This window comes from Gaetbulibacter saemankumensis DSM 17032, from assembly GCF_000425645.1.
In the GTDB taxonomy this organism is placed as follows: Bacteria; Bacteroidota; Bacteroidia; order Flavobacteriales; family Flavobacteriaceae; genus Gaetbulibacter; species Gaetbulibacter saemankumensis.
Genome location: NZ_KE384430.1, coordinates 230,686 through 288,356, shown reverse-complemented (window position 1 = coordinate 288,356; position 57,671 = coordinate 230,686). Strand labels below are relative to the sequence as shown.

Below are 57,671 nucleotides of genomic sequence, written 5' to 3'. Positions count from 1 at the left end.
TTAAGGCCTCCCAATAAGTCAAATTTTTGACTTGCATAAGAGGTGCCTTTTAGTCCTTTCATAAATATGAAGTAGGTAATAGAGGTTAAGGCTATACCTCCAAAAAGAGCACCTACCCAATTCGCTTTCTTCTCAAAATTATAAGAAAGTAATAATCGCGATACCCATTGCACGGCGGCTCCAATTGAGAAAGCTACTACAACAGACAAGAGAATACCAAAAATTATTTGGGAGGCTTTGGAAGTGTTGATATATCCAATAAGATCGCTGAAATTTCCATTGTCATGTCCTATTTTTATTAGGGCAATGGCAACGGCAGCTCCAAGTAATTCAAATACAATAGAAACTGTAGTTGAAGTAGGCATCCCTACTGAGTTAAAGAAATCTAACAGTAAAATATCGGTAATCATTACTGCCATGAAAATAATCATGATTTCGTTGAACATGAATTCACCAGGGTTAAAAATCCCTTTACGGGCAACTTCCATCATACCACTGGAAAATACGGCTCCAACGGCAACACCAAGACTCGCAACAATCATAATTGTTTTAAATGATATTGCTTTAGAACCTATAGCAGAATTTAGAAAGTTAACCGCGTCGTTACTTACACCAACTACTAAATCGGCAATGGCAAGTAGCGCTAAGGCTATAATCATGTATAAATATATATTCTCCATAATGAATTTTAAATAGTTTGCAAATATCTAAAGTATGACATAAAATTATGTTATCTAATTGTTATATTTTTTAAAAGTGAACATCCACTTGTAAACGGTACATTAATTGGTTATTTTTCTCTTGAATATCTAAATAACTTATATCTGTTTGTACTTTTAGTTTATGTCCTACAATATACTTAGAAAGACCCAATGAATATTGTTTTTTAGGATTTTTTCCAGTTATATTAATATTTAATTCTGAGTTCGTATATCGACCGGTTAATTCCCAATTGGAAGGAAATAAATATCCAGTCATGATATTATAAGCACTTCCTACGTTTACAACATCGCCTGTAGGAGTTCCATCAGAATTCAAAGCGATTGGATTATCAGAATCTCGCTTTGCATATTCTGCCATTAAGGAATAACCTTTATATTTAAACATAGCGTCTGCAAAAATGGTAGTAATGTTGGTTTCAAATAAACCGGCGCCATCATCTATTTTCATATAATTACCAAGATTACTTCTGGTTCTTACGGCATTGTTGTTAAAATCGTAACTCGCAGCTACTGATAATTTTGGTTTTTTCTCCCGTGTTAGACCAGCACCTTTATAATCGCCTTTACCATTAAATTTTCCGAAAGGTAATAATTCTACGCGTCCCGTATATTGAAATCCACCTAAGTTTCCGCTTGTAACATTACGACCTTCTCCCTGAGATAGAGAAAATATTTCATTCATAATAAAGTTTTTATAAAGCTTTGTTGTGTGCCTTAATTGAATGCCTATATCACGATCGATGTTAAATTCTGAATTCAGTATGGAGCGATCAACCATTTGAAGATCGGCAGATGAAATAACACGTTCTCTGTTACCAGGAAGTTTGGTTTGCCCTACCCACAGTACAAAGTTTTCATAGAAATTCCATTTTAATACCGCATCCATAATGTGTCTGGAGGTATTTCTGGTGTATTCACTACCTCCCGCTATATCACGGTTTGCAAGACCTAATTCAAATTTATATTTAAGTTTTGGAGATAAAATCCACCCATCAAGTTTTAATCTGGAACGTCTAATTAAGAAGTTGGTTTCTGGAGATGCACCATCTTCCCATACTCCAATACCCAGCGTTTGAAAACGTAAGCCCATTTTCATAGTCCATGTACTGTCTTTTCCAGTCAGGTTTAAAATTCCTTTTCCAAACTTAGGAGATATTACTTCTTGGGCACAAAATGTGCTGGTAGCCAATAATAATATGGCCAAAAACTTTAGATTTAGTTGCATTGTATTTATCAATTTTTGTCGGTGGCAAAGAAATATCTTTAATGTTAACTTAATGTTTCCTAATAGTTATCAATACGTCAAAAAAAAAAGACTACCAGGGCCCTGGTAGTCTCGTTAGAAATCATAATAATGTAGTCGACAAAAACTAATAAATTATATGAATACTAAATGGTTTGTCTTAAGACTTAGCAAATATCAACGATTTACGTAATTAAATTGTAATGCTAATATTAACTAATTATTAATAATATAATGAAGGGTTTAATGTTGTAATTGATTGCTGTATAAATGGCCGCAGAGCAATGTTAAATTAATGTTACCAAAGTGTTGTGTTAAAGTTGTCTTAGTTGTATCTTTGAGATATAATGTTAAAAACCCCATAATTATGAAGAATTTATTGATTTTAAGTTTTGCCTTTTTAATTACTGCGGTATCTTTTGGTCAGCAAAAGAGAGATTTAAAATTTAACAAGGAAACCAATTTAATTGAAGTGGTTTACTATCATGACAATGGAGCTGTAAGTCAAACAGGATTTTACACTACAGATGGTAAACTACAAGGAGAATGGTTAAGTTTTAGCGCAGAAGGTAAAAAAACGATTTCTGGTAATTATGATAATGGTAAAAAAGTCGGCAAATGGTTCTATTATAATACCGATGGAACTGTAAAAGAAGTAGATTATAACGATAATGTTATAGCTAATTTAAAGGAGCATGAGGTTAAAAAGAACCAAGGGCTTTAAAAATAAATTATAAGAATAAAAAAAGCATCCCATTGGGATGCTTTTTTTGTAATAAGATTTTGATTTATTTATAATTTAATAACTACAAAATTTTGATTTGCCCAAGAGAAAACAGATAGGTCGGCTCCAACTCCTGTTTTCGTACTTATGGTGTTGTCGGCGGGTACAGTTATACCATCAGTAATTTCAGTAACAGTACCATTAATTTCTCCACCTACTTTGTCAGCCCCAACAGATCCTTGAGACACAGCATTTGTAATAGTTACTGTACCATTCCCTTTGTCGTCGTTTGTGTCAATTCTATTTCCAAAAGAAGCATTACCATAAGCAGCGAATAAAATATTGTCTATAGTTGCAACAGTGCCTCTTCTAATTTCCGCACCAGCTTTTAAAGCCACATCTGGGTTAAGATTTAAGATGGTTACATTTTTTAATGTAGGCATAGAAATTGGAGCAGCAGTAGGATCGGAGCTATTGCTATCTCCTTCAAGACCTCTTGGGTCTTCACTAGCCGCATCGAATCCATCGTTACGAACACCAAAAGCATTGTTTATGGTTCCAGAGTAGCCCTCTGTCCAGTCGAACATATCGTCAGCGATATTAGCACAGTAAACGTTTGTTACATCAACAGTGCCTCCAAAGAACTCAACGCCATCATCGTTACCATTGCTTACAATAATGTTGTTTACAGTAGTTCCGTTACCAACACCGAAGAAAGAGATTCCGTTAAATTCTTGCTCACCATTAATTTTAGCTCCAGTATATTCAGCGATTACATAGCTTAATTCGCCTGAGTTATCGGTGTCGTCAGTACCACCGTATAATAAACCAGCAACCTCAGATTGGACGTCTGTACCTTTGTTACTTTTTGCTTTACCAGCAATAACTAATCCGCCCCAGTCACCAGCTTTAGGGGAAGCAGCATCAGATGTAAATATAATCGGATCAGAGGCCGTTCCTTTTGCGATTAATTTCGCTCCTCTTTCAACAGCAATAAAAACGTCGGTTCTACCACTTTTAGCTTTAATTACGGTTCCTGGCTCGATGGTTAGAGTTGCGCCCTCTTTTACGGTTAAAGAGCTGGTTAGGGTATATTCAATAGAAGCTAATAATGTAGCGTCCTCAGTAATATCACCTTTTAATTCATTACCAATGATTGGTCCTTCTCCATTACCTGGATCTATAGTTCTATTATCATCGTCGCTTGAACATGAGAAGATTGAAGCTGCAATCGTAACTATTAATAAGTTTTTTAAGTTTTTCATTTTGTTTTTATTTTCCTAGTTTTTATTACTCTGCAAATTAAAGTCACAGTTTTAAATCTAATTTGAAGCTAATATTAGTATTAGGTTAAGAAATTCTCGCAATGTTAAATTAGTGTTTATTATGACTTTATGTTATTTTTAGAGTAAGACCCCTCTAGAATATTTATCATGGTTAGAGGGGGTAAATTGATATCTTTAGAAATTATAATTCGTAAGCGATTCCCAGAGAGAAAGATGTTCCTCTTTTGTATGAATTCATAGTAAGCTTTTCTGGAATATCTCTATACCTATCAAAACTTGGATTTAAAATATTTTTCACATTAAATTTCATTCCTAAGTTTTGATTGAATTTATGACTGAATACAAAGTCTAATATTGGAACTCCTTTTTCAATGATATTTTCTTTAAAATTAGTACCAATACTGTACACTTTATCGCTTTGATAGTTGAAAACTAAAGTAGACATTGTTTCTTTTTCATTAATATTAAATCTATATGAAACATCTGCATTTAAAGTAAGTGGAGCAGCACCTTCTAGTTCAGAACTATCTCCTGTATAGTTGAATAATGTATTAGCTATGTTGAACTTAAGTTGTGTTTTCATTAAAGTAGCGTTGCCACCTAATGAAAGATATTGAGTTTTCTCATCGTCAGATTCAATAGATAATAGATCGACTTTACCTTCTAATTCTAATCCAAATACTGTAGCATCTCCAGAGTTGTCAAAAGTAAAGTCTCTTTCAATAGCAGAATTTCTTTCTAAACGGTTGATAGAATTTTGGATTAATTTCCCAAATATTCCAATAGATACTAATTCATTTTTATTAGGGAACATTTCAAACTTCAGTTCTCCATTATAATTATCAGAAGGTAATAATGCGGGATTTCCACTTTCTTGATAGTTAATTCCCTCGTAAGTAAACGGTGCAATTTCTTTAAATTGAGGATAGGTATAAGTTTTACTCCCTGAAGCCCTTAGATTGATTTTGTCGTTTAGCTGATATTTTATGTTCCCTGTGGGTAAAAAATATTGTTTGTTTAAAGCAATTTGGCTGTTATCTGAAAAACCAGGAAAACTAATATTGGTATCCCATTCTACATCCATTTTAATATCTTCTGCTCGTAAACCAATATTTGCTGATAATTTATCATTGAAGTTATAAACGACATCAATATATGCTGCGTGAATAGTTTTTTTAGCATCATATAATTGCGGTAAATATGTTTCAGGGTCTTCACTATTTCTTCCGCGAGAGGTCTCAACTCCGAATACGCCATAATCTAAATTATTTTGGTTGAAAGTAGCGTCTAAATTATTAGGATTAACGAATGTTATTCTTGGATTAGCGAAGTTGTGGTCAAAATAGATACCATCAAACTTTCTATCTGTGATGCTTCCGTTATAACCTAAAGTAACATTTCCTTTGTTTTCATAACGTTCACCAAAATACTTAATGGCATTTAAGTTACCAGCGATACTATTTTCAAAGAGATTTCCGTAAAACCTACTATTATCTCTTACAGCATTTTGTGAAATTCTAGTGGTATTAGCATTGTTATCAATGATGAAAGTGTTTTTCCTTCTATCTGGTTCATCATTATAAATGGTATTGTAACTTAATGCAGCATTAATATCTAGTGATTCACCAAATTTATTTTCAGACATCAATTGATTTACAAACAGTTTGTTTTGTATTTCTGTTTGTAATATTAGGTTAACTAATCTGTTATCGTCTTCAGGGCGTCCTATGTCGGTAGTTGTCCCAAGGAAATCTTCTATTTTTTGTGAATTTGAATGTACGAATAAGTGATTGTAACTTAATCTGTGGTTGTTGTTTATTTTGTAAGATACGTTGCCCATTAACATTTTTGAGGCACCGTAGTTATAAGTTTTTGTGTCAAAAATAGAACCAACATTGAGAGAACCATCATCATTAATATCTACAATGGCGTCTGAGGTTCCTTCTTGGTAAGTATAATTGTTATCAAACGACCCAACTAAAAAGAAACTTATATTGCTTTCATCAGATAAGGTGAATTTTCTACCGTAATTAATAGATAGACCTATGTTTGGGTTTGCTGTTCCTGAGTTTGGAGTAAAGCTGTTATCGAAGCTGTAGATGTTTAGGTTTCTAACGTTGTGATGGGTGTTAGGATTAATTCCAAACCAGTTTGCGCCATCAATAGTTTTAAAATCTTGAAAAGTAGTTAGCGTATTACCTCCAGTTGAAAGGCTCACTTTAAATAATGATTTTTCGCTTGTTATCTTACTAATAATATCTACACTGGCCCCAGCAACATCAGAAGACATATAGGAAGAAAAAGATTTTCCAATACCAACACTCTCTATTATATCTGAGCTAAATAGTGCTAAATCTATATTTTTATTTCTAGGGTCATTTGAAGGTAAAGGTAATCCGTTAAGTGTTGTATTGTTATATCGGTCTCCCAATCCTCTTACATAGATTTTACTTGAGCCTTCTTGACTATTAACCCCAGTAACTTTTAATGTTGCTCCAGCAGCATCTGAAACAGCTTTTTTGCTTAATTCCTGTGCGCCAATGGCAGTTTTAATAACAACGGCTTTCTTCTGCTCTAATAATAATGCGGATTCACTTTCCCGTTTACTAGTGGTTGTAATAATAACTTCGTCTAAAGAGGCCGCACTGGCGCCCATAAGAACGTTAAATTCGGTTACTTTACCAGGTACTACAGTAACAGGTAGTTCTTGAGTTTCATAGCCTACGAAACTAAAAATTAAAGTATAGTCACCAGCTTCTAAATTGTCTAATTGATATAAACCATCAAAGTCTGAAGTGGTTCCTTTTGTAGTGCCTTTTATAATAACATTGGCAAAAGCCAAAGGCTCATTGTTATATTCTTTATCAGTAAGTTTACCAGCAACGGAACCAGTGGTTTGGGCATATGATATTGTTGAAAAAATAACTAGCAACAATAAGGTGATTTTTTCCATTTTATTAGTTTTTATCATGCTGCAAAGAACGTTACGTTATATGAACAGGATGTTACCTAGAAGTTAAAGAATGGTAAGAACAGAGTTATCTAAATGTTATCTAAATGGGTGCTTTTTTGTAATTAAGAAACATTCATTTAACATTAGAAAGTAAGATCAGATTTTCTAAAATAGTCTGTGTGTCGATAAGAAGAGTAAGAAGGGTTAAAGCGTGTTTGGAAAAAATAGTCCTCTAAGGAAAAAGCTAAATATGCACTTCTTAGAAAATATCGAACTCTCCTTGAAACGTTGTTGCTTGTAAGGCGATTTTATGATTTTGTTGTGGGTTCCTAAAGAAGAAGTTACTAAATGAGCTACATATTAGTTTAATACTGTATTAGGGTCTTCCTCCTTTTGTGCTAAGTTTGTTAATGAAGCAATATCATTTAAAGAAATAGTGCTTGCTGCTAAACCAATTTTTAATTCTGTAGGTTCAAATGCATTTACTTTAACATGAATCTCTTTAGATTCGTATCCAATAAAGCTACAAATTAAAGTATACTCTCCATCTTGTAAATTTTCAATATAAAACAAACCAGATAAATCAGTGCTAGCTTCAATATCAGTACCTTTAACCGATACTTTTGCTAAGACTAAGGGAGCATCAGTCAATTCATTATCCATAATTTTGCCCACAACCATTCCAGTGTTTTGAGCAAATAATGTGCTTGAAATAAACAAAGATGCAATAAAGAAAAATACTTTCATTTGGTGTTTTTATATGCTATTGCAAATTAATAACTTATGTCTTTTCTAAATGTTACCTAATTGTTAAGTAAGGATGATTTTTGTGTTACTTAAATGAGAATCTGATATATAGAATAGTTCATGACAATGCAAATTATACCAGTAAATTAATATGAATTTAATTATCTTGCCAACATAAAAATTAACAATGAACTGGGAGCAACTGTTGTCTTTAAAGCGCTTTGGCGATACTAATAAGCGAATAAGAAAAGAACAAGATGAAACACGATTAGGTTTCGAAGTCGATTACGATCGAATCATATTTTCTTCAGAATTTAGAAGTTTACAAGATAAGACTCAGGTTATTCCGTTATCTGAAACCGATTTTGTTCATACCCGTTTAACGCATAGTCTAGAAGTTAGTGTGGTAGGCCGGTCTCTTGGGCGATTGGTAGGTAAAAGATTGTTAGATAAACATCCGCATTTACAAAATGTTCATGGCTATCAGCCAAACGACTTCGGGGCCATTGTTGCCGCTGCCGCTCTGGCACATGATATTGGGAATCCCCCTTTCGGACATTCCGGTGAAAAGGCCATAGGCGAATTTTTTATAAATGGTGAAGGTGCCGAATATAAGGACCAGTTAACGGCTAAAGAATATCAGGATTTATGTGATTTTGAAGGGAATGCTAATGGGTTTAAAATTTTAACCGAAACGAGAGATGGTAAGCAGGGTGGACTCCGATTAAGCTACGCGACACTCGGGGCTTTTACTAAATATCCTAAGGAGTCACTACCTAAGAAACCTACTAAACATATTGCCGATAAAAAATATGGCTTTTTCCAAAGTGAGAAAGATGCTTATGTAGATATTGCTGGTGAACTGGGACTTATTAAACGAAGTGAAACTGATTTGAGTTTTGCTCGACACCCTTTGGCTTATTTGGTTGAAGCTGCCGACGATATTTGTTATACCATCATCGATTTTGAGGATGGTATTAACCTGGGATTAATCCCAGAAGATTATGCTTTAGAGTATCTTTCAAAAATAATACGACATAGCATTCGCCCGGAAAACTATTATGCTCTTACTACCAAGCAAGATCGTGTTGGTTATCTACGTGCTTTGGCTATAGGGTCTTTAATTAATGAAGCGGTCGATATTTTTATGACCTACGAAGATGTTATTCTTAATGGCGATTTCGACTGTGCGTTGCTAGATAAAAGTCAGTACGATGCACAGATTAAAGATATCATTAAAATAAGTGTCGAAAAAATATATCAGTCAACCGAGGTCATTGATAAGGAAATTGCAGGTTACGGGGTAATTAATACGCTGCTAAGCACCTACACCAAAGCGGTAAATAACTATTTTTACGGTACGGCTTCTAATTATGACAAACTCATTATAAAGGGCTTACCTAAAAATTTACATTATAATAGTGATAGTTTGTATCAACGTTTGTCAAGCGTGTGTTTTTATGTGTCGTTGCTGTCCGATAGTAAAGCCATTTTAGATTATAAAAAAATAAAAGGAATTACCTTTTAATATATTTAGGCGTTACCACAAGGGTCGGGCTTTTCGCTATATCTTTTGCATAAAATGCAAAAGGATGTCGCTGCAATCCCTAACGCAAAATTCTGTTTGCTATAGAAACTTATTAAAATAAAGTTTTAGGCTTTCAACATCTAAGCCTATGGATTCTTGTAATTCGTCAACACTGCCGTGTTCAATAAATATATCGGGAACTCCTAATGTTTTTATCGTGGTTTTATAGTTGTGGGTTGCTGCAAATTCTAAAATAGCACTTCCAAAACCACCTTTTACCGTGTTGTCTTCTACAGTTACAATAGTGTCATGCTGGTTAAAAATATCGTGTAGTAAACCTTCATCTAATGGTTTAACAAAGCGCAAATCATAATGTGAAATATTTCTATTTTCAATAGCATCATTTACATTTTTTGCAATGGTTCCAATACTTAAAACAGCGAGTTTATTTCCTTTTTTAAGTTCAACACCAGTGCCTATTTCAATGTTTTCAAAAGGTTGTTTCCAATCTTCAGTAATACCTCGGCCACGGGGGTAACGTATTGCAATAGGATAGTCTAATCCTAATTGAGCTGTATACATAATATTGCGTAATTCGATTTCATTTCGCGGCGCAAAAATTATGAGGTTAGGAATACATCGTAAATAGGATAAATCGTAAACACCATGGTGGGTAGCCCCATCGGCACCTACAAGCCCGGCACGATCTAAACAAAAAATAACTGGTAAATTTTGTAGCGCCACATCATGAATTATTTGGTCGTATCCGCGTTGTAAAAAAGTAGAGTAGATATTACAAAACGGAATTAAACCTTGTGTGGCCATTCCAGCAGCTAGGGTAACGGCATGTTGTTCGGCAATGCCGACATCAAAGGCACGGTCTGGCATCTCGGCCATCATATATTTTAATGAACTACCAGTAGGCATAGCAGGTGTGATGCCTACAATTTTTTTGTTTCGTCTGGCTAATTCTAAAATAGTATGGCCAAAAACATCCTGGTATTTAGGGAATTTTGAAACAGTTTTAGCGATAAGTTCTCCTGTGTGCGAATCGAATTTTCCAGGTGCATGGTATTTTACCTGATCTTCTTCAGCCTGTCTTAAACCTTTGCCTTTTGTAGTAATTATATGCAAAAACTTAGGGCCTTTAATTTTTTTTAAGCGTTTAAGTTCTTTAATTATTGCATTAATATCATGTCCGTCTATAGGGCCAGAGTAATCAAAGTTCAAGGCCTTAATAATATTATTTCGCTTTTGGGTACCTTTTTTTACATTGGTCAGATACATTTTTAGAGCACCCACACTCGGATCAATACCAATAGCATTATCGTTTAGAATAACCAATAGGTTGGCATCTGTTACGCCGGCATGATTTAAGCCTTCAAAAGCCATACCCCCAGCAATAGAAGCATCACCAATTACAGCAATATGTTGTTTGTCTGTATCACCTTGTAAATTGGAGGCTATGGCCATACCTAGTGCTGCCGAAATTGAAGTGGAGGCGTGTCCAACGCCAAATGAGTCATAAACACTCTCATCACGTCTTGGAAAACCGCTAATTCCGCCCCATTGTCTATTGGTGTGAAATAGGTTCTTTCTTCCTGTTAATATTTTATGGCCATAAGCTTGATGACCAACATCCCAGATTAATTGATCGTCAGGCGTATTAAATACATAGTGCAAGGCAATAGTTAGTTCTACCACCCCTAAACTTGCCCCTAGGTGGCCTTCTTTGGTGGCTACAATGTTTATGATGAATTCACGAAGTTCATTGGCCAGTAGAGGCAGATCCGTTTGATTCAACAAGCGAACATCACCAGGTGTGTTTATTTGATTTAATAGCTTATGCATTGTAGTGCAAATGTACCACTTGAATTGCCATAAACAAACAACAAATATTAAGAGATGAAATTGTATTTTTGAAATTCAATATCAAAACAACTTAGCATGATGCAGCCATTCGATGACACCTATTTTATGAAAAAAGCACTGCAAGAGGCGGAAATGGCGTTTGATAAAGGAGAAATTCCTGTAGGTGCTGTTATTGTTATCGATAATAGAATTATTGCCAGAGGGCATAACTTAACCGAAACTTTAAACGATGTTACAGCTCATGCCGAAATGCAGGCTATAACGGCAGCATCTAACTTTTTAGGAGGTAAGTATCTTCAAAACTGTACACTGTATGTTACATTAGAACCCTGCCAAATGTGTGCAGGTGCTTTGTACTGGAGTCAGATTTCGAATATTGTATATGGAGCTCGTGATGAACAGCGTGGATGTTTAAATTTAAAAACCAAATTACATCCTAAAACTATTATAAAAGGTGGTGTTTTAGAAGAAGAGGCCAGTATTTTGTTAAAACGATTTTTTATAGAACGCCGGAATCTAAATTAAGACTTAATATTTGTGCTTTTTTTGATTTTCACGCATCTTATCAAGGTTCTCTTTTGTAATCATATAGTCTTTAATGTCTTTGTCCTTCCAGCGGTAATAGGCAAACAGCGGGAAAACTATAAAAAAGAGACTCATAACACCAAAGCCAACTAATTTGTTGGCATAATCAACATCTAAGGTGAAACCTAGTATGATACTGGTAAAAGCGGCAATTGCTATTATTAAAATGATGTATTTCATATTAATTGGTAAAATTAATCAATTGTTGCCTATAAGCTGTTAAAAGTTTAGATTTTGATATGTAACCATAATATTTGTCCTGTTTAATAACAGGTAAATTCCAGGCGCCACTGGATTTAAATATATCCATGATATCATTCATAGAATCGTTGTCGTAATCTATAATTGGGGTGTCGGCATGCATAAGACTTGAGGCTTCCACCGTGTCGTATAATTTAGAGTCGAACATAATATGCCGAATATCATCTAAACGAATGGCTCCTAAAAAATGACCTTCATCATTCACAACCGGGAAATGATTTCTTGACGATTTAGCAACTGCTTTGTTAAGTATATCACCAAGTTTCATATTAGGTTTTAAAATGATAAAATTTGTTTCAATAACCTTATCGATATCCAAAACCATTAGTACATTTTGGTCTTTGTCATGGGTCATTAATTCTCCACGTTCAGCTAATTTTAAAGTGTATATTGAGTGTGAAACATAGTATTTAGTAATTGAAAAGGAAATTGCAGATACAATCATTAACGGGACAAATAATTCATAACCGCCAGTTATTTCAGCAATAAGAAAAATTGCGGTTAATGGTGCATGGAGTACACCGGCCATTAAGCCAGTCATTCCTATTAGTGTGAAATTGGATTCAGATACTTCTAAATCAAATCCTATATTATTAATAATTTTAGCAAATGCATTTCCTAAGGCACTTCCCATAACCAGTGTGGGGATAAATACACCACCGACACCACCGGCACCAAAAGTGGTTGTCATGGCAATGGCTTTAAATATTGTTATCCCTAATAATAGTGCTATAACCAGCCAAATATTACTAAGGTCTAAATTAAAAGGTGTAATACCAATGGCTGCTAAATGATCTCCTTTAAGGAGATTGTTCATTATGCCGTACCCTTCACCATAAAGAGGCGGAATAAAATAGAGTAAAGTTCCTATGGCAGTACCCCCAATTAAAAGTCGTAAAGCTCGACTTTCAAATTGTTTGAAAAAATTGGTTATGGTAAAAAATACTTTCGAAAAATAAATTGAGACTACACTGGTTGCGAGTCCGAGGATAATGTAAAAAATTATATCGTTTACTTGAAATTTATCTACTAATTCAAAGCGCAACAATATATCAGTACCTAAAAACATGTACGAAGTAACGACGGCTGAAACCGAAGCAAGTAATAATGGAACCAATGATGTAAAGGCAATGTCTAAGCTAAAGATTTCTACAGCAAAAATGATGGCCGCTATAGGAGCTTTGAACATGGAGGCCATAGCGCCTGCCGATGCACAGGCAATCAAAAGCATTCTCGATTTGGCATTCATGTGAAAAAGTTGCGCGGCATTCGATCCTAAAGCAGCACCTACAGAAACCGTTGGACCCTGTAGTCCTACAGAACCACCAAATCCTGCTGTTAATGGGGCAGTTATTAGGGAAGCGTAAATATTATATCTAGGTATTATGCCGTTTAGTTTTGAAATAGCATAGAGTGTCGATGAAATTCCATGTCCGATATGCTTTTTAAGCCAAGCTTGCTTTATTATATACACCAATATTAATCCAATAATAGGAAATATGAAGTATAATGAATTTTGGTAATTTTTAAATAAATCTAATTCGAAAAGTAATCGAATGGCATGTGTTAAGTTTTTTAAAACTACGGTACCCATTCCTGCTAAAAAGCCAACAAGTATGCTAAGTATATAAACAAATTGACGCTCTGAAATATGTTTATATTTCCAGATTAGAAATTTACGCAGTAAACTTTTAAGTTTGGCAGGCATTGCATAAATTTACTAAAAATTAAACCTAAATAAATAGGTTCTTGTCATGAATTTTATTCACCTTGTAAATTAATCAATTGTCGGCGGTAGGTGGTTAAAAGCTTCGATTTTGAAATGAACCCAATGTACACATCATTTCGAACTACAGGTAAATTCCAGGCACTACTATCTTGGAATTTCTTCATAATATCGGTCATTTTATCTTTTTCAACATCGATAACTTCTGGTGCGGCTTGCATAAGTTCTCTGGCGCGAACGTCAACATATAAATCCTGATCGAACATTATCGGTCTTAAATCGTCCATTAAAATTATTCCGACCAGTTTTTTTGTCTTCGCATGAACAACCGGGAATAAATTTCTATTTGATTTAATGATGGCCGTATGAACAATTTCTCCCAAATTCATATTAGGCGTAATACAAATAAAGTTGGTTTCGATTACTTTATCAATGTTCATGAGGGTTAATACAGCATGGTCTTTATTGTGTGTGATTAATTCTCCTTTTCTTCCTAATTCCATATTATAAACGGAATGTAATTTGAAGTATTTTGTTATGCTGAACGAAATAGTAGCCGTTAGCATTAATGGAATAAATAGTTCGTATCCTCCTGTAAGTTCGGCAATTAAGAATATGGCTGTTAATGGTGCATGTAATACGCCTGCTAATAAACCGGCCATGCCTACAAGTGTAAAATTGCTTTCAGAAATTTGATTGTTAAATAAACCACAGTTGTTTATTATTTTGGCGAGACAATTACCCATAATACTTCCCATAAAGAGTACTGGGGCGAATATACCGCCAACTCCTCCGGCTCCAAAAGTAAAGGCGCTTGCTATAATTTTAAAGAACATGAGACCTAGGAGTAAAATTATTACTACCCAGATATTGGTTAAATCTAAATTAAAAATATTGTTTTCTAAAGATTTTTCAGGGACGCCAGCAATCAAGTTGTTTATAACAGCAAAGCCCTCACCATACAAAGGAGGCACTAAAAACAGCAGTAGGCCTATTCCTGAACCACCTATGAGAAGTTTTTTTACTGGAGAATCTAAAGAATCAAAAAACTTCTGAATTCGATCATATACTTCGGTGAAATAAATAGATACAAAAGCGGCTATAACCCCTAAAAGGATATAGAAAGGCGCATCTGGGAGATGAAATTTATCTTCAATTCTAAAGGGTAAAATAACATCTTCACCAAAGAAAAAGTAGGATGTTAATATAGCCGATAGAGAAGCGAGTAACAAGGGCAATAGAGATGCGAATGTTAGGTCTAAACTAAATACTTCAATGGCGAAAATAATGGCTGCTACGGGAGCCTTAAAAATAGAACTCATAGCACCAGCCGCCGCACAACCAATAAGTAAATTTCTCGTGGTTTGGTTCATGTGAAACATACGAGATATGTTAGAGCCTAATGCAGCACCGGTCGCTACCGTTGGGCCTTCTAATCCTACAGATCCCCCAAAACCAACGGTTAAAGGTGCTGTTAATATGGAACCAAACATTTGGTAACGTTTCATGATACCCTTACGTTTTGAAATGGCATATAATGTGGAAGGAATACCATGACTCACCTTATTTCGAATCACATATTTAATAATGAGGTATACTAAAGTAAGCCCGAGAATAGGGAACAAAAAATAAAAGGCATGGTGATATTCTTGTATTAACTTGCCTTCTAATAAATGCTGAATAAAATGCGTTAAGTTTTTTAAAACTACGGCGCCAACACCAGCGGTAAAACCAATAACAATACTTAAAATGTAAACAAATTGACGGAGCGATATGTGTTTCGCTCTCCAAATTAAAATTTGTTTTAATATGGTTTGTTTCGGCATTTTTAAACGGACTAAAAAATCCTGCGTTAGCAGGATTTTGATATTATTCTTTAATATTTAGTTTTAAACTAAGTTCTTCTAATTGATTATCATCAATAGGTGCAGGAGCATCTATCATGACATCACGACCTGAATTATTCTTAGGAAAGGCAATGAAATCTCTAATAGTTTCCTGTCCTCCTAATATGGCCACCAATCTATCTAATCCAAAAGCCAGTCCTCCATGTGGTGGTGCTCCATATTGAAAAGCGTCCATTAAAAATCCAAACTGTGCTTTGGCTTCCTCAGGTGTGAATCCTAAATAGTCGAACATTAAGGATTGTGTTTCCTTATCATGAATTCTTATGGATCCACCACCGATTTCGTTACCGTTTAATACTAAATCGTAAGCATTGGCTTTAACGGCTCCAGGGTCGGTTTTTAGTAATTCCAATTGGCCTGGTTTTGGTGAAGTGAACGGGTGATGCATGGCATGGTAACGTTCGGTTTCTTCGTCCCATTCTAACAGAGGGAAGTCCATGACCCATAGCGGTGCAAATTCATCTGGCTTACGTAATCCGAGACGCTCGGCTAATTCCATACGTAAAGCACTTAATTGTGCGCGAACTTTGTTTTTAACACCGGATAGAATACAAATTAAATCCCCTGCTTTGGCACCAGTTGCCTCGGCCCACTTCGCTAAATCATCTTGGACGTAGAATTTGTCTACCGACGATTTAAAAGTACCATCTTCATTACAACGACAATAAACCATACCTAAAGCACCAACTTGTGGACGTTTTACCCAGTCTATTAATTTGTCTATTTCTTTACGTGTATAACTGTTTCCGCCAGGAACGGCAATACCAACAACTAATTCGGCACTATTAAAAACGCTAAAATCTTTATGTTGAGCGACTTCGTTCAGTTCGCCAAACTCCATTCCAAAACGAATATCCGGTTTGTCATTACCGTACAAACGCATGGCATCATCGTATTGAATTCGTGGAAATTTATCAACTTCTACACCGTTTACTTCTTTAAGTAGGTGGCGCGTTAATCCTTCAAATGCATTCAAAATATCTTCTTGCTCGATAAAGGCCATTTCACAGTCTATTTGCGTGAATTCAGGCTGTCTGTCGGCGCGAAGGTCCTCATCTCTAAAACACTTTACAATCTGGAAGTATTTATCCATACCACCTACCATGAGCAATTGCTTAAATGTTTGTGGCGACTGTGGTAGGGCATAGAACTGGCCTTCGTTCATTCGAGACGGAACCACAAAATCACGAGCACCTTCCGGAGTGGATTTTATTAAATAAGGAGTTTCAACTTCAATGAATCCTTCTTTTGAAAGATAGTTTCTTACCTCTTGAGTAACTTTATGTCTAAAAATGAGACTGTTTTTAACCGGGTTACGTCTAATATCTAAATAGCGATATTTCATACGGATATCTTCACCGCCATCGGTTTTATCTTCAATTGTGAATGGCGGTAATTTTGCTTCATTAAGAATATTTAATTCTGAAACTAAAATTTCGATTTCTCCAGTTGGAATATTTGGGTTTTTTGAAGCACGTTCAATAACGGTTCCTTTTACCTGAATAACAAATTCACGACCAAGATTTTGTGCTTGATCCATCATATCTTTTGAAGTACGTTCTTCATCAAAAACTAGTTGGGTGATACCGTAACGATCGCGTAAATCTACCCAAACTATAAAGCCTTTATCTCTAGACTTTTGAACCCATCCTGCTAGTGTAACTTCTTTGTTAATATGTGATGCGTTTAATTCACCACAATTATGACTTCTGTACATATGTATTATTTAAAGGGCAAATTTACATAAGTTATGTGAGTTAATAAATGAAAATAGCTGTAATAATTAGATAATGACACTCACTTTTTTATTTGACTTATTGCTTCGAGTGCATATTGATTTAATAATTCTCAATCCAAGAAAATTGATTTTTTATTATCTCTTTCTTGTTGCTGTCTAAATAGGTTAAATATGCTTTGGCAACTGGAGATAGTTTTTTTGATTTTAACCAAATTAAGTTCCAGTTTGTAATAATGGGAAGTCCTTTTACGGGGACAATTTGTAAATCTTTGTTTTTAAGTTCATTTTTTATCCCTATTAAGGGCATGATGGAACAGCCTAGGCCAGATACTACGGCTTGTTTTATGGCTTCATTTGAGGTTAGTTCAATTTTTTTTTGAATTGAAAGATTATTGGTTGAAACAAAATTTTCCATGGCATTTCGGGTAGCAGAACCTGGTTCTCTGTAAATTAAAGGGTTGTTTTGAAATAGATCTTTTTTACGATTATTTTGAATGAAATTTAGTCCGCCACTTCCAACGAAAAACAATCTGTTTTCCATTAGTTCTATAGAGTTCACTTTTAATTTTTCGGGTAAAACGGAAACTAACGCAAAGTCTACTTCATTTAATTCTAAACTTTCTATTACTCGTGATTTGTTTGTTACATCTATGTTTAGTTCCACTCCTGGATTTTCATTCATAAACCCAGATAGAAAATATGGGATTACATACTTTCCTGTCGATGCACTGGAAATTTTAAGGCGTCCGGATAATTGTCCTTGGAATGATAATGTTTTGTAATTAATAGCATACACCTCGTTGATGATTTTCTCGGCAGCTTGAGCTATTTCTTCACCAAATTCAGTTACATAAAGTTTTCTTCCAATGACTTCAGTTAGAGGAATAGGAAACTGATCTTGAAAATTTTTTAACTGAATTGATACGGCAGGTTGTGTAAGGTGAAGCTCCTCGGAGGCTTTAGTAATACTCTTTACTTGAGTTATTTTTAAAAATATTTGTAGCTGATGCAATGTATAATTCATAAATAATATTTATGTATATCATAACAAATATAAATAAAAATTTATGATTATAAAATATAATCTTTGTGGCGGAATTTAAAATTTAATCATTAAAAGTTAATATCATGGAAACAAAAGAATTAATTAAACCAGAAAAAATCCAACAAAAGATTCAGTTAGTAAAAGGTGAGTTTACACCTTCTGATGCTGCGCATGTTATTATGTCTTTGATAGACGAGAAAATAAATTTTCATAAGATTCAAAGACTTCAAAAATGGGAGGGTAATCATAGAGCTGAAACCAATGAACTAGATGATAGAATTTCTGAACTTGAAAAGGAAAAGGAAGTTGCTAAAACATTTATTAACAAAAATAGAGCGTTACAAAGGAATATAAAAATAAACGGTATTCTGGAAATAACAGTAGCTGATAATGAATTTAAAGAATAAAAAATATGATCCCAACAAAATCAATTGTATTGCCCGTTTTAGGCATGATAGTATTAGTAATGTTTAATGTGTTTGCATTTGTTAGGGAGACCGTATTTATCGATGAGATAGTTGTGAGCAGTTTTATTCTAACAACTGTTTTTATTGCTCGAATGCGGAGTAAGACACCATAATTTTATTATTAATTAGAGATGTTCATATTATTAAATTTTACGATGAAATTAAAAAAACAAATAACAAATGCGATTAGCAATGCCATAACATATCTATTATGGCTATTTTTTATAGCTAATCTAAGTTATCTAGTATATAGTTATCCAAATATTCCACAATGGGTATATAATGATATTCTGAAAATAAATGGCTTTACTATACTTATTTGGACTTTGGTAACATTTTTTAGTGCGCTCATTGGAAGTTATGGAAAGAACTATTTGAAGGGGTTCAAATATCACTCGAAATTTTCGATACTTTGCTTTGGGTTTACACTGTCTATAATGACATTTGTAATGTCCAATCACATCATCCTATTGTTAATAACATGGTTGTTAATGGGGGTTTTTATGTCAATGATAATTGGCGTAGATTCTAGATGGGGTGAAGCGAAGGAGGCTGCAAAATTTGCACTTAAATATTTTTTGGCGGGTAGCATCTTTTTGGGAACGGGAATGTTTCTTCTAGCTTTCAGCACCCAATCCTATACTCTGAGTGAAATCTTATTAAAAGTAGATGCTTTACCTAAATATCTCACAATAATTTCTGGATTATTTATTATTACCGCCGCAATTATTCAATCTGCAATCTATCCGTTTCATAGATGGTTGCTTTCGGCTATGACAGCGCCAACTCCAGCTTCGGCACTAATGCATGCGGGCTTCGTAAATGGATCAGGAATTTTACTAGCACTGTTTTCAACCGTCCTGTTTGCTTCAAATACATTAATTATATTATTTGTAATTGGAGGATTAACAGCCGTTATTGCTCAGTTTACCAAACTTATTCAAGTAAACGTAAAACAAAAACTGGCCTGTTCTACAATTGCCCAAATGGGTTTTATGATTATGCAATGTGGTCTTGGGTTGTTTAATGCAGCTGTAGTTCATTTAATTCTTCATGGGTTTTATAAAGCATATTTGTTTCTGTCTTCAGGAGAAGCGGTGCGACAAGAAAAACCAAAAAAGCCTTTATACATTACGATAAAACCTATACAGGCATTAATTGTATTGTTTTTTGGAGTATGTGGTGCTCTAATGTTTAGTTTCTCAACAGGGAAAGGCCTGGGATTAAACAGTAGTATTTTTTTAACCTTAATAGTCGCAATAACCGTAGGGCAAGTAACTTACAATATTGTTAAAGAGCAGAGTCTAACATTATTGCAAAAAGCATTTTTACCTCCAATATTATTTATGTCTGGAATTATAACCTATGCCCTTATGTACAATTTTGTAACGGCTTTAATGATTAGTATGCCAATGGTGGCAGAGCCATTACCTCTTTCTGCACTAGAAGTAGGTTTTGGGGTGGTGTTTTTAATAGGATTTTTCATGATGAAACTTGGGGCGTACCGCAGATACCCATGGTTATATGTGAAATTGATGAATATTACTCAGCCCTACAAAAAAACTATTTTAATGTACAAATCCAAATAATCATGATAAATCAAACCATTAATAAAAGTATAAGTGAAGCTTCCCAGGTTATTGGAAAAACCTGGCCATTATATTCATTTGTAACTTCAAATCCATTATCTGGATATGAGAAAAAGCCTTTCTTTGAGGCTGTTAATCATGCAGAAAAACGATTTAATGCTCAAGTATACCCGGAGGTAAGTTTGTTTAGAGAAGCCTGGGAACGAGGGTATATTCATAAAGAAAGACTTAATCATCTGCTCAAAGAGAATGACTTTTTAAAATCTCCGGAGTATTATTTAGAGCAGATGAATAATATAGAAAGACCAATTGGAATTAATGCTAATAATGATTTGGATAGATTTATGACCAAATGGCTTGCAGCGTTTATGGATGAAGGTTTAGCAGAATGGGACATGCCTAATAAAGAAAAAGGGTTTTATGAGGCTTGGCGAAAATTGGTAATTTATGACCAAGAGATACCAAAAACAAGTATTGCAGAAATTCCTAAAACTCCTGGTGAAACTGTAGAAAGTATTCTGAACGGTTTTTCTGAATCTGATATACTTGAAATATTTAAGCAACATTTGGCAGCATTACCTGGGTGGACAGGTTACATAAATTATAGATGTGAATCGAATTCGGAGTGGCAACAAAAATACCCCATAACACTAATAGAATATCTTGCCGTAAGATTGTGGACAGCTCAAAAAATAAATGCACAAATTCACTCAAAAACCAATGATGAGCTATCAAATCCGAATATATCAAAATTACAATATATATGGTTGAAAGCTTGGGAAAAAGGTTGGCAAGTCGAAATGGAAAAATTGATAAGTGAGCAGCAGTTAAATACAAAATCAATAAAAAACCTTAAGCAACAAACTGAAGCTCAAATGGTTTTTTGTATCGATACAAGGTCGGAACTTATAAGAAGGCATATTGAAAATAAGGGTAATTATGAAACCTTTGGATATGCTGGTTTTTTTGGAATAGCTATGGACTATGAGGACTTAAATAATGGTATAATTCGAAAATCTTGTCCGCCAATTGTAAAGTCGGCTTACCATGTAAATGAAGTTCCTCAAGAAAATTGTAGTGAAGAAGTTGAGGTTTATAAGAAAAAAAATGAACATGTAAAATTTAAGAATTATTTTCTGAAAAGGTTAAAAAACATGTTGCCATCTGCTTTTGGATTTGTAGAGGGTTCAGGTGGTTTTTATGGTCTGTATATGATTTTTAGAACATTACTTCCAGAGTATCTGTTAAGGTTTAAAAAGCTAAACTCACGACATCATGAATCCATTTTTCAAACAGAAATTCACAATAGCGGTTGTGAAACAAATGACACACAAAATATACCTTTGAGAGAAAAGGTGGCTATTGTGAAATCGGGGTTCGATTTAATGGGATGGAAAGATTTTGCACCTTTAGTAGTGTTCGTTGGTCATGGAAGTCATTCTGCAAATAATCCTTTTGGTTCTAGTTTAGATTGCGGGGCTTGTGCAGCTAGTCCAGGGAGACATAATGCTAGAATGCTTGCAAAACTGGCCAATATGTCTGAGGTTAAACAAGTCCTAAGAGAGAATCATAACATAGAGATTCCTCCGCATACGATTTTTGTGGGAGCAGAGCATAATACTACAACTGATGAGATTGTTTTGTTTGATGCCGAAGTTCCAAGTTCTCATTTTGAAGAATTACAAAAGTTAAAATCAAATTTAGAAAAGGCTAGACAAACAGCGACTCAAGAGCGTTTAGGGGTTGCCCAAAACAGTATTGCTTTAGCAAATAAAAAGGCTAATAATTGGGGAGAAACAAGACCAGAATGGGGCCTAGCTAAAAATGCTGGATTTATTGTTGGTCCTAGAAACTTAACTAAACATGCGAATCTTGAAGGTAGGTGTTTCCTTCATTCTTATGATTGGGAAACAGATAAAGAAGGTGCGGCTCTGGAGGCCATTATGCAAGGTCCGGTAGTCGTTACCCAATGGATTAATAATCATTATTATTTTTCAACTGTTAATAATGAAACTTTTGGCGGAGGATCTAAAATAACCCATAACGTTACCGGGAAATTTGGGGTTGTTCAAGGTAATGGTGGCGACTTAAAAATGGGATTGCCTTTACAGTCGCTAATGCAGTCCGACTCTAAAATGTATCACCAACCCTTAAGGTTATCAGTTGTAATTCAGGCCCCCCTTTCAAGGGTAAGCAGTATATTGGTTAAAAATGAAAATTTGAAAAGTCTGCTTGACAACGAATGGATTTATCTTTTAGTTATGGATCCAGCCGATAATAATAAATGGTATCAATATGAAAGAAATTTAAATTGGTTGTCGACAAAAGTCACTCAATCAGTTGAGAAAGACCTGGATTACATTATACAAGAGGAAGCAAATGAAGTTTTAGTATAATGATTATCTGCAAATGATTTAAAAGAAAAGCCTCAATATTATTGAGGCTTTTTAAAATAACTTTGGTTACATCAATTAGATAACAGGTGTATTTTCTGCAATGGTTTCTAATTCTGTTGTATGAGCTACCCGATTTTTGAATAACCACATCTTAAACTTCATACTTAAGAAAAATAAAACAGGAACTACAATTAAAGTTAAGAAGGTTGCAATAAATAATCCGTAGATAACCGTCCAGGCCAGTGGCCCCCAGAATATTACATTATCACCTCCCATGTAGATGTTAGCATCTAGTTCACTGAACAGACTAAAAAAGTTTATGTTAAGTCCAATAGCTAAAGGTACTAATCCAAAAATAGTTGTAATGGCTGTTAATAAAACGGGGCGTAAACGTGCTTTTCCTGCTTTTATAATACTTTCGAATAAATCATTAGTTTCGAGATATTCGGTCGTGTCAATGTTTAAATCATGCTTTTTTCTATCAATTAAAAGCTGTGCATAGTCGAGTAGTACCACACCGTTATTTACAACGATACCGGCAAGCGAAATAATCCCCACCATAGTCATCATAATAACGAATGGTTTGCCTGTAATTACCAGTCCGCCAAATACACCAATAAAACTTAGGAATATAGCCAGCATTATAATGCCTGGCTTAGATACTGAGTTAAACTGAAATATTAAAATGAAGAAAATTAAACCAAGGCCAGTAAAGAAGGCTCCCATTAAGAATTTCATCTGTTTGTTTTGCTCTTCAATTTGTCCAGTGTAATCTATTTTTATATTCTCAGGCAAGTCTTCATAGCCCTTCATTTCATTTTGAATTTGAGATACAATGGCTCCAGCATCTGTATAACCGGGTGATAATGCCGAATATACGGTAACTACGCGTTTAGTGTCTTTATGTTTTATTGCACTGAATCCGGAATTGTTCTCGTGCGTGGTTATGGCTGATACCGGAATTTCCTTTAATTCACCGGTATTCGTCCTAAAGGTAATATTCTGATTGAATAAGGCACTGGTATTGTATCTGTTTGCTTGGTTAAAGCGTACATAAATATCATAATCATCACCATCTTCTTTATAGATTCCTGCTTTAGATCCGAAAATGGAATTACGTAATTGTTGACCAATCTGTGCAGCACTAATCCCTAATTCACCCGCTTTTTTTCTATCGATAACCACCTTCATGGATGGTTTATCTTTATTTACATCAATTTTAAGTTCATCGATACCAGGAATGTTTTTTGTATTGATAAATTCACGCATGTTTTCTGCGGTAGCAATGAGTTCATTATAATCATCACCTTCAATTTCAATATTAATGGGAGGCCCTGCAGGTGGTCCGTTTGCATCTTTTTCAACAGAGATTAATACCCCTGGGAAAATGCCCACTAAATCCTCCTGTACTTTTTGGCGCAATAGTTCGCTATCTTCACCACGACGATATTTATACTCGCGCATCGATGCAGTTATTTTTGCCTTATGTGGCATTTCTGCTGTCGATCCACCTTCAGTTTGTGGGTTTCCAGCCCCTTCACCTACCTGAGACACCGCACTTTCAACCATAAAGTTATAATCGCCATCTTTGTAATGGTTGTCATCTAATACTTTATAAACGCGTTTTTCTATTTCCTTGGTAATGGCATTAGTTTTTTCAATAGCTGTGCCTTGTGGATATTCTATATAGACAATAATCTGATTTGGCTTATTGTCGGGAAAAAACTCGACTTTAGTACGTTTTTCATTTAAAGACCATCCAAATGCCACAAACGATAAGATTAGAAGTAGAAAAGTTCCGATGCTTATAACATAGGGCATTTTACCAGAAAGTGCCCAACGTAATTGTTCTTCATACCAACGTTCTAATTTTACTAGGGTTTTTGTCTGGAAATTGTTAGCCCATTTACGCAAAAACAAACGGTAAATCCACAGTAAAATAGCCGTAACAATCATTAAAGTTCCTAGCCCTCGGTAGGCTCCTCCTACAAAGACAATTAATAAACCAATTGCCGCCATAATAATGGTCATTCTAACAATTCGTTTTAAAGGCATATCTTTATCTTCGGTATTCATAAATTGTGATACCAGAACGGAGTTAAAGAATATAGCAACAAACAATGAAGAACCTAATACTACAGACAAGGTAATGGGTAATATCATCATGAATTCCCCCATAATACCAGGCCATAATCCTAGAGGAATAAACGCGGCCACCGTAGTTGCCGTTGAAATGATAATAGGAAAGGCAATTTCTCCAATTCCTTCTTTTGCGGCGCGCAATCGACTCATGCCTTCTTCGTCCATTAGGCGATAAACGTTTTCAACAACCACAATACCATTATCTACTAACATTCCAAGTCCCATGATTAAACCAAAAAGCACCATGGTATTTAAACTGTAGCCTAAACCATCAAGAATGGTAAGCGACATAAACATAGACATAGGAATAGCGAACCCTACAAAAATGGCATTTTTAAACCCTAAGAAGAACATTAATACCGTAACTACTAGAAGTACTCCGAAGATAATGTTATTTACCAAGTCGTCTACCTGACCAATTGTTTTTTCAGATTGGTCGTTAGTAATGGTTACTTTTAAATCGGCAGGGAATACATTATTTACAGCATCCTTAACGATAACCTGAATTTGTTCTGCAGCCGCAACCATATTTTTTCCAGCACGTTTTTTAACGTCTAGCATAACTACCGGTTCGCCAAATTCACGAGCAAATGTAGTTTTGTCTTCTTCTTTAAATTTTACTGTTGCAACGTCTTTAAGGTAAATAGCATCTCCTTTTTCCGATTTAACTACAAAATTTTCAAGCTCTGATGGTTTTTCAATTTCACCAATAATACGAATAGTTCTACGCTGCCCACTAGCTTTTAAATTTCCGGCAGACATGGTCATGTTGCCATTGTTAATGGTGTTTATAATATCGTTGAAGGTAACTTTGGCAGCCATCATTTTATAGATATCTACAGCAACTTCAACTTCTTTTTCTTGAGCACCACGAATATCCACTTTTTTAATTTCCAAAAGATCTTCAATTTCATCTTGAAGATGTTCACCATATTGCTTTAATTTTTCAATAGGATAATCGCCTGAAATATTAATGTTAAGAATTGGCATTTCTTCAGATAGACTCAATTCAAAAACATCTGGTTCTACTTTGGCACCGTTAAAAGTGGGCCAATCTTCGCTTGATGTTTCCTGATCGATTTCGTCTTTCACCTTTTGTTTAGCTTGTTCTACAGTAATATTTTCGTCGAACTCTACCACTAACATACCGTAATCTTCCTGTGATGTTGAGGTAATTTCAACCACATTACTTACTGTTTTCAAGCGATCTTCAAGAGGGTCGGTGATTAGTTTTTCAATATCTTCAGCCGTATTTCCCGGGAATAAAGAACTCACGTAAATTTTGGTTTCATTAACTTCAGGGAAGTTTTCTCGTGGCATGTCGAAAAAGGCAGAAACGCCTAAATAGAACATAACTGCAATAAGCACGTACATGGTAGTCTTATTGTTTATCGCCCAAGTGGATAAACCAAATTCCTTATAGACTTTCTTTTTGTTTTTAGTCATTGTGTTTTTTGGTTTAATAGTTAATTACTTCTACAGACTGACCGTCTTTAACGCTACGTGCTCCTTCTTGTACAATTTCAGTGCCATCCTCAATACCTTCTAAAACTTCAATGACATCGCCTTGGGTTTTTCCTGTTTTAATAATGACGCGGTTGGCAATACCAATATTTTTGTTGTTTTTATTTGAAATAACATAAACGTATTGTTCGCCGTTAGCATTTTCTGAAATGATACTTTGTGGAATTAACAAGGCATTTTCGTTTGTGTAATCGTTAATTTTAAGTCTTGCCGTTAAGTTAGGCTTTATAGATTGATCTTTATTTGGAATTGCTATTTCCACTTTAAAGGTACGGTTGGCTGGATTTATAAAATTACTTGTTTGACGCACTTTAGTATCTATCGTCATACCTAAGACAGGAATTTCGACCGTTACGCTTTTTCCATTAGTAACATTGGCTATATATCTTTCCGGTATATCGGTTTCAATATACATGTCTTTTAGACTAACTAGCCTCATAAGTTGAGATTGTCCAGCCGCTACAACATTGCCTTGTTCGGTCATTACATCATCAATAGTGCCATCGAAGGGCGCTCTCACTTCAGTCTTGTCAAGCTGTTGCTTTAACTGATTAATGGCTTCCACCTGCGATTCGTAAGTAGATTTCGCTTGTAAATATTGGATTTCACTTCCTATATTTTGGTCCCATAATTTTTTTTGGCGTTCGAAGGTGGTTTTAGCTAAATCTGTTTGAATTTTAAGTTGGGCTAATTGCTGACTTAAACCACCATCGTCAATTTTAGCGAGTAATTGTCCTTTACTTACTTTTTGCCCTTCTTTAACATAGACCTTTGTTAATATGCCATTATATTCTGGTGTAATCACTAATAAGTTTTTAGTAGTTACATTTCCTTGAATTTCTAAGGTGTGATTAAAAACTTCTGTTTTGGCAGTAAACGTAGTAATTAGAGGGACGTGTTTTATTGTATCCAGTTTTGAAATAGCTTCATCCAGAAGTTTGATTTTAGAATTTATAATTTCATGCTCATTAACCAGCTCACTGCGTTTTGCACGGATGATTGTTAAGTCGTTGCTTTCTAAAACTTTTTCAACGGAATTTCTTTTCTTTTCGCCTCCACAGGCAATGAATAAAAGGGATGTAAGTGTTAGTGTATATATGTATTTCATTTTCATATTTTTTGTTGATTAATTAACCGTATTTAAAATGGTTTCTAAAGCCGCCTTGTTGTTTAAAACACTTATCATGGCTTCTAAATATTCTCGTTGGGCAGTATAAAGTTGTGTTTGGGCCTGACGTAATTCGAAACTAGAGCCAATACCTTCAAAAAACTTGGTTTCATTTTTTGTTTGAATGCGTTCGGCAAGATTGAGGTTTTGTTTTTTGTTTTCGTAGTCTTCGATAGCAAATTGATAATTGCTTTTTGCCGAAGCGATTTCCAGTTTAATTTCTTGTTCTCTTTGTGTTAAATTGTCCTGTGCTTTGTCTAAATTAATTTTAGCGCGTTGCGAAGCAGCACTTCGTTGTAGGGAACTAAAAATAGGTATGTTTAAGCTTACGCCGAATAGCGAAGAGCCGAACCATTTTTGTTCCTTTTGAGCAAAATTAAATTCATTACCAAATCCGGAATATCCTCCGTTAAGAAATGCATCAAGCGTTGGTAAGGCTTTGCTTCGTTCTAACTTCAATAATAGTTCTTTAGAAAACATATCGTTTTCTGCTATTTGATAGTCGATTGTATTTTCTATAGTTTCATCGGCTGTTAACAATTCCAGCGACATATTTTGTTTCGATAGAGTTTCTAGATTATCGCTTAAAACAATTGGTGTGTTAATGTCTAATCCGAGCGAGATGTTCAGCATTTTATAGGCTAAGTCTCTTAAGCGTGTTAGGTTGTTAAGATCACTTAGAATACTTGATAAAGTAATTTGAAGCTGCTCCACACTTTCTTGTTCTTCCAGACCATTTTCGAAAAGTTTAGTCGTTTCATTCAGGTTTTTTTCAAGTGTAGCTGCATTGCGTTCTAAAATATTAACACTTTCTTCTCCCAAGAGTACATTGCCATAGGCTTCTATGACAGCTTTTCTAACCTCAAGATCTGTTTTTTCTTTGGCATTTTTTGAAATTTCTAAAAACACTTTAGCAGACTGCAGCCCTACAATATATGAGCCATCAAAAACTTTTTGTCGCAATGTAGCGGTAGCCATAATACTTTGTTCTGTGCCGAAAATTACTTCTTGAAATTCTCCAGGGTTACCACCAAAAAATTCTGCAGGTATTAATGATACCTGCTGTTTTAAGAAATTTTGGTAATCTATGGATGCGCTAATTTGAGGAAGACCTGTAGCGGTAGTCTCCCATTTTTGTTTTTTCGCGGCTTCAATATCGCGAGCCGCATTTTTTGCAATTCGATTATTCTCTAATGCAAAATCGATGGCCTCTTGTAATGAAAAACTTTGTGAGTTTTCCTGGGAGTATCCATAGATTGATAGTAATAAACTAAACAGTAAAATTAGTTTGTGTTTCATGTTTTATGATTGATTTGATGTAAGATGTTCGTTTAATATGTGTAAGCCTTTTTCCGTAGTAATAGCACGGAGGTGATATTCTAAGAAACTTTCCATAAGATATTCCATGTTAAATATTTCATGAGGGAAATAGTCGGAATCTCTTATTCCTGACATACCATTAAAGTAAAATCGGGAAACTAAATCAACGTCTAAGTCAGGTCTAAAAAGTCCCATGTTAATTCCTTTTTGTAAACTTTCCCTAATAGATACGTGCATTTTCTCGAACTGTTTAAGATTTAATCGTCTATAAATGTCCGGATAGTATTTTTTTAGCTGATATTGTGGAGACGCCTTCTTTTTGTGTAGGTATTCCATTACAAGTACTTTAATCTGGTAAAGTTCTTCTATAGGGTTTTCGGCCGTATTGCAAACGCAATCTATGCCGTTACATACAGTTTCAAATACTTCAAATACGACGGCTTCTACTAATTTTGTTTTATTCTTGAAATGAACGTATATGGTTTTTTTAGATATACCTAATTCATTGGCAATATCATCCATTGTAACACTTTTAGCACCAAGAGTTAAGAACATGTCGGAAGCTTTTTCAATAATTTTTGCTCTCATAATATGCTGCAAATGTAAATCAGGAAACTTTAAATACAAAAAAAGTTTCCTAAGTTTTACAATTTTTTAACATGAAACTTTTATTCCTTCTTTTTAGTACGGGTATTTAATTTATTTTTGTTTCATGCTTTCAATAGAAAATTATCAAGAGGAATTTGTTACATATCTAGAAGCTTATGTAACCCGTAAAGAACCTGAAAACCTGTATGCACCGATAAATTATATATTGGGTTTAGGAGGTAAAAGACTCAGGCCAGTTTTAACTTTAATGACTGCAGATATTTTTAATTCTGAATATAAACATGCACTTAATGCGGCCTTAAGTATTGAGGTGTTTCATAACTTTTCTTTGGTTCATGACGATATTATGGATGATGCACCTTTGAGAAGAGGTAAAGAAACTGTACATGAAAAGTGGGATGTAAATACAGGGATTCTTTCTGGTGATGCCATGCTCATTATGGCGTATCAACTTTTCGAGAATTATGATGCTTATACCTTTCAGGAGCTTGCAAAATTATTTAGTAGAACGGCTTTAAAGGTCTGTGAAGGTCAGCAATATGATGTAGATTTTGAAACTCGTGATGATGTTACTATTGCAGAATACCTAAAAATGATCGAGTATAAAACAGCGGTTTTAGTTGGTGCTGCTATGCAAATGGGAGCCATTGTAGCTAAGGCGAGTGCTAAGGATCAGGAATTAATTTATCATTTCGGAAAAAATTTAGGTATTGCTTTTCAATTACAGGACGATTATTTAGATGCTTTTGGGGATCCTAAAACCTTCGGAAAACAAGTGGGAGGAGACATTATTGAAAATAAGAAGACTTATTTGTATTTGAAAGCTCAAGAGTTTCTTAATGATAGCGAAGTGTTGGAGCTTCAGCATTTGTTTAGTATAGATGTTGTGGATGCTTCAGAAAAGGTTAAAACCGTAAAAGAACTATTTGTTTCGTCTGGAGCTGCCGAAGCTACTAAAGTTGCTATTGTTGACTATACAAATAAAGCGTTTCAAGTGTTAGATGATTTGGATATCACCGACGATAAAAAGGTCTTATTGCGAGATTTTGGTAATAGTTTAATGAATAGAAATGTGTAATGCAACTACCAGTAAGTTTTGAGGCATTGGTTGAAGAGGTAAATAAATTTGATCTTTATGATAAATTAATAAAACAATTAAATAAAGACTTTTTGCTGGCAAATATAAATTTAGATTTTCATGAGTCTATTTTGCCATCAAGCCTCCAACTACGGTTACATGAGACTATTTATAATTTAATACAACATAAGTTTAGTGATTATTTAAATTTGCTTTATATTACTGATGTTTCCGAGCGTCAAATTAAAACTTTAGATGGGAGTGATACGCTTAAATTATCTGAAGAAGTTGCTTTCTTGATACTTAAACGGGAATGGCAGAAAGTGTGGTATAAAAATAATTATTAAAATCAATTAGGATATTTTTGTCTTAATTGATTTTAATTTGTACTTTTGTAATTCAATTAATAGGAGTTTATGTTTTCTAAAGCATGTGAGTATGGTATTAAGGCGGCAATTTATATCGCAACCCAATCCTATGAAGGAAATCGAGTTACGCCTAAGGCAATTGCGCTTGAAATAGATTCTCCTAAGGCATTTACGGCCAAAATATTACAAGCCTTAGTAAAGCACGATATTGTTTTTTCTGTTAAAGGAGCATATGGTGGTTTTGAAATACCAAAAGAAAAAATTGGTCGTATTAAACTATCTCAAATTGTGAATGCTATTGATGGTGATACTATCTATAAAGGATGTGGTTTAGGCTTAAATCAATGTAACGAAAATCATCCCTGTCCAGTACATGATAAATTTAAGCGCGTAAGAGAAGAATTAAAATATATGTTAGAAAATACTAGTTTAGAAGAACTGGCATTAAATATAAAGTCAGGATTATCATTTTTAAAGGTTTAAAAAAATTTACTAATAAATAGGATAGAATTATCCGAAATAAAATTAATTATGAAAATACTAAATATTAATAATGCCCAAAAACAAGTAGGGGAATTTGTAGCAGACGATTTTAGGACTGCTGCAGTATTTGTAAATTATGGCATCGATTTTTGCTGTAGAGGTCATAGAACAATTGAAGAAGTATGCAAAAAAAATGGGATTGATGAAAATGATATATTAGATAGTTTAGAAGCTGTTTTAAACTCTAAGCCAGATCAAACTATCGATTATAAGTCTTGGCCACTGGACTTGTTAATAGACTATATTGAAAAAAAACATCATAGGTATGTAGAGGCCAAAATACCAGTATTGTCACAATTTTTAGAGAAACTTTGCAGGGTACATGGGGAGAGACATCCGGAATTATTTGAAATAAATAAACTGTTTACAGCATCGGCAGGAGAGTTGGCAGTACATATGAAAAAAGAGGAACTTGTATTATTTCCTTTTGTGAAAAAAATGGTCGCAGCTACGTTTAGTCATGAAGCAATAGAGGTGCCTCAATTCGGAACAGTAGAAAATCCTATTCAAATGATGAAGCATGAGCATGATAATGAAGGTGTGCGTTTTAGAGAGATTGCCGCATTAACTAATAATTATAATCCACCAGCAGATGCTTGCAATACCTTCAGAGTAACCTATGCCATGCTGGAAGAGTTTGAACAGGATTTACACCTGCATATTCATTTAGAGAATAATATTTTATTTCCACAAGCAGTTAAGTTAGAGAAGCAATTTACAGAATAAAGTTTTTTTAATGTGGAATTAAAAAAAATCCGGGAGCTTGTATTCCGGATTTTTTACTTTATTCAGCCTGTATTATTTCAAAATAAAAGACAGGTTAATGTAAAAATTACGCCCTTGTCTTAGAATACCGTTCCAATCTGCAAATGTTGAATATTTAGTGTCTAAAAGGTTTTCAATACCATATTTTAAAACAATTTTGTTATTGTTATAGTCGAATGCATTACCCAAATTACAATTTAGAAGAGCGTAAGCTGGTGTTTTGTTTTCACCATAAAAACTGCTGTACTGACTTTGGTTACCGTTTCCTGTTAATTGAATTGCAGCATTAAATTTCTGGGTTGAATAGTTAATTTCTGCTAAATACGAAAGAGGTTTGATAAAAGGTAAATACTTCCTGTTACTAGCTTTGCCATAATTGTACCCTATGGTGCCGTTAACCGAAAATTTAGAAGATAGCTGGTAGCTGGAGTTTAGATATATGTCAAAAATAGTCGCATAATCTAAAGATTTGTGTAGTTTCACTCCATTAGCACCAATAGTCATAGGACTAATAGTTGGGTCGATATCTCCAATTATGTAATCTGATATGCGAAAATATGAGGCTTCGATACCAATATGAAAGTTATTCTTATGCATACTGGAACTGAAATTGACCTCCAATGCTTTTTCGTTTTTTAAATTCGGATTTCCTATATAATCAAAATTGTCGTAACTATTAAAAATATAAAAGGCATAACCTTCGCTTACCGAAGGAGCGCGGGAACCATACCCTAATCCAAAACTATAGCTGTATTGCTCTTTTTTGAAATTGTAAACTGAAACTATACTTGTAAGTATGCGACTTTTGTTAGCTTCAATGTCAGGGTAAAATATTTTTAAACTTTCTAAACCTTCCTCTTTAGCAATTCTGTTGTTTTGATAACTTAATCTCGCCGAATTGGTAATAGCTGCGTTCGAGTTTATCTGGTAAATATCCTTAACAAAAAACCCAGTGTTTAAGGTTCTAATATCAGGCCATGTGTGCATAAACATATCAGGCTCATTAGAGTTATTAGGATACATAGTCATTTCTGCAAGGGACTGGTTGTAATAACCATTTAAATTAAAAGAGGAATGATGTTTATTCGTAGAAACCTGGGCTTTGCTATAAAAACCAAAAGTGTTACTCCACCCAGGCATGTCCATACGAATTGGTACATCCGGACGTTTGCTGTCGTCCATAATATGCGTAATAGAATTAAAATACAGCTTGGATTCTAGGGTTTTTATAAAATTTGAATTGTTACTGTAATTATGCGACAATGAAGTAATTACAGCTTCTGCTAAAGATACATCCATGGGCAGGGCAGGGTAGCCAACATCGTTTGCTTTATCATAAATAATATTGGCATCGATTGAGTGGTTTTCAGAAACTTTTATTCCTGTTTGTAGTGACAAGTTGTATTTTTGAAATTGCGAATACAAAACTTCCTGATTGTTACCGGATTTGTAATTATCTGATTTCCTGAAAATCCCATCAAGATTAAAATAGAATGATTTACCAGAGTATTCTAAATCTAAGCCGCTTATCTTATAATTACCATTGGTTTCGTAACCTAAATCGACACTTGTTTTAAGGCCAGATTCATAAAATTTAGAATCGGGAAGTTTTAAATCAATGCTGCCACCAATACAATGGCCATTTTCGTTACCGGACTGGCCAGAGCCTATATTTACATTGTCTAGGTTGGAGACATCGACATAGGATGTAATAGGGTCCATTTTATCAGTACAGGCGCCAAAAATTTGCATGCCATCAATAGTGATGTTAAGGCGCTCGCTAGCCATATTATTTAAAGTTGGTTCCCAAGCATAATTACCACGTTTTATCATGGTGATTTTGTTGGCCTTTTCTAAATAATCGTCAATACTGGATAGGGTTTTTTCTTGACGGTAATGGCTGAGTTTATGGCGTCCAATTATTTGGATTTCATCCAAATGTGTAGTGTCTTTTTGTGTGGCGAAATTATTGTTTTGAGCAAAGTTATACCAGCTCACAATTACACTAAAGAAGCTAAAGATTAATCTTTTCATATCAGAAATGAATTTAGCCTGTACCATGAAATCACGGTACAGGCTTAAGATTTTAGTTAAAATTCTATTTCTAAATAAAGCGAACTTTTTGCATTACTTTCTGTAATGTCTTCACCTTTTAAAACAGAGTTTTCCTCATTTAGTAATTTTAGGTTAAGTACCCAGTATCCGGTCATGGTTAGGGATAAATCACCGTAGTACATCCTGTCTGTACTGTTGTAGCTTAAATCTTTATTGTATGGAGAAGTGTGGTTCCCCATAGATGGCATTCGTGGATCCAAAGCTATGGTGTAGTCTGTGACTTCAGTAAAATTCATCATGCTTTCCATTTCAAAAAGCCCTGCTTTTATTTTGTTGGTTCCAATTACTGGCTGGTTAGGTTCTACTAAAGCAATTATGTAACGTACTTCGTCGGTCCCAGTAAAAGAGGTTACATTTTGTAAATCACTCTGAATTAAGTTTATCGTGTCTTTAATAGTATGATTTACACCATCGATTGTGAAATTAAAGGTTAAAGACCACCCAGAGCCATTCATGCCCGTCATTTGGTAAATAATATAGCCTTCATATATGGTTTGTTTGTTCTCAACTTTTGTAATTTCCGATTTGGGACAGGAATGCTCCATGGTAGGCATTTGCATAACGGGCATCCATTCTATGTTGGCATTTTCAAGGTATTTATTAGTGTTAAGATTTTTTATTCTTAAACTTATGTGGTTATAACCTGTATAAAATAACCCAGATTTACTGTAAACTTCGATGGTATAGTCGCCGTTGCTAAAGTCTTGAATTTTAAGTAATCCTTCGGTTTCATCATGAGGAGTATTGGTGTTATCAGTTGAACAAGAAACGGATAATAATGTTATAAATAGGAGAGGCAATAGATATTTAATTTTCATTTTGTGTTTTTTAAAAAGTATAATATAAGTTCATAAACCGCCATCCCGTCTGTATATAATTAGACCGGATATGGAGTAAAATCAATGTGATTTTTAAACTGAAAAACTAAATGAAATTAGGTGGAGGTGTATCTATATCTAAATACGTTTTATTGATTTTGGGTAGATTAAAACAAGTCAGGTTCTTTTCTAATTGAAGCCTTACAAGTTGCTTCTTTAAGTAGTTAATGTCTGAAACGTAAAAAACATCAAGTGATTGACGTTTGTTTTCAGGTAGGCTTTTGTCTGAATTAGGATTTGAAGAGGTTTTTTGGAGTTCCTTTTTTAAATGACATTTACCGTTACACCCTTGTTGATTGTCTTTTTGAATGCATAATGTTTTAGCAATAAAATCTTGGTTAATAACAAAGTTACCAACAACAGTCAAAGTTCTAATATTATTAGCAAGAAATATTGTTACTAATACTAAAGCTATGATTTTATTAGCCAAAATCTTAATCATGGCGCGAAGATAGTTAAAAAGACACATGTATTCTGCTTTAGAAATCTTTCTTCTTCGATTTATTAACAATTCTAAGAATTGGAAGTATTACCCACATAAAGAGCATTACAAAGGAAACAATTAACCCTAGATTTGTCCCGAAGAATTTTTTAAATACAGCACCAGTATATCCTAGTAAAGCCGATATATCTAATTTAAGTAATATAAGTGTTCTTGATAAATCTATCGGGTTAAGCATGGTGCCTGCAATTGATAGTTGGTCTAATGGGTAGTCTTCGAAAATAATTAGAGACATGAGAAAAAAACCATCGTATATTATGGCCAAAGCAAGCCAAAGCAGTATAGCAAAACCGAAACCCTTTATTCTATTTTCGTTCGAAAGGGCAATGTTAAAAGCCAAAGCTGTAAATATGAACGTTAAAAGAGAACCGTTGATAAGTAGTAATGAAAAATCCCAAATAACGGCAGATTTGAAGAGTCCATAAAAGATAAAGGGGATACCTAAGCCTAAAACTAAACTCATTGAAAGCGATAGGGCTACTCCAAAATATTGACCTAAAAATATGGAGGATCGTTTAAGGGGTTGCGCCAATAACAATTCTGTAAATTCTTTTGAGTTGTAATAATACATGACCCCGAAAATGGTACCTATTAAAGGAACAAGGATAATTATAATATTCATTAGGGTAATGATAGCTTTAGATAAATCGTTATTTAGAAATAACAGTATCACGCCCAGTAATAGGTAAAATAAAAAATACACATAGCTCCAGCGGCTGCGCATTAAATCATAAAAACTATATTTTAATATTTTAAGCATGGTTTTCTTGTAAAATTGACGCAATTGCGTGTTCAAAATCGGGTTGTTTTGTTTGGGATTTCAATTTGGAAATACTGCCTTTAAAATATATTTGTCCTTCAAGTAAGAACACAATTTCATCGGCTACTTCTTCAACAAAACTCATAATATGGGAGGTGATTATAATGGTTTTTCCTTTTTCTTTTTCGGTTTGTATTAAGGCTTTTAATCTTATAAGCGAAATAGGGTCTAAGCCCGTTGTGGGTTCGTCTAAAATAATTATGGGGCTATTGAACATAAAAGTAAGGACGATATTTACTTTTTGTTTGGTTCCGCCCGATAAATTTCCTAATTTTTTATTTAGAAAAGGTTCTAGCTGAAAAGTTGTAATTAAAGATGTGTCTAGGGTCGATTTACCTCTTAAGTCTTTAATCATCCGGATAAGTTCTTTAACTTTTAAGTTACTAGGAAAATTTGCTATTTGTGGTAAGTAATCTATTTTATGTCTATAGTTAGAATTGTTTTTTATGTTTTCATTTTGGACATTAATAGTTCCTTTATTAGGAATTACCATACCTAGAATAGATTTTATTAATGTGGTTTTTCCTGACCCATTAGGCCCTAGAATAGCAAAAATACCAGCGTTATTTATTTCTAGGTCAAGACCTTTTAGTACGTCGTTTTTTCCAAAAGATTTATATAGATTTTTAATTGTTACCATTCAATTTGCTTTACATAGGGGTTGTTGTCTAATAAATTATCAGGGGTAAATATTGGTGAAACTTTTTCCGAAAAGTCAATGATATCGATAAATAAACTACGAAGTAAAATAATGGTTTCGGGGGTTTTATTTACAATATAGGAAAATAGTTTTATAGGTCTGTAGGGGACATCCCCAATGCCATCCTTGTTTAAGTCGTAACCCGTGTAATTACTCCAATAGTTTTTGTCGAACTTATTATCATTAACTTTGCTATTGTAGGAAATGTCGAAGGAATTGTATAAAAAATTATTTTTCGTGAAATAATTGTTATAACATGCTCCTCTTACTTTTATAGCCCAACCATTATTTTTAAAGTTATTATTGGTGTAATTAATACGGTTTGAACCTTCAATATTAATAGCAATAGTGTTTTTGCTAAAGGTGTTTCTTGTTATTTCAGCATCGTTAATTTCTTTTAAAAGTAAACCATAAGAGGCTGTTCCCCAGTTTTTTTGAAAGACGTTGTCGAGCATTTTTATGTTTTTTGAAAACATTACAGCTACTCCTGCTCCATTATCTTCAAAAGTATTGTTTTGGTAAGTATCATTATTTGAAAACATAAAATGTAAGCCATAGCGTAAGTTTTTGGCGCTTATATTGTTTTTTATAGTGCAGTTATTAGCAAATTCTAAATAAATACCATCTCTAACTTGTTCTATGTAATTATGCTCTATTTCAATATAATTGCTGTACCATAGCTGTATGCCATTGCCTGAATTGTATTCTTCTTCTGCATTACCAATTATTTTATTGTGGAATACGCGTCCATTATTAGCTTTTTCTAGATAAATACCAAAGAATAATTTTTCAAGAACTAGGTTTTGAATTAAAAAGTTATTGCTTCGTTTTACCCGAATCGCAGCATAGTCTTCGGTGTAGCTTGTGCCAACATTTTTAATGAATAAGCCATCAACAGTTACATGGTCTGCAACTATGGTAAGAACTTCGCCTTTCATTTCTCCATCTATTGTAGGGTAGTTTTCTCCAATAAGGGTTAGTGGTTTATCTATTAGTATATTGTGTTCTTTGTAGGTTCCTTTTTTTATGATAATAGTGTCAGAATTATTTGCTTCAGAAATGGCTTTTTTTATTGAAGAAATTGGGCATGTTTCACATACATTTATTTTTTGAGCATAGCTGAAGCAAGTCATAGTCATGACTAATAAAAAAAGGAAACTTTTTGCCATGAATTTAGTTGTTAAATTTTTTTTGAATATTTTCCCAAGTATAGAGTTGACCTCCTTTTTGGGACTGTATACTTTTGGCTTCTTCATGAGATTTAAAAGCTGATAAAAAAGCACCCATTGGACTTGGAATTTTTTTACTAATAAGAAAGGTTGCTTTTGTTCCATCGATAAGAGATTCTGGCTCTAAATAGTCGTTCGCTAAGAATAATTTAATTTCAGCGGTATCAAATTCTTTCATGAAGTTAAGCATACATTCGGTAGCATCAAATTTATAAACCTTTCCTTTGTTAGTTACAACTTCGGCTGCATGCACTTTATCGACAATGGTCATTCTGCAAAAGTGACAAGCATCGCTACCATATGCTATTGGTTTTGGAGTCACATTACAGTTGAAAAGTAAGAGCATAAGAGAGAAGCTAAGGTAATGTGTTAGTGCTTTCATAATTTCGGATGTTTAAAATTAACCTATTTTAAAAGATGATTTTTTAATTTTTTTACCAATATAATATGCTAATAAGGAAGTTAGTATTCCAAAGCCAAGAAAAAGACCTCCTAGTTGAGGATAAGAGTGTGCTCGAAAATTAAGAATGTTTTTACTTCCGAATAATGGCGGTTGAAATCCCATGACAGAACCATCTGGATTGGTGAATTTCATGATGGCTTTAGGGTCAAGGTCGTGACCATAGTTGTGTTCCCATAGATAAAAATCATACAAGCCTGCAGAACACATAATCACCATTAATATAAACCAAGCTAAGAACCACTTATAATTACCTATAAAAGCAATTAATAATCCAATAATTGAGGAAGCAATAATAGCAATTGGGAATATTTTAAATTCAGGAATGGATTCAGGAATATATTTCATGCCCACATAATGATTCATTAAGTTAATATTTTTTATATCGTGAGGATGAACATCGGAAAAATCGTTAATATGAATATACATGCCTAATGGGGTCGGGTATTGAGGCGCTTCGAGGGTAATTTTCCAAAGAGGAAAAATAAAGAGCCCTAGAGGTAATAAAGCCGCTATTAACATGATTAGATTAGACTTTTTCATAAGTTCTAGAACTGTTGTGTTAATTAAGAAGTGTTTTAAGAAATAAGGCGAGAGCGAAATCCACTCTCGCCATTACTTTTACTTGCAATATGAGAATAACTTATAAATATAGTATTATTCTATGTCTTCACCCAAAGACCATTTTAAAGGAGTATTTGAGTTAGCTGGAGATACTCGAACATATCCTTGCATTTCTTGATGTAATGCCGAACAGAAATCTGTACAATAGAAAGGCCACACACCTACTTGTTTTGGTTCCCAAACGAAAGTTTCTGTTTGCCCTGGCATAATCAATAACTCAGAGGTGTTTGCTCCAATTATACTCACACCATGCGGTACATCATAATCCTGTTCAAGGTTTGTAATGTGGAAATATACTTTATCGCCAACTTTAATGCCTTCGATATTATCAGGCGCAAAATGAGAACGAATAGTAGTCATGTAAATATGTACGACATTACCATCCCTAACAACTTTTGTGTCGGCTTCACTTTTAGCAGCGTAAGGGTGGTTGTTGTCTTCTAGTTTAAATATTTTTTTAGATCTCGGTTTTATTAAATCGGCAGGACATCCTGCTGCATAGTGTGGTTCACCAACTGTAGGGAAGTCTAGAAGTAATTCCATTTTTTCTCCTGAAATATCGTAGAGTTGAGCAGATTGTGTTACTTCCGGCCCTGTGGGTAAATAACGGTCTTTTGTTATTTTATTCATGGCAACAACATATTTTCCAAAAGGTTTTTGCGAGTTTCCGCCTGGAATCATTAGATGACCTACAGAGTAGTAACAAGGTTGTCTATCGACCACTTCCCAGGTTCCGAGTTTCCATTTAACTACTTCCGACGAAATAAAGAAGGTGGTGTAGGCATTTCCTTTGCCGTCAAATTCGGTATGCAAAGGTCCTAATCCTGGTTGTTCAACAACGCCTGCTAAAACATCTTCAAAATTTAAAATAGGAATACCATAGGCATCGCCTGCTATTTTTTTGTCTGCTATAGCATTCAACATTTTGGTAAATGAGTGTACTGTTAAATTGGCAGAGAGTTTCCCATTACCTACAATGTATTCGCCTGAAGGGTCAACATCACAGCCATGAGGTGATTTAGGAGTCGGTAATAAATATACAGCACCTGGAACATCGGCTGGATTTACTACCAAAACTTCTTTTTTCATGGTTGATTTTGCTGTATGCGTGCTCTCATCGTACACGTTATGGGCGTAGTTGGCCGGCATCATTGTTCCGCCTCCGTTATTTACATATTCTTCAATTTTTTTCCAGTTAACGGCAGCAATAAAATCTTTGTCGTTTTGTGATGCGTTGACTTCCAGGAGGGTACTGGCTTCTTCCGAGTTGTAAGTAGAGAAGAAGAACCACCCATGTGAAGCTCCACGTCCAGGATGTGCCAGATCATAATCGAATCCAGGCATGATTAATTGAAACTTGATATCCATATGTCCATGTTCAGGATCTACAGAAATAAAAGATAGCGCCCCCTTAAAATTGCCTTTATAGTCTTTAATTGGCATGTCTTTTTGTGGAATTGGAATCGAAAAGCGAGTTCCCGCAACTACATACTCTGTGTTTTCCGTTACAAATGAGGAGCTGTGGTTTCCAGCGCTATTAGGGACTTCAATAATTTCCGTGGTTTCAAAAGTTGATAAGTCAATTTTAGCAATACGAGGGGTGTTGTTTCCATTTATGAATACCCATCTACCATCAATTACTCCATTGGTTTGGGAAATATCTGGGTGATGCGAATCATCCCAAGGCACAAAACCGTGAGAAGTGTTTAACATTGGTTTGGTCTCTTCGTTGTATCCATAAGCTTTCTCGGCATCTTGGGAGAACACTGGAATTACTTTGAACAAACGACCTGAAGGTAAACCGTAAACAGATAGTTGTCCACTGAAACCACCAGAAATGAAGGCATAAAATTCATCATGTTCACCTGGAGCTACATAGACTTTTTCGGCTACGTTTCCTGCAAGGGCTCCCGACTTTCCGCCAGATTTACTTGAATTGTTACAACTAGTGAAAGCTACAAGTATACTTAAAATGGCTACTGCAGATTTTAATATATTTTTCATTGTATAATAAATTAGTTTAGTTAGATTCTTCTGAAGGAGGTAAAAGTACTTTGTCAACAACATGAACAATACCGTTTCCAGCTTTTACACTTGCTATAATATTGGCACCTCCAATAACAGGTTTTCCGTCAATAATTTCTATTTGAACATACTGATTATTAGCCTGCCCTAATTTTTTGAGTTTACTTAAAATGGTTGTGCTTAAATTACCTGGGGTTACATGGTATTTCAGTATATTAGCTAAGGTTGCTTTGTTTTCAGGTTTCACTAGGTCTTCAACAGTACCTTCAGGTAACGCTGCAAAGGCTTCGTCTGTAGGGGCAAAAACTGTGAGTGGTCCAACATTTACAAGGGCATTTTCTACTTGAGCGGCTTGAACTGCGGCTACTAAGGTTTTATGGTCAGGGGAGTTAAGTGCTATTTGCAGACAGTTTGGGGTGCCTTCGTCATCTTGAATAAAAGCTTGTCCTGTTTTTTCTGAGGGAGCATTGGTTTCTGTTGTACTGGTTTGCGTCTCCTTAGTTTCATTTTTACAAGAGCATAGGACAACTGCTAATATAAAAAAGAGACATATTGGTTTAATGGTTTTCATATTTAGTGGTGTTAGTTGATTATTTTAGTGTTCTAAAATATTCTAGTACAGCTCTGGCATCTTCTTCAGATAAATTTTGATTAGCCATTGGGGAACCGTTGAATTCAATTAGTAATTCTCTTGCAAGGGGATCATTTTGCGTCATTTCATCCGGGTTTAAAATCATATTCATAACCCATTCTGGTGTACGACGCTCTAAAATACCTTTTGGTGCAGGGCCGATAAATTTTTTGTCAGGTCTATGGCAGGCAGTACACATTTTTTTAAATACATCGGCGCCATGGGTTGCCATTTCTTGATTTATCTCAGCATCTAAGGTAATGGATGAGATAGGACCAATGCCCTTATTTTTCAAATCAACTGTTTTTGATGCTGGTAATTTTTCAGATTTAACCGTAGTGGATGTTTCAGTTGTGCTTTGTTTCTCATAGGAGAAGGGTTTTTTCTTTTCCGCTTTGCCTCCGCAGCTTAGAGCCAAGACAATTGATAGGATGGCTAGAATGTTTAATAGTGCTTTCATAATATGAATTTATTTCAATCAAATATATTTCAATCAAATATTAAAAAATATGATAAATCTCATATTTAGGATAAAATTATCCTAATTTGAGATGTGAATTTTATAAGTTAAACGTTTAATAATTAAAAATTAGAAGTAAACTCTAACAAACGGAGCCCAAGCATCGGCATAAATACTTTTACTGCTTTTGTATAATACATCATATCTAACACCCACTGTAACAGGACCATTTCTGTAACCTGCCCCTAAAAATAATGCAGGGTACCAGTAGTTGTCGTTGCGGTAGTTTAATGAGTTTTCGTATTTGCGGTTAATATGTAATTCTTCAAATTCAGCTGATAATTGTAAGCTTCGAATTGGGGAAAAGAGTCCAATTAAACTACCTCCTAAAACCGTAGATTTATAGAAATCTTTACTTTTGTTATATGTGGCATTGAGTCCGAGGCCTAATGCCGCTTTTGGGGAGAATCTGTATAGAACGCTGGGCGCAAGGGTGCCACTAAAAAAACCGTTGCCTATACTAAGGCCTATCCCTCCTCCAAATTGTAAATGGTCTGAGAAATTACTCGAATTTTGTTGGCTGTAAGAATTGTTAAATAATCCGATAGAAATAAAAATAAACAGGGCTAAAATTTTATTCATCTTATAAATAAGGTTTTCTTTTTTATGAATCTATAATAAATTAACTAAAAAGATGCGTATTTAGTTTTTAGGTATTTTTAACCTGTTATAAATATAGTAAAACAACAACTAATTTTACTAAAAGTTGTATTTTTGCTCGAAAATTTGACTAAAAGATAGTGAATTAAGAAAATAATGGATAAATTTTCCTTTTTAAATGCAGCACATACAGCATACTTTGCTGATTTGTACGAGCAATATTTACAAAACCCAGATGCGGTAGAACCAAGTTGGAGAGCGTTCTTTCAAGGTTACGATTTCGGTAGTGAAGATTATGGGTTACAAGGTGAAGTCATTGATGGTGTTTCAACTCAAATGCCGGAGTATCTTCAGAAAGAATTTCAAGTAATTAAACTTATTGATGGTTATAGAATGCGTGGACATTTGTTTACCAAAACAAATCCTGTTCGCGACAGACGTTCTTATTCACCAACCTTAGATATTGAAAATTTCGGTTTAACCGAAAACGATTTAGATACCGTTTTTAATGCCGGTGAGATTCTCGGTATAGGAGCTCAAACTTTACGTGAAATTATAGTGCATTTAGAGCGTATATATTGTAGCTCGATAGGTGTAGAATATATGTATTTGCGTAATCCTGAAGTTATCGGGTGGTGGCAAGAAAAGTTAAATACGAATGATAATCAACCAAGCTTTTCAGTAGAAAAGAAGAAATACATTCTTTCAAAGATTAATCAGGCGGTAACTTTTGAAAACTTTTTACAGACCAAGTACGTTGGTCAAAAACGTTTCTCATTAGAAGGAGGGGAATCTTTAATTCCAGCTATTAGTAATGTGTTGTTTTACGCAGTTGAAAAATATGGCGTGAAAGAATGTGTTTTAGGGATGGCTCACCGTGGACGTTTAAGTACCTTGGTAAATATCTTCAGAAAGCCTATGCATGAGTTATTCAGCGAGTTTGATGGTAAGGATTTTGAGGATGAGAATATTGATGGTGATGTTAAGTATCATTTAGGCTTAACTCTAGATAAGACTTACCAAAACGGAAAGAATATAAAAATGAACTTGGTGCCGAATCCATCGCACCTAGAAACAGTGGCTTCCGTTGCTGAAGGGATTACACGAGCTAAGATTGATAACGATTACAATGGCGATGATTCTAAAATAATTCCAATTGTAGTGCATGGCGATGCTGCAATTGCAGGCCAGGGTATTGTTTATGAGGTGGCGCAAATGAGTCAACTTGCTGGTTATAAAACGGGAGGAACAGTACATATTGTTGTAAATAATCAGATTGGATTTACAACGAACTATTTAGATGCGCGTTCAAGTACCTATTGTACGGATGTGGCTAAAGTAACTCTCTCTCCGGTATTACATGTAAATGCCGATGATGCCGAAGCAGTAGTTCATGCAGTGGAGCTAGCCTTAGATTATAGAATGCGTTATAAAAAGGATGTATATATCGATTTATTAGGATACCGTAAATATGGTCATAACGAAGGCGATGAGCCTCGATTTACACAGCCTAAATTATATAAAGCCATTTCTAAGCATAATAATCCGTTTGATATTTATTCAAATAAATTAATAGCCGAAAATACGATTGATGCGGCTTATAAGAAGAGTATTATTGATGAGTTTAAAGGTACTTTAGAGTCTGAATATACCAAGGCCCGAGAGTCTGATTCTTCGAAAGTAAGAGAGTTTATGCAAGAGCGCTGGGAAGGATTTGAGCGTTCTGACTTAGATGGGATGCTGCAACCTGTTGATACTACCTATGCAGAGGAAAAGTTAGAAGGTATTTCTAAAGTAGTTTCAACGGTGCCTGAAGGTGTTAAGTTTGTTCGCAAAGCGGAAAGAATTCTAGATGGTCGGGCAAAGATGGTTTTTGAAGCCGATTCGCTCGATTGGGGTATGGCCGAAACTTTAGCTTACGGAAGTTTGTTAGAAGAAGGATTCAATGTACGTATTTCAGGCCAGGATGTCGAGCGCGGAACGTTTAGTCATAGACATGCTATTTTGCGTGATGAGATTTCAGAAGATCGTATTAATTTGTTAAATACAAATCCTGAGAACAAGGGGGAAATGTATATTTACAACTCCTTTTTATCAGAATATGGGGTGCTAGGTTTCGATTATGGCTATGCTATGGCAAACCCGAACACGCTAACTATTTGGGAAGCCCAGTTTGGGGATTTTAGTAACGGGGCCCAAATTATTTTCGATCAGTATTTATCGGCAGCAGAAGATAAGTGGAAAGCACAAAATGGCATTGTGGTTTTACTGCCTCACGGATATGAAGGTCAGGGATCAGAACACTCTTCGGCGAGAATAGAGCGTTATTTGCAGTTATGTGGTGATGACAACATGATTGTTGCCGATTGTACCACGCCTGCTAACTTCTTCCATTTGTTACGTCGCCAGATGAAACGTAATTTCAGAAAACCTTTAATAGTTTTTACACCTAAAAGTTTATTGCGCCATCCAAAGGCAGTGTCTAGCTTAAGTGAATTGGCAAAAGGTGAGTTCCAGGAAGTAATAGATGATAGTATTAATCCGGAGAACGTTAAGAAATTAGTATTCTGTACGGGTAAGTTTTACTACGATTTATTAGCGGAACGTGAAGCTTCCGGGAGAGAAGATGTAGCCTTAGTGCGAATAGAACAGTTATTCCCATTACATTTAGATAAAATCCAAGAGGTAATAAGCCGTTACCCGAATGTTGAAAAGTACGTTTGGGCTCAGGAGGAACCTAAGAATATGGGGGCTTGGACGCATATGGCACAGCGTATGGATATAGTAAGATTAGAAGTAGCTTCCAGGCCATATAGCTCGGTGCCTGCACCTGGTTCAAGTACAAGAGATAAAAGAAGACAGCAACGCGTTATTGATGCTGTTTTTGACAAAAATTAGTTATTAAAAAGAAACAGTAAAATCCAATTAAAATTATACAGGAATGATTTTAGAAATGAAAGTGCCTTCGCCAGGTGAATCTATAACAGAAGTAGAGATAGCTACATGGTTAGTTGAAGATGGTGATTATGTAGAAAAGGACCAAGCGATAGCAGAAGTAGATAGTGATAAAGCCACTTTAGAATTGCCTGCTGAAGCTAGTGGGACGATAACACTTAAAGCAGAAGAAGGTGATGCTGTAGCAGTTGGAGCTATAGTGTGTTTAATAGATACGGCAGCTGAAAAACCAGAAGGTACAGAGGCACCTCAAGCGGAAAAGCAGGAGGAAGCTCCTAAAGCAGAGGCTCCAGAGCCAGTTGCTCAGGAAACTAAGACTTATGCAACGGGGACAGCCAGCCCTGCGGCTAAGAAAATTTTAGCTGAAAAAGGTATGGACGCATCAGCGGTGTCAGGTACAGGTAAAGATGGTAGAGTAACTAAAGAGGATGCTGTAAAAGCAGTCCCTTCAATGGGAACACCTACTGGAGGAAACCGAGGTACTTCAAGAACTAAAATGTCTATGTTACGTCGTAAAGTTGCAGAGCGTTTGGTGGAAGCTAAAAATACCACTGCAATGTTAACGACCTTTAATGAGGTTAACATGACGCCTATTTTCAACTTGAGAAATGAATATAAAGAAGCCTTTAAAGCTAAGCATGGTGTTGGATTAGGCTTTATGAGTTTCTTTACCTTAGCAGTTGTTCGTGCGTTAGAAATGTATCCTGCTGTAAATTCCATGATTGATGGTAAAGAAATGATTTCTTACGATTTTGCTGATATCAGTATTGCTGTTTCTGGTCCTAAAGGATTAATGGTTCCTGTTATTAGAAATGCTGAAAACTTAAGTTTTAGAGGTGTTGAAGCAGAGGTGAAGCGTTTAGCTTTACGTGCTCGTGACGGACAAATTACTGTTGATGAAATGACCGGAGGTACATTCACTATAACAAATGGAGGTGTTTTTGGAAGTATGTTATCAACGCCTATAATTAACCCTCCGCAAAGTGGTATTTTAGGAATGCATAATATTATCGAACGTCCTATTGCTGTAAATGGTAATGTTGAAATACATCCTATGATGTATGTGGCTTTATCTTACGATCATAGAATTATCGATGGTAAGGAAAGTGTTGGATTCTTAGTAGCCGTAAAAGAGGCGCTTGAAAATCCAGTTGAATTATTAATGAATAACGATGTTAAGAAAGCTTTAGAGCTTTAAATATTGATTTTAAAATAAACTAAAAGGGCTAACTTAACAGTTAGCCTTTTTTTATTGGGTTTGTTGTCGTTCAGATTTTGGAAGTTTTAAATACAGATACTTTTTATCGTAATCTATAATGCCTTTACCTTTCTTCAAAATATCGGCACCAATAATGCCATCAACAGGTTTGGAGTCATGATTGGTTAGAGCTGTATTTACGTGGGTGAGATTAAATAACACTAAAACTGTCTTGTCATTTTTCCATTTACCAATTTTCAATTTATTTTTTTTAGACATTTTAGTTTCCATGTTAATGGCGCCTGCACCGGCAGCCATGATGTTTGAATCTTTTACCTTAAGATTAAAACGATCAGTTGCGGCAAAATCCACGCAGGAATTGGAGGCTCCTGTATCTAAAATAAATAGGCCCTTCTTGCCATTAATACTTGCTTTTATTTCGAAATGATTGGTTCTTGTAAGGTGTAATTTTATTTTAGTGTATCCTTTTTCAAGAAGAAAATCTTGTAAAGTTGCCATCAATAATTTTTTAAGCAAAGATAATCATGTAAAACCATTATTTTTGCAAATCAAATACTAATAAAAACGATTCGTTTGATTATTACCGATACACACACACATTTATATAGTGAGGCTTTTGATGATGATAGAAGTGAGATGATAGAAAGAGCGATAGCATCAGGAGTTACTAGATTTTTTATCCCTGCTATCGATTCAACTTACACAGAATCTATGCTTCAGTTAGAAAAAGACTACCCGAAGCACATATTTTTAATGACCGGTCTGCATCCAACACATGTGAAAGCTAATTTTAAGGAAGAGTTGAATCATGTCGAAGATATGCTGAAAGCACGTAAATTTTATGCAGTTGGTGAGATAGGTATCGATTTATACTGGGATAAGACCACGCTTCAAATTCAGCAGGAAGCATTTCGTTTTCAAATTAAATTGGCAAAGCAATATAAATTGCCTATTGTTATTCATTGTCGAGAAGCATTCGATGAAATTTTCGAAATTCTAGAGGAAGAGAAGAGCGATGATTTGTTTGGGATTTTTCATTGTTTTACAGGAACATTCGAGCAAGCAAAACGAGCTATTACTTGTAACATGAAATTAGGAATAGGTGGTGTAGTTACTTTTAAAAATGGTAAAATTGATCAGTTTTTAAATCAAATTGATTTAAAACATATCGTTTTAGAAACGGATGCGCCTTACTTGTCACCTGTACCTTATCGCGGGAAAAGAAATGAAAGCGCGTATGTTTTAAATGTATTAGAGAAGTTATCTAACCTTTATAATATATCTAACGAAGAAATCGCGGCTATTACAACACAAAATTCAAAAGACGTATTTGGTATATAATAATGAATAAAATAAAACCTAACATATTACTAATCTATACGGGTGGTACCATTGGTATGATAAAAGATTTTGAGTCAGGAGCTTTAAAAGCTTTTGATTTTAAAAACCTGTTGGATAAGATTCCGGAATTGCAGTTGTTAGACTGTAATATTGATACCATATCGTTCGAGAGTCCGATAGATTCAAGTGATATGAACCCTGAATACTGGGTACAAATAGCCAATATTATTGAGGAGAATTATAATTCATTTGATGGATTTGTGGTGTTACATGGTAGTGATACGATGAGTTATTCGGCATCTGCGTTAAGTTTTATGTTAGAAAATTTAGTGAAACCGGTTGTATTTACGGGATCTCAACTTCCGATTGGTGATTTAAGGACCGATGCGAAGGAAAATTTGATAACCTCCATTCAGGTAGCTTCATTGCTAGATAGAGGTAAGCCAGTGGTCCAAGAAGTGTGCTTATATTTCGAGTATAAATTATACCGTGCTAATCGTACTTCCAAAATAAATGCAGAACATTTTGAAGCATTTGCTTCTCCAAACTACCACGATTTAGCTGTTTCTGGGGTGCATTTAAAGGTGAACACAGATTATTTATTAAAACCAAACTCAAGAAAACCATTTAAGGTTCATAAAAATCTGGACAATAATATTGCCCTTATTAAATTATTTCCAGGGTTATCGGAGCAGGTTTTACAAAATATTTTAAACACGCCCAATTTAAAGGCTGTAATTTTGGAAACTTATGGTTCTGGAAATTGTACTACTCAACCATGGTTTACCAAATTGTTAGAAACTGCTATTAATGAAGGTATTCATATTGTTAATGTTACACAGTGTGCAGGAGGTAGTGTGATGATGGGGCATTATGAGGCCAGTAACCACTTGAAAGACATTGGTGTAATTTCAGGTAAGGATATAACAACCGAAGCAGCGGTTTGTAAATTAATGTATATGCTGGGGCAAAATATATCGAAAAAGGTTTTTAAAACAATTTATGAAACACCATTACGGGGAGAAATCTCCTAAAATTAACTTATAATATTTTAAGGTTCAAAGAATTTTTTGTTATTTGAGCCGCTGAAAAAAGAGTGCAATTAAATAAAGAGAGGTGGCCGAGTGGTCGAAGGCGCACGCCTGGAAAGTGTGTATACGTCAAAAGCGTATCGAGGGTTCGAATCCCTTCCTCTCTGCTTATATTTTATGTATTAATTGTATTATTTTTTATATCTTTAACACTTTAAACAAATAAAATTAAGATCTAGAACATGAAAAGATTATTTTCTATCCTTGCCATTACTGGAATGATGGCTTTTGGAACTGTTAATGCAACTACCAACGCAAGTGCAACTACAACAACTACAACTGTAGTAACAAGTACAACTCAAGATGAAGAAGCAGCACCTGCAGAAACACTTGGTTTTCATCAAGAATTAAAAAAGAGATTTATTGAAGGTGGCCCTGGTTTTATGGGTATTGTATTGTTATGTTTGATATTAGGTTTAGCAATTGCTATTGAGAGAATTATCTTTTTAAACTTATCTACAACAAACACAAAGAAATTAACTCAAGATGTAGAAGATGCTTTGTCTTCAGGTGGTGTTGAAGCTGCTAAAGAAGTTTGTAGAAACACTAAAGGACCTGTAGCGTCTATTTACTATCAAGGTTTAGATAGAACTGATGAAGGTCTTGACGCTGTTGAAAAAGCTGTTGTAGCTTACGGTGGTGTTCAAATGGGACAACTAGAGAAAAATGTATCTTGGATTTCATTATTTATCGCTTTGGCACCAATGCTTGGTTTCATGGGTACGGTAATTGGTATGATTCAAGCATTCGATAAAATTGAAGCAGCTGGTGATATGCAACCATCACTTGTAGCAGGAGGTATTAAAGTGGCACTTTTAACAACCGTATTTGGTCTTGTAGTGGCAATTATCCTTCAGATTTTTTATAATTACATTATTGCTAAAATTGATAGTATCGTTAACAACATGGAAGATGCTTCTATTACGTTAATGGACCTATTAATTAGAAATAAAAAGTAATAATAAAAAATACAACGAATTATGAATTCACATAAAATATTAAAAATAATAGCCTTTGCTCTTGCTATTATTGGTGCGATTTTTGCACTAATGATTATGACGGGAGACGAAGAAACTGCTCAAAATATGAGCGGTAATATGCTATACATTGCTTACATCGTATTTGGTATTGTACTGGCAATGGTGTTAGTATTCGTTATAACAGGGCTATTTGCAGGAAACTTAAAGAAGACCTTACTAACCGTAGGAGCATTCTTTGCAATTATTCTATTGTCTTATGCCATTTCTTCTGGAACAGATTTGGATTTAAAACCATTCACAGATAAAGGGCAGGATATTACTGAAGCAACTTCTAAAAAAGTTGGAGCTGGATTATATGCATTTTACATATTAGCTTTTTTAGCTATAGCATCGATGTTGTATTCAGGAGTAAAAAAAATATTTAATAAATAGATTATGGCAAAAAGAGCAGCACCAGAAGTTAATGCGGGCTCCATGGCCGATATCGCGTTTTTACTCTTAATTTTCTTCTTAGTAACAACTACTATTGAGACAGATTCGGGTATAAACCGTAAGCTTCCTCCTATCGATGATAGTGAGGCTAAGCCTCCAGTAATTAAGCAAAAGAATATCTTTACTGTACTTTTAAATGGAAAAGACCAGTTACTTGTTGAAGACGAGTTAATGGAGCTAAAAGATTTAAGACAAGCAGCTATTGAGTTTTTAGATAATGGTGGTGATGGTTCATGTAGTTACTGTAATGGGAAGAAAGATCCTTCTTCCTCTGATAATCCTGATAAAGCCATTATTTCTTTAAAGAATGAGCGTGAAACGACTTATAAAACCTATATAGCGGTACAAAATGAGTTGGTGGCAGCGTATAATACTTTAAGAAATAAAAGAGCGCAATCTTTATATGGTAAATCCTTTCAAGAAATGGAAGCCGATTATAAAGATGTTAACTGGCCAGGAAATAAGGAAAGACTTAAGGAACAAATTGAAAAAATCAAGTTGGAATATCCTCAAAAGCTTTCTGAAGTACAATAATTTAACATTATAAAAACATGGGTAAATTTAATAAGAAAAAGAAAGGTGATTTGCCAGCAATATCTACCGCGTCCTTGCCAGATATTGTATTTATGCTGTTATTCTTCTTTATGGTGGCTACAGTAATGAGACAAAACACCTTAATGATTGAGAATAATTTACCATTCGCCGATCAGGTTGAGAAGCTTGATAAAAAGGATTTGGTAATGTATATTTATGCTGGTAAGCCAAGTGAAAATTATAAGCAATATGGTACTACAACAAAAATTCAACTGAATGATAAATTCGCAGATGTAAGTGAAATTGCAGCATTTATTGCTGCAGAAAGAGCATCTAAGCGTGAAGAATTAGTACCATTCTTAACAACTGCTTTAAAGGTCGATAGTGAGGCTAATATGGGTATTATTATGGACGTTAAGCAGGAATTACGTAAAGTAAATGCACTTAAAATAAATTACACTACCAAAAAAGGTAAGGTAACGAATTAGATTTTAATTCTTAATTTTATATTTAAAAGCGTTTTGATTTTCAAAACGCTTTTATTTTTTGATATAATGGGTATCTTCAATTATATTTGATAAAATAGATTTATATCCGGTCTGGCATAATCAATGAAACGATTCATATTTGTTTTTATAATATTCATTCAAACTCTCAGAGTTATGGCTCAAGAGGTGCCAAACACCAAGGTGGATTCTCTGTATAGAGAGGATCAATTCTTTTTTGGTATTACTTATAATCTATTACTAAATAAACCTGACAATGTTAAGCAAAATGCGTTTTCAGCAGGATTTCATTTAGGGTTTATTAGAGATATGCCTATTAATAAACGTCGGAATTTGGCAATAGGTCTAGGTCTAGGCTTTTCTACGAATTCATATAATGAAAACTTACTTATCACGAAATTAGAAACGGGCACCTATAATTATGAAATTTTGCCGAATGCTGAAACCTACCGACGAAATAAAATTTCTAATAATATTATTGAAGTACCACTAGAATTTAGATGGCGTAGTTCTACTTATACCGAATACAAATTTTGGAGAATATATTCGGGATTTAAGTTTGGTTATGTTATTAGTGATAATGCTAAACATAGAGGGGATATTGGTGATTTTGATTATGGAAATATTGAAGATTTGAATGAGTTCCAGTATGGATTAACTCTAGGTGTGGGTTATAATACTTGGAATTTTTATGCTTATTATGGTTTGAACTCCCTCTTAACTAAAGACGCTGTACTTAATGGAAACAGTATCGATATGAGTACGCTTCAAATTGGTTTAATGTTCTATCTTTTATAGCCAATAATTCACTAAAAGTAACTGAGGTAATACTCCAATAAAAGCCCCAATAATAAGTTCTTTATAGTTGTGCGCCTTGAAGTGGAGTCTAGATGTAGCTATGGCTCCAGATAAAATACTCATGATGGCCAATGTCCCGTTTATATTAATGCTAAAATGGATGCTCAACGCGATAAAGAACATGAATAAGCCCGATACCGCAATCATGTGTATGCTTGCCTTAAATTTCACAAAAGCTAGGGCTAAACAGGTTATATTGGATATTAAAATACCAATAAAGAAATAATATAGTTCAATAATCTGAGAAGCCGGTATAATCCGTTTTACAATCACTAATATAACCAGGCAATTTAGAACTAATGGAATAATACGTTCCTGAACCGAATTTAAATAGATTGTACTAACCTTTCCTAAAGTTTTTAAAAGAAAATATAAGAGTATGGGTAGTAGAACTGTTAAAATAAAAATTGAAATAAATTTGGCTCTTATCACCTCAAAAGGAATAAATCTTGGTGATTTAGCAAAGTAAAAGGTAATACCTAAAACTGGCATTATTACAGGATGAAAAATAAATGAGATACTCTTTAAAATTCTATCCATTATATTTTTTTACGTAATCGTGCTACCGGAATATCCAGTTGCTCCCTGTATTTTGCGACAGTACGTCTAGCAATAGGATAGCCTTTTTCTTTTAAAATTGAAGCTAGAGTTTCATCGGTAAGTGGCTTTCGTTTGTCTTCTTCCTCGATAACAGTTTCTAAAATATTTTTAATTTCTTTCGTTGATACTTCTTCCCCCTGATCATTAGTCATAGATTCTGAAAAGAATTCTTTAATCAATTTGGTACCATAAGGTGTATCAACATATTTACTGTTGGCTACTCTGGAAACGGTAGATACATCCATCGATATCTCGTCGGCAATATCCTTAAGAATCATGGGCTTTAAATTGCGCTCATCTCCGGTAAGGAAATAATCTTTTTGATAATGCATTATAGCACTCATGGTAACATATAGCGTTTGCTGACGTTGTTTAATAGCCTCAATAAACCATTTTGCTGCATCCAATTTTTGCTTTATAAAAGTAATGGCATCTTTCTGTGATTTCGATTTCTCTTTAGCTTCTTTATAGCCTTTTAGCATATCATTATAACCACGAGATACATGAAGCTCCGGTGCATTACGACCATTAAGGGTTAATTCAAGTTCACCATCAACAATTTTAATAGCAAAATCAGGAACTACGTGTTCTACAATGCGATTATTACCAGAATACGAACCGCCAGGTTTCGGGTTTAAATGCTCTATTTCATGAATGGCATCTTTTAATTGGTCTTCAGAAATGTCAAATTTTTGAAGTAACTTTTTATAGTGCTTCTTCGTGAATTGCTCGAAAGCATTATCGATAATATTTATAGCCAGTTCAGAGGTCTTCGATTTGTCTTTCCGGTGTAGTTGAATGCTTAAACATTCCTGTAAATTTCGAGCACCAACACCGGCAGGATCTAATTGGTGAACAATTTTAAAAACTTTATTAATTTTTTCTTCGGAAGTATAAACGTTTTGTGTAAAAGCTAAATCGTCCATAATATCTGTTGAAGAACGTCTAATATAGCCACTTTCGTCTACACTCCCCACGAGGAATTCCGCAATGTCGCGTTCTTCCTCGTCGAGTCTGTATGTGTTAAGTTGATTTTTTAAATGTTGAGTAAATGAAGTGCCTGCTGCATAAGGCATGGTTTTTTCTTCATCATCACTGCTGTAATTATTAGCCTGCGTGCGGTAATCTGGAATTTCATCGTCGCTTAAATACTCATCGACATTAATATCGTCATTACCAATGATTTCACTATCGTTAATGTCATCATTCGAATTGTCAAAATTATCAAAATCGTCATATTCAGTATCCGATTCTTTACCGCCTTCAAGGGCTGGGTTTTCCTCTAATTCTTGTTTAATACGTTGCTCGAAAGCTTGTGTTGGCAACTGAATCAATTTCATTAATTGAATTTGTTGCGGCGACAGCTTTTGCGATAATTTAAATTGTAAATTTTGCTTGAGCATAGAGTATCTCTTAATTGGAGTTAAAAGTAAAAAAAATCTTTTATCTCAGAACTAACAATTAAGCCGTTTTATTAAAACTCCGCATTTTGTGGTGTTCTAGGGAATGGAATAACATCCCGAATATTACTCATTCCAGTGGCAAACATAACAAGACGTTCGAAACCTAAGCCAAAGCCAGAATGTACTGCAGTACCAAATTTTCTAAGGTCTAAATACCACCAAAGGTCTTCTTCCGGGATATTAATAGCTGCCATTTTTTCTTTTAGTACATCTAAACGCTCTTCACGTTGTGCACCACCAACTATTTCACCAATACCTGGGAATAAAATATCCATAGCACGAACTGTTTTGCCATCATCGTTTAAACGCATGTAAAAGGCTTTTATATTGGCTGGATAATCAAATAAAATCACCGGACATTTAAAGTGTTTTTCTACCAAGTAACGTTCGTGTTCACTTTGTAAATCGGCACCCCATTCGTTAATGATGTATTTAAATTTCTTCTTCTTATTAGGTTTACAGTTTCTTAAAATATCGATAGCTTCTGTATAGCTTACACGCTTAAAATTGTTTTCACTAACAAATTTTAATTTTTCAATTAAACTCATTTCGCTACGTTCCGCTTGGGGCTTTGTTTTTTCTTCGTTTAATAAACGATCGTTTAAGAAATCTAAGTCTTCACGGTTATTTTCAAGAATATATTTTATCACGTAGCGCATAAAGTCTTCCGCTAGATCCATGTTACCTGGTAAATCCATAAACGCGACTTCTGGTTCAATCATCCAGAATTCTGCTAAGTGACGTGATGTATTTGAGTTTTCTGCTCTAAAGGTAGGACCGAACGTATAGACTTTACCCAAAGACATAGCATAGGTTTCAGCCTCTAATTGACCAGAAACCGTAAGGTTTGTTTCTTTTCCAAAGAAATCTTTAGAATAATCTGTGGCTCCATTCTCATCTTTTGGTAGATTCTGAGGATCTAAACTGGTTACCCGGAACATTTCACCCGCTCCTTCAGCATCACTTCCTGTAATGATAGGCGTGTGCATATAATAGAAACCATTTTCGTTAAAGTACTTATGGATGGCAAACGAAAGCGATGAGCGTAAACGCATAACAGCACTAAAAGTATTGGTTCTAGTACGTAAATGGGCATTTTCTCTTAGAAATTCAAATGAATGTTTCTTAGGCTGGATAGGGTAGGTTTCGGGGTCACAGTCTCCCAAGATTTCAAGCTCTTTTACTTGAATCTCTACACTTTGTCCTTTGCCTTGACTTTCAACTAATTCTCCTTTTACCTGAATAGCTGCACCAGTGGTAACGCGTTTTAATAGTGATTCATCAAAATTTTCAAATTCAACAACACACTGGATGTTGTTTAGTGTTGAACCATCGTTTAATGCAATAAAACGATTGGCTCTAAACGTACGAACCCATCCTTTTATTTCTATTTCTACATTGGTTACTTCTTGCGATAATAATTCTGAAACAGTACGTAATGTCATGGTTATAAATTTATATTGTAAAGATAAAAAAGCGGCGTGGCTTTTATCTACTAAAAATATTTAAAGAAATCTTAAAATCTTATTCTTCTTCGTCTTCCTCTGGAATAATATTTATTGCAGGTTCTCTTAATACTTGCTTGTTTGCGATACTACGCTCTAAAGAGAGTAAAAGCGACGGAAGAAGTAATAAGTTAGATAACATAGCAAAAAGTAAGGTAACTGATACTAAAGCTCCTAAAGCGACTGTTCCTCCAAAGCTTGAAATAGTAAATACCGAAAAGCCAAAGAACAAAACAATAGAAGTATAGAACATACTTACCCCAGTTTCTTTAAGAGCTCCATAAACTGAAGGTTTAATTTTCCAGTGATTGGCTTGTAATTCTTGACGGTATTTAGCCAGGAAATGAATGGTATCGTCGACCGAAATTCCAAAGGCAATACTAAACACTAAAATCGTTGATGGTTTGATTGGAATTCCTAAATAGCCCATTAATCCAGCCGTAATTAATAATGGAATTAAATTGGGAATTAACGAAATAACAATCATCCTTAATGATCTAAACATGTAGGCCATGAATAGTGCGATTAGGAAGATGGCTAAAGACAAAGAAATAATTAAATTTTTAACTAAATAGGTTGTTCCTTTTTGAAATACCATGGCTTTACCTGTCATAGTTACTTTGTAGCGATCTTCTGGAAATAACTTATTAATTTTTGTTTGGAGGTTTTCTTCAATGCGTTCCATTTTATCAGTACCTATATCTTTCATAAAGGTAG

51 protein-coding genes and 1 tRNA gene (2 of these 52 only partly in view) are annotated in these 57,671 nt (G+C 34.6%); 20 read left to right on the top strand and 32 right to left on the bottom strand.

Features of this window, described 5'->3' with window-relative positions; translation table 11 throughout:
* Together H611_RS0107955 and H611_RS0107950 are read right to left on the bottom strand one after the other, a co-directional pair.
* Positions 1–680, bottom strand: the beginning of a protein-coding gene (locus H611_RS0107955) for an inorganic phosphate transporter (RefSeq protein WP_027137859.1). Its footprint begins 1,621 nt before the window's first position; 680 of the gene's 2,301 nt are visible here — the first part of the coding sequence; the start codon lies at positions 678–680; its stop codon lies off the left edge, out of view.
* A 70-nt stretch (positions 681–750) separates the two neighbouring features.
* Complete coding sequence (locus tag H611_RS0107950) at positions 751–1,947, bottom strand: porin (protein WP_027137858.1); 1,197 nt, start codon at positions 1,945–1,947, stop codon at positions 751–753.
* A 385-nt stretch (positions 1,948–2,332) separates the two neighbouring features.
* On the opposite strand from H611_RS0107950, the gene H611_RS0107945 reads away from it, so the two are divergent.
* Positions 2,333–2,689: a toxin-antitoxin system YwqK family antitoxin gene (locus tag H611_RS0107945; RefSeq protein WP_027137857.1), complete on the top strand. Its 357-nt coding sequence runs from the start codon at positions 2,333–2,335 to the stop codon at positions 2,687–2,689.
* Between the two features lie 68 nt (positions 2,690–2,757).
* Here H611_RS0107945 and H611_RS14140 read toward each other — a convergent pair whose 3' ends face one another.
* The 3 genes from H611_RS14140 to H611_RS14135 all read right to left on the bottom strand — a co-directional run bounded on the left by H611_RS14140 (position 2,758) and on the right by H611_RS14135 (position 7,675).
* Positions 2,758–3,954 (bottom strand): hypothetical protein, encoded by a 1,197-nt coding sequence (locus H611_RS14140; RefSeq protein WP_035483671.1) that lies wholly within the window; start codon positions 3,952–3,954, stop codon positions 2,758–2,760.
* A gap of 202 nt (positions 3,955–4,156) precedes the next feature.
* Positions 4,157–6,928 (bottom strand): TonB-dependent receptor, encoded by a 2,772-nt coding sequence (locus H611_RS0107935; protein WP_027137856.1) that lies wholly within the window; start codon positions 6,926–6,928, stop codon positions 4,157–4,159.
* Positions 6,929–7,288: 360 nt separating this feature from the next.
* On the bottom strand, positions 7,289–7,675 hold the full coding sequence (locus H611_RS14135; RefSeq protein ID WP_051238764.1) for a carboxypeptidase-like regulatory domain-containing protein: 387 nt from the start codon (positions 7,673–7,675) through the stop codon (positions 7,289–7,291).
* A 187-nt stretch (positions 7,676–7,862) separates the two neighbouring features.
* Here H611_RS14135 and dgt point away from each other — a divergent pair, with 187 nt between their 5' ends.
* A complete protein-coding gene (gene dgt, locus H611_RS0107925) occupies positions 7,863–9,203 on the top strand; it encodes a dGTP triphosphohydrolase (protein WP_027137855.1) in 1,341 nt (446 codons plus the stop codon).
* A gap of 99 nt (positions 9,204–9,302) precedes the next feature.
* Here dgt and dxs read toward each other — a convergent pair whose 3' ends face one another.
* Positions 9,303–11,054: a 1-deoxy-D-xylulose-5-phosphate synthase gene (gene dxs, locus H611_RS0107920; RefSeq protein WP_027137854.1), complete on the bottom strand. Its 1,752-nt coding sequence runs from the start codon at positions 11,052–11,054 to the stop codon at positions 9,303–9,305.
* 96 nt (positions 11,055–11,150) lie between these two features.
* Here dxs and H611_RS0107915 point away from each other — a divergent pair, with 96 nt between their 5' ends.
* The gene (locus H611_RS0107915) at positions 11,151–11,600 is read left to right on the top strand and encodes a nucleoside deaminase (RefSeq protein ID WP_027137853.1); all 450 of its coding nucleotides are present in this window, start codon (positions 11,151–11,153) and stop codon (positions 11,598–11,600) included.
* A 3-nt stretch (positions 11,601–11,603) separates the two neighbouring features.
* Here the strand turns inward: H611_RS0107915 and H611_RS0107910 are convergent, their stop codons facing one another.
* The 5 genes from H611_RS0107910 to H611_RS0107890 form a co-directional block, all read right to left on the bottom strand.
* Positions 11,604–11,840 (bottom strand): hypothetical protein, encoded by a 237-nt coding sequence (locus H611_RS0107910; RefSeq protein WP_035483669.1) that lies wholly within the window; start codon positions 11,838–11,840, stop codon positions 11,604–11,606.
* 1 nt (position 11,841) lies between these two features.
* Complete coding sequence (locus H611_RS0107905; RefSeq protein WP_027137851.1) at positions 11,842–13,629, bottom strand: chloride channel protein; 1,788 nt, start codon at positions 13,627–13,629, stop codon at positions 11,842–11,844.
* 53 nt (positions 13,630–13,682) lie between these two features.
* Complete coding sequence (locus H611_RS0107900) at positions 13,683–15,473, bottom strand: chloride channel protein (RefSeq protein WP_051238763.1); 1,791 nt, start codon at positions 15,471–15,473, stop codon at positions 13,683–13,685.
* A 43-nt stretch (positions 15,474–15,516) separates the two neighbouring features.
* Positions 15,517–17,271: an aspartate--tRNA ligase gene (gene aspS / locus H611_RS0107895; protein WP_027137849.1), complete on the bottom strand. Its 1,755-nt coding sequence runs from the start codon at positions 17,269–17,271 to the stop codon at positions 15,517–15,519.
* A 121-nt stretch (positions 17,272–17,392) separates the two neighbouring features.
* On the bottom strand, positions 17,393–18,316 hold the full coding sequence (locus tag H611_RS0107890; protein ID WP_027137848.1) for a LysR family transcriptional regulator: 924 nt from the start codon (positions 18,314–18,316) through the stop codon (positions 17,393–17,395).
* Between the two features lie 104 nt (positions 18,317–18,420).
* Here H611_RS0107890 and H611_RS0107885 point away from each other — a divergent pair, with 104 nt between their 5' ends.
* The 3 genes from H611_RS0107885 (at position 18,421) to H611_RS0107875 (ending at position 22,789) form a co-directional block, all read left to right on the top strand.
* Positions 18,421–18,744 carry a hypothetical protein gene (locus tag H611_RS0107885; protein WP_027137847.1) on the top strand — a complete coding sequence of 108 codons (324 nt, stop codon included), beginning with the start codon at positions 18,421–18,423 and terminating at the stop codon, positions 18,742–18,744.
* A gap of 215 nt (positions 18,745–18,959) precedes the next feature.
* Positions 18,960–20,393: a proton-conducting transporter transmembrane domain-containing protein gene (locus H611_RS0107880; protein WP_245574783.1), complete on the top strand. Its 1,434-nt coding sequence runs from the start codon at positions 18,960–18,962 to the stop codon at positions 20,391–20,393.
* Positions 20,394–20,395: 2 nt separating this feature from the next.
* On the top strand, positions 20,396–22,789 hold the full coding sequence (locus tag H611_RS0107875; RefSeq protein WP_027137845.1) for a DUF2309 domain-containing protein: 2,394 nt from the start codon (positions 20,396–20,398) through the stop codon (positions 22,787–22,789).
* A gap of 75 nt (positions 22,790–22,864) precedes the next feature.
* On the opposite strand, the gene H611_RS0107870 is transcribed toward H611_RS0107875, so the two are convergent.
* From H611_RS0107870 to H611_RS0107855, 4 genes are read right to left on the bottom strand one after another with little or no spacing between them, the layout of a single operon-like run.
* A complete protein-coding gene (locus tag H611_RS0107870; RefSeq protein WP_027137844.1) occupies positions 22,865–26,377 on the bottom strand; it encodes an efflux RND transporter permease subunit in 3,513 nt (1,170 codons plus the stop codon).
* Positions 26,378–26,390: 13 nt separating this feature from the next.
* Positions 26,391–27,563 carry an efflux RND transporter periplasmic adaptor subunit gene (locus tag H611_RS0107865; RefSeq protein ID WP_027137843.1) on the bottom strand — a complete coding sequence of 391 codons (1,173 nt, stop codon included), beginning with the start codon at positions 27,561–27,563 and terminating at the stop codon, positions 26,391–26,393.
* A gap of 18 nt (positions 27,564–27,581) precedes the next feature.
* The gene (locus tag H611_RS0107860) at positions 27,582–28,922 is read right to left on the bottom strand and encodes a TolC family protein (RefSeq protein WP_027137842.1); all 1,341 of its coding nucleotides are present in this window, start codon (positions 28,920–28,922) and stop codon (positions 27,582–27,584) included.
* Positions 28,923–28,925: 3 nt separating this feature from the next.
* Positions 28,926–29,531: a TetR/AcrR family transcriptional regulator gene (locus H611_RS0107855; RefSeq protein WP_027137841.1), complete on the bottom strand. Its 606-nt coding sequence runs from the start codon at positions 29,529–29,531 to the stop codon at positions 28,926–28,928.
* A 124-nt stretch (positions 29,532–29,655) separates the two neighbouring features.
* Between H611_RS0107855 and H611_RS0107850 the strand changes: the two genes are divergently transcribed.
* The 4 genes from H611_RS0107850 to ric all read left to right on the top strand — a co-directional run bounded on the left by H611_RS0107850 (position 29,656) and on the right by ric (position 32,267).
* Positions 29,656–30,630, top strand: coding sequence for a polyprenyl synthetase family protein (locus H611_RS0107850; RefSeq protein WP_027137840.1), 975 nt, complete (start codon positions 29,656–29,658; stop codon positions 30,628–30,630).
* Positions 30,630–30,977, top strand: a complete 348-nt coding sequence (locus tag H611_RS0107845) for a hypothetical protein (protein WP_027137839.1) — start codon at positions 30,630–30,632, stop codon at positions 30,975–30,977. The genes H611_RS0107850 and H611_RS0107845 overlap by 1 nt, the downstream gene beginning before the upstream one ends.
* Positions 30,978–31,046: 69 nt before the next feature.
* The gene (locus H611_RS0107840; RefSeq protein WP_027137838.1) at positions 31,047–31,481 is read left to right on the top strand and encodes an RrF2 family transcriptional regulator; all 435 of its coding nucleotides are present in this window, start codon (positions 31,047–31,049) and stop codon (positions 31,479–31,481) included.
* A 48-nt stretch (positions 31,482–31,529) separates the two neighbouring features.
* Positions 31,530–32,267 carry an iron-sulfur cluster repair di-iron protein gene (gene ric / locus H611_RS0107835; protein WP_027137837.1) on the top strand — a complete coding sequence of 246 codons (738 nt, stop codon included), beginning with the start codon at positions 31,530–31,532 and terminating at the stop codon, positions 32,265–32,267.
* Between the two features lie 72 nt (positions 32,268–32,339).
* Here the strand turns inward: ric and H611_RS0107830 are convergent, their stop codons facing one another.
* The 12 genes from H611_RS0107830 to H611_RS0107775 all read right to left on the bottom strand — a co-directional run bounded on the left by H611_RS0107830 (position 32,340) and on the right by H611_RS0107775 (position 43,392).
* The gene (locus H611_RS0107830) at positions 32,340–34,340 is read right to left on the bottom strand and encodes a TonB-copper family protein (RefSeq protein ID WP_027137836.1); all 2,001 of its coding nucleotides are present in this window, start codon (positions 34,338–34,340) and stop codon (positions 32,340–32,342) included.
* 56 nt (positions 34,341–34,396) lie between these two features.
* Entirely contained in the window at positions 34,397–35,239 is an 843-nt protein-coding gene (locus tag H611_RS0107825) for a hypothetical protein (RefSeq protein WP_027137835.1), read from the bottom strand.
* A 106-nt stretch (positions 35,240–35,345) separates the two neighbouring features.
* Positions 35,346–35,741 (bottom strand): hypothetical protein, encoded by a 396-nt coding sequence (locus H611_RS14510; RefSeq protein WP_157515068.1) that lies wholly within the window; start codon positions 35,739–35,741, stop codon positions 35,346–35,348.
* A gap of 37 nt (positions 35,742–35,778) precedes the next feature.
* Positions 35,779–36,561: a nitrous oxide metabolic protein gene (locus H611_RS0107815; RefSeq protein ID WP_027137834.1), complete on the bottom strand. Its 783-nt coding sequence runs from the start codon at positions 36,559–36,561 to the stop codon at positions 35,779–35,781.
* The gene (locus tag H611_RS0107810) at positions 36,554–37,261 is read right to left on the bottom strand and encodes an ABC transporter ATP-binding protein (RefSeq protein ID WP_027137833.1); all 708 of its coding nucleotides are present in this window, start codon (positions 37,259–37,261) and stop codon (positions 36,554–36,556) included. The genes H611_RS0107815 and H611_RS0107810 overlap by 8 nt, the downstream gene beginning before the upstream one ends.
* The gene (locus H611_RS0107805; protein ID WP_027137832.1) at positions 37,255–38,490 is read right to left on the bottom strand and encodes a nitrous oxide reductase family maturation protein NosD; all 1,236 of its coding nucleotides are present in this window, start codon (positions 38,488–38,490) and stop codon (positions 37,255–37,257) included. The genes H611_RS0107810 and H611_RS0107805 overlap by 7 nt, the downstream gene beginning before the upstream one ends.
* A gap of 4 nt (positions 38,491–38,494) precedes the next feature.
* Complete coding sequence (locus H611_RS0107800; RefSeq protein ID WP_027137831.1) at positions 38,495–38,932, bottom strand: nitrous oxide reductase accessory protein NosL; 438 nt, start codon at positions 38,930–38,932, stop codon at positions 38,495–38,497.
* An 18-nt stretch (positions 38,933–38,950) separates the two neighbouring features.
* Positions 38,951–39,553: a hypothetical protein gene (locus tag H611_RS0107795; protein ID WP_035483662.1), complete on the bottom strand. Its 603-nt coding sequence runs from the start codon at positions 39,551–39,553 to the stop codon at positions 38,951–38,953.
* 114 nt (positions 39,554–39,667) lie between these two features.
* A complete protein-coding gene (gene nosZ, locus H611_RS0107790; RefSeq protein ID WP_027137829.1) occupies positions 39,668–41,638 on the bottom strand; it encodes a Sec-dependent nitrous-oxide reductase in 1,971 nt (656 codons plus the stop codon).
* Between the two features lie 16 nt (positions 41,639–41,654).
* The gene (locus H611_RS0107785; protein ID WP_027137828.1) at positions 41,655–42,230 is read right to left on the bottom strand and encodes a fasciclin domain-containing protein; all 576 of its coding nucleotides are present in this window, start codon (positions 42,228–42,230) and stop codon (positions 41,655–41,657) included.
* Between the two features lie 19 nt (positions 42,231–42,249).
* On the bottom strand, positions 42,250–42,750 hold the full coding sequence (locus H611_RS0107780; protein WP_027137827.1) for a c-type cytochrome: 501 nt from the start codon (positions 42,748–42,750) through the stop codon (positions 42,250–42,252).
* Between the two features lie 129 nt (positions 42,751–42,879).
* Positions 42,880–43,392 (bottom strand): hypothetical protein, encoded by a 513-nt coding sequence (locus H611_RS0107775; RefSeq protein ID WP_027137826.1) that lies wholly within the window; start codon positions 43,390–43,392, stop codon positions 42,880–42,882.
* 174 nt (positions 43,393–43,566) lie between these two features.
* Between H611_RS0107775 and H611_RS0107770 the strand changes: the two genes are divergently transcribed.
* Both H611_RS0107770 and odhB read left to right on the top strand, forming a co-directional pair.
* Positions 43,567–46,308: a 2-oxoglutarate dehydrogenase E1 component gene (locus tag H611_RS0107770; protein ID WP_027137825.1), complete on the top strand. Its 2,742-nt coding sequence runs from the start codon at positions 43,567–43,569 to the stop codon at positions 46,306–46,308.
* Positions 46,309–46,351: 43 nt separating this feature from the next.
* Positions 46,352–47,563: a 2-oxoglutarate dehydrogenase complex dihydrolipoyllysine-residue succinyltransferase gene (gene odhB, locus H611_RS0107765; RefSeq protein WP_027137824.1), complete on the top strand. Its 1,212-nt coding sequence runs from the start codon at positions 46,352–46,354 to the stop codon at positions 47,561–47,563.
* 51 nt (positions 47,564–47,614) lie between these two features.
* Here the strand turns inward: odhB and H611_RS0107760 are convergent, their stop codons facing one another.
* Positions 47,615–48,082, bottom strand: a complete 468-nt coding sequence (locus H611_RS0107760) for a retropepsin-like aspartic protease (protein WP_027137823.1) — start codon at positions 48,080–48,082, stop codon at positions 47,615–47,617.
* A 75-nt stretch (positions 48,083–48,157) separates the two neighbouring features.
* On the opposite strand from H611_RS0107760, the gene H611_RS0107755 reads away from it, so the two are divergent.
* The 8 genes from H611_RS0107755 (at position 48,158) to H611_RS0107720 (ending at position 53,326) form a co-directional block, all read left to right on the top strand.
* Positions 48,158–48,925, top strand: coding sequence for a TatD family hydrolase (locus H611_RS0107755; RefSeq protein WP_027137822.1), 768 nt, complete (start codon positions 48,158–48,160; stop codon positions 48,923–48,925).
* Positions 48,926–48,927: 2 nt separating this feature from the next.
* Complete coding sequence (locus tag H611_RS0107750) at positions 48,928–49,959, top strand: asparaginase (protein WP_027137821.1); 1,032 nt, start codon at positions 48,928–48,930, stop codon at positions 49,957–49,959.
* Between the two features lie 76 nt (positions 49,960–50,035).
* A tRNA-Ser gene (locus tag H611_RS0107745) sits at positions 50,036–50,123 on the top strand.
* Between the two features lie 75 nt (positions 50,124–50,198).
* A complete protein-coding gene (locus tag H611_RS0107740) occupies positions 50,199–50,975 on the top strand; it encodes a MotA/TolQ/ExbB proton channel family protein (RefSeq protein WP_027137820.1) in 777 nt (258 codons plus the stop codon).
* A 21-nt stretch (positions 50,976–50,996) separates the two neighbouring features.
* Entirely contained in the window at positions 50,997–51,428 is a 432-nt protein-coding gene (locus H611_RS0107735; RefSeq protein ID WP_027137819.1) for a membrane protein, read from the top strand.
* A 3-nt stretch (positions 51,429–51,431) separates the two neighbouring features.
* Positions 51,432–52,022: an ExbD/TolR family protein gene (locus H611_RS0107730; RefSeq protein WP_027137818.1), complete on the top strand. Its 591-nt coding sequence runs from the start codon at positions 51,432–51,434 to the stop codon at positions 52,020–52,022.
* 17 nt (positions 52,023–52,039) lie between these two features.
* On the top strand, positions 52,040–52,510 hold the full coding sequence (locus H611_RS0107725; RefSeq protein WP_027137817.1) for an ExbD/TolR family protein: 471 nt from the start codon (positions 52,040–52,042) through the stop codon (positions 52,508–52,510).
* Positions 52,511–52,633: 123 nt separating this feature from the next.
* Positions 52,634–53,326, top strand: coding sequence for a porin family protein (locus tag H611_RS0107720; protein WP_027137816.1), 693 nt, complete (start codon positions 52,634–52,636; stop codon positions 53,324–53,326).
* Here the strand turns inward: H611_RS0107720 and H611_RS0107715 are convergent.
* The 4 genes from H611_RS0107715 to H611_RS0107700 all read right to left on the bottom strand — a co-directional run.
* Positions 53,321–53,926 (bottom strand): hypothetical protein, encoded by a 606-nt coding sequence (locus H611_RS0107715; protein WP_027137815.1) that lies wholly within the window; start codon positions 53,924–53,926, stop codon positions 53,321–53,323. The genes H611_RS0107720 and H611_RS0107715 overlap by 6 nt on opposite strands.
* Positions 53,926–55,389 (bottom strand): RNA polymerase factor sigma-54, encoded by a 1,464-nt coding sequence (gene rpoN, locus H611_RS0107710; protein WP_027137814.1) that lies wholly within the window; start codon positions 55,387–55,389, stop codon positions 53,926–53,928. Before rpoN ends, H611_RS0107715 begins: the two co-directional genes overlap by 1 nt.
* A 71-nt stretch (positions 55,390–55,460) precedes the next feature.
* On the bottom strand, positions 55,461–56,894 hold the full coding sequence (asnS, locus tag H611_RS0107705; RefSeq protein WP_027137813.1) for an asparagine--tRNA ligase: 1,434 nt from the start codon (positions 56,892–56,894) through the stop codon (positions 55,461–55,463).
* Between the two features lie 79 nt (positions 56,895–56,973).
* Positions 56,974–57,671, bottom strand: partial view of an efflux RND transporter permease subunit gene (locus H611_RS0107700; RefSeq protein ID WP_027137812.1) — the final stretch only. It continues 1,690 nt past the right edge of the window; the window shows 698 of its 2,388 coding nt (coding positions 1,691–2,388); its start codon lies beyond the right edge, outside the window; the stop codon is at positions 56,974–56,976.

Bases quoted from the DNA above. Each gene is read 5' to 3' on its own strand.
- H611_RS0107950 (WP_027137858.1), bottom strand. From the start codon at position 1,947: ATGCAACTAAATCTAAAGTTTTTGGCCATATTATTATTGGCTACCAGC.
- H611_RS0107945 (WP_027137857.1), top strand. From the start codon at position 2,333: ATGAAGAATTTATTGATTTTAAGTTTTGCCTTTTTAATTACTGCGGTA.
- H611_RS14140 (WP_035483671.1), bottom strand. From the start codon at position 3,954: ATGAAAAACTTAAAAAACTTATTAATAGTTACGATTGCAGCTTCAATC.
- H611_RS0107935 (WP_027137856.1), bottom strand. From the start codon at position 6,928: ATGGAAAAAATCACCTTATTGTTGCTAGTTATTTTTTCAACAATATCA.
- H611_RS14135 (WP_051238764.1), bottom strand. From the start codon at position 7,675: ATGAAAGTATTTTTCTTTATTGCATCTTTGTTTATTTCAAGCACATTA.
- dgt (WP_027137855.1), top strand. From the start codon at position 7,863: ATGAACTGGGAGCAACTGTTGTCTTTAAAGCGCTTTGGCGATACTAAT.
- dxs (WP_027137854.1), bottom strand. From the start codon at position 11,054: ATGCATAAGCTATTAAATCAAATAAACACACCTGGTGATGTTCGCTTG.
- H611_RS0107915 (WP_027137853.1), top strand. From the start codon at position 11,151: ATGATGCAGCCATTCGATGACACCTATTTTATGAAAAAAGCACTGCAA.
- H611_RS0107910 (WP_035483669.1), bottom strand. From the start codon at position 11,840: ATGAAATACATCATTTTAATAATAGCAATTGCCGCTTTTACCAGTATC.
- H611_RS0107905 (WP_027137851.1), bottom strand. From the start codon at position 13,629: ATGCCTGCCAAACTTAAAAGTTTACTGCGTAAATTTCTAATCTGGAAA.
- H611_RS0107900 (WP_051238763.1), bottom strand. From the start codon at position 15,473: ATGCCGAAACAAACCATATTAAAACAAATTTTAATTTGGAGAGCGAAA.
- aspS (WP_027137849.1), bottom strand. From the start codon at position 17,271: ATGTACAGAAGTCATAATTGTGGTGAATTAAACGCATCACATATTAAC.
- H611_RS0107890 (WP_027137848.1), bottom strand. From the start codon at position 18,316: ATGAATTATACATTGCATCAGCTACAAATATTTTTAAAAATAACTCAA.
- H611_RS0107885 (WP_027137847.1), top strand. From the start codon at position 18,421: ATGGAAACAAAAGAATTAATTAAACCAGAAAAAATCCAACAAAAGATT.
- H611_RS0107880 (WP_245574783.1), top strand. From the start codon at position 18,960: ATGAAATTAAAAAAACAAATAACAAATGCGATTAGCAATGCCATAACA.
- H611_RS0107875 (WP_027137845.1), top strand. From the start codon at position 20,396: ATGATAAATCAAACCATTAATAAAAGTATAAGTGAAGCTTCCCAGGTT.
- H611_RS0107870 (WP_027137844.1), bottom strand. From the start codon at position 26,377: ATGACTAAAAACAAAAAGAAAGTCTATAAGGAATTTGGTTTATCCACT.
- H611_RS0107865 (WP_027137843.1), bottom strand. From the start codon at position 27,563: ATGAAATACATATATACACTAACACTTACATCCCTTTTATTCATTGCC.
- H611_RS0107860 (WP_027137842.1), bottom strand. From the start codon at position 28,922: ATGAAACACAAACTAATTTTACTGTTTAGTTTATTACTATCAATCTAT.
- H611_RS0107855 (WP_027137841.1), bottom strand. From the start codon at position 29,531: ATGAGAGCAAAAATTATTGAAAAAGCTTCCGACATGTTCTTAACTCTT.
- H611_RS0107850 (WP_027137840.1), top strand. From the start codon at position 29,656: ATGCTTTCAATAGAAAATTATCAAGAGGAATTTGTTACATATCTAGAA.
- H611_RS0107845 (WP_027137839.1), top strand. From the start codon at position 30,630: ATGCAACTACCAGTAAGTTTTGAGGCATTGGTTGAAGAGGTAAATAAA.
- H611_RS0107840 (WP_027137838.1), top strand. From the start codon at position 31,047: ATGTTTTCTAAAGCATGTGAGTATGGTATTAAGGCGGCAATTTATATC.
- ric (WP_027137837.1), top strand. From the start codon at position 31,530: ATGAAAATACTAAATATTAATAATGCCCAAAAACAAGTAGGGGAATTT.
- H611_RS0107830 (WP_027137836.1), bottom strand. From the start codon at position 34,340: ATGAAAAGATTAATCTTTAGCTTCTTTAGTGTAATTGTGAGCTGGTAT.
- H611_RS0107825 (WP_027137835.1), bottom strand. From the start codon at position 35,239: ATGAAAATTAAATATCTATTGCCTCTCCTATTTATAACATTATTATCC.
- H611_RS14510 (WP_157515068.1), bottom strand. From the start codon at position 35,741: ATGATTAAGATTTTGGCTAATAAAATCATAGCTTTAGTATTAGTAACA.
- H611_RS0107815 (WP_027137834.1), bottom strand. From the start codon at position 36,561: ATGCTTAAAATATTAAAATATAGTTTTTATGATTTAATGCGCAGCCGC.
- H611_RS0107810 (WP_027137833.1), bottom strand. From the start codon at position 37,261: ATGGTAACAATTAAAAATCTATATAAATCTTTTGGAAAAAACGACGTA.
- H611_RS0107805 (WP_027137832.1), bottom strand. From the start codon at position 38,490: ATGGCAAAAAGTTTCCTTTTTTTATTAGTCATGACTATGACTTGCTTC.
- H611_RS0107800 (WP_027137831.1), bottom strand. From the start codon at position 38,932: ATGAAAGCACTAACACATTACCTTAGCTTCTCTCTTATGCTCTTACTT.
- H611_RS0107795 (WP_035483662.1), bottom strand. From the start codon at position 39,553: ATGAAAAAGTCTAATCTAATCATGTTAATAGCGGCTTTATTACCTCTA.
- nosZ (WP_027137829.1), bottom strand. From the start codon at position 41,638: ATGAAAAATATATTAAAATCTGCAGTAGCCATTTTAAGTATACTTGTA.
- H611_RS0107785 (WP_027137828.1), bottom strand. From the start codon at position 42,230: ATGAAAACCATTAAACCAATATGTCTCTTTTTTATATTAGCAGTTGTC.
- H611_RS0107780 (WP_027137827.1), bottom strand. From the start codon at position 42,750: ATGAAAGCACTATTAAACATTCTAGCCATCCTATCAATTGTCTTGGCT.
- H611_RS0107775 (WP_027137826.1), bottom strand. From the start codon at position 43,392: ATGAATAAAATTTTAGCCCTGTTTATTTTTATTTCTATCGGATTATTT.
- H611_RS0107770 (WP_027137825.1), top strand. From the start codon at position 43,567: ATGGATAAATTTTCCTTTTTAAATGCAGCACATACAGCATACTTTGCT.
- odhB (WP_027137824.1), top strand. From the start codon at position 46,352: ATGATTTTAGAAATGAAAGTGCCTTCGCCAGGTGAATCTATAACAGAA.
- H611_RS0107760 (WP_027137823.1), bottom strand. From the start codon at position 48,082: ATGGCAACTTTACAAGATTTTCTTCTTGAAAAAGGATACACTAAAATA.
- H611_RS0107750 (WP_027137821.1), top strand. From the start codon at position 48,928: ATGAATAAAATAAAACCTAACATATTACTAATCTATACGGGTGGTACC.
- H611_RS0107740 (WP_027137820.1), top strand. From the start codon at position 50,199: ATGAAAAGATTATTTTCTATCCTTGCCATTACTGGAATGATGGCTTTT.
- H611_RS0107735 (WP_027137819.1), top strand. From the start codon at position 50,997: ATGAATTCACATAAAATATTAAAAATAATAGCCTTTGCTCTTGCTATT.
- H611_RS0107730 (WP_027137818.1), top strand. From the start codon at position 51,432: ATGGCAAAAAGAGCAGCACCAGAAGTTAATGCGGGCTCCATGGCCGAT.
- H611_RS0107725 (WP_027137817.1), top strand. From the start codon at position 52,040: ATGGGTAAATTTAATAAGAAAAAGAAAGGTGATTTGCCAGCAATATCT.
- H611_RS0107720 (WP_027137816.1), top strand. From the start codon at position 52,634: ATGAAACGATTCATATTTGTTTTTATAATATTCATTCAAACTCTCAGA.
- H611_RS0107715 (WP_027137815.1), bottom strand. From the start codon at position 53,926: ATGGATAGAATTTTAAAGAGTATCTCATTTATTTTTCATCCTGTAATA.
- rpoN (WP_027137814.1), bottom strand. From the start codon at position 55,389: ATGCTCAAGCAAAATTTACAATTTAAATTATCGCAAAAGCTGTCGCCG.
- asnS (WP_027137813.1), bottom strand. From the start codon at position 56,894: ATGACATTACGTACTGTTTCAGAATTATTATCGCAAGAAGTAACCAAT.